General features: G+C 46.6%; 54 protein-coding genes, 1 tRNA gene and 1 riboswitch (1 of these 56 running past the window's edge). Of the genes, 18 read left to right on the top strand and 37 right to left on the bottom strand.

Annotation, left to right across the window (positions count from 1 at the left end):
- The 8 genes from rpmE to rpoE form a co-directional block, all read right to left on the bottom strand.
- Positions 1-82, bottom strand: the beginning of a protein-coding gene (rpmE, locus tag AC5ELV_RS25460; RefSeq protein WP_013308223.1) for a 50S ribosomal protein L31. 116 nt of this gene lie to the left of the window's left edge; the window shows 82 of its 198 coding nt (coding positions 1-82); the start codon lies at positions 80-82; the stop codon falls past the left edge of the window.
- Positions 83-239: 157 nt separating this feature from the next.
- Complete coding sequence (locus AC5ELV_RS25455; RefSeq protein ID WP_493432343.1) at positions 240-1,511, bottom strand: radical SAM family protein; 1,272 nt, start codon at positions 1,509-1,511, stop codon at positions 240-242.
- A 96-nt stretch (positions 1,512-1,607) separates the two neighbouring features.
- A complete protein-coding gene (gene rho / locus AC5ELV_RS25450; RefSeq protein ID WP_493432342.1) occupies positions 1,608-2,945 on the bottom strand; it encodes a transcription termination factor Rho in 1,338 nt (445 codons plus the stop codon).
- 259 nt (positions 2,946-3,204) lie between these two features.
- Positions 3,205-4,458, bottom strand: a complete 1,254-nt coding sequence (gene murA, locus AC5ELV_RS25445; RefSeq protein ID WP_013308220.1) for a UDP-N-acetylglucosamine 1-carboxyvinyltransferase — start codon at positions 4,456-4,458, stop codon at positions 3,205-3,207.
- A gap of 227 nt (positions 4,459-4,685) precedes the next feature.
- Positions 4,686-5,540, bottom strand: coding sequence for a class II fructose-1,6-bisphosphate aldolase (gene fba, locus AC5ELV_RS25440; protein WP_013308219.1), 855 nt, complete (start codon positions 5,538-5,540; stop codon positions 4,686-4,688).
- 247 nt (positions 5,541-5,787) lie between these two features.
- Positions 5,788-6,156, bottom strand: a complete 369-nt coding sequence (locus AC5ELV_RS25435) for a response regulator (RefSeq protein ID WP_493432341.1) — start codon at positions 6,154-6,156, stop codon at positions 5,788-5,790.
- A 213-nt stretch (positions 6,157-6,369) separates the two neighbouring features.
- Positions 6,370-7,971, bottom strand: a complete 1,602-nt coding sequence (pyrG, locus tag AC5ELV_RS25430) for a CTP synthase (protein WP_028542570.1) — start codon at positions 7,969-7,971, stop codon at positions 6,370-6,372.
- Between the two features lie 402 nt (positions 7,972-8,373).
- Entirely contained in the window at positions 8,374-8,922 is a 549-nt protein-coding gene (gene rpoE / locus AC5ELV_RS25425; protein ID WP_250241689.1) for a DNA-directed RNA polymerase subunit delta, read from the bottom strand.
- 404 nt (positions 8,923-9,326) lie between these two features.
- Here rpoE and AC5ELV_RS25420 point away from each other — a divergent pair, with 404 nt between their 5' ends.
- Positions 9,327-10,487, top strand: coding sequence for a S8 family peptidase (locus AC5ELV_RS25420; protein WP_493432340.1), 1,161 nt, complete (start codon positions 9,327-9,329; stop codon positions 10,485-10,487).
- A gap of 14 nt (positions 10,488-10,501) precedes the next feature.
- On the opposite strand, the gene AC5ELV_RS25415 is transcribed toward AC5ELV_RS25420, so the two are convergent.
- The 4 genes from AC5ELV_RS25415 to AC5ELV_RS25400 are packed head-to-tail and all read right to left on the bottom strand — an operon-like array spanning position 10,502 to position 15,646.
- Entirely contained in the window at positions 10,502-11,887 is a 1,386-nt protein-coding gene (locus AC5ELV_RS25415; protein ID WP_493432339.1) for an MBL fold metallo-hydrolase, read from the bottom strand.
- Complete coding sequence (locus AC5ELV_RS25410; RefSeq protein WP_493432338.1) at positions 11,884-13,554, bottom strand: ABC transporter permease; 1,671 nt, start codon at positions 13,552-13,554, stop codon at positions 11,884-11,886. Before AC5ELV_RS25410 ends, AC5ELV_RS25415 begins: the two co-directional genes overlap by 4 nt.
- Positions 13,555-13,558: 4 nt before the next feature.
- A complete protein-coding gene (locus AC5ELV_RS25405) occupies positions 13,559-14,629 on the bottom strand; it encodes an ABC transporter substrate-binding protein (RefSeq protein WP_493432337.1) in 1,071 nt (356 codons plus the stop codon).
- 18 nt (positions 14,630-14,647) lie between these two features.
- The gene (locus tag AC5ELV_RS25400) at positions 14,648-15,646 is read right to left on the bottom strand and encodes an ABC transporter ATP-binding protein (RefSeq protein WP_493432336.1); all 999 of its coding nucleotides are present in this window, start codon (positions 15,644-15,646) and stop codon (positions 14,648-14,650) included.
- 202 nt (positions 15,647-15,848) lie between these two features.
- Here AC5ELV_RS25400 and AC5ELV_RS25395 point away from each other — a divergent pair, with 202 nt between their 5' ends.
- Positions 15,849-16,742, top strand: coding sequence for a LysR family transcriptional regulator (locus AC5ELV_RS25395; RefSeq protein ID WP_493432335.1), 894 nt, complete (start codon positions 15,849-15,851; stop codon positions 16,740-16,742).
- A 126-nt stretch (positions 16,743-16,868) separates the two neighbouring features.
- Positions 16,869-17,729, top strand: a complete 861-nt coding sequence (locus AC5ELV_RS25390; protein WP_493432334.1) for a hypothetical protein — start codon at positions 16,869-16,871, stop codon at positions 17,727-17,729.
- 111 nt (positions 17,730-17,840) lie between these two features.
- Here the strand turns inward: AC5ELV_RS25390 and argS are convergent, their stop codons facing one another.
- From argS to AC5ELV_RS25375, 3 genes are all read right to left on the bottom strand, one after another.
- Positions 17,841-19,520 (bottom strand): arginine--tRNA ligase, encoded by a 1,680-nt coding sequence (argS, locus tag AC5ELV_RS25385; protein WP_493432333.1) that lies wholly within the window; start codon positions 19,518-19,520, stop codon positions 17,841-17,843.
- A gap of 2 nt (positions 19,521-19,522) precedes the next feature.
- Positions 19,523-19,957: a YwiB family protein gene (locus AC5ELV_RS25380; protein WP_080658551.1), complete on the bottom strand. Its 435-nt coding sequence runs from the start codon at positions 19,955-19,957 to the stop codon at positions 19,523-19,525.
- A gap of 92 nt (positions 19,958-20,049) precedes the next feature.
- Complete coding sequence (locus tag AC5ELV_RS25375) at positions 20,050-20,940, bottom strand: LysR family transcriptional regulator (protein ID WP_493432348.1); 891 nt, start codon at positions 20,938-20,940, stop codon at positions 20,050-20,052.
- A 152-nt stretch (positions 20,941-21,092) separates the two neighbouring features.
- Here AC5ELV_RS25375 and AC5ELV_RS25370 point away from each other — a divergent pair, with 152 nt between their 5' ends.
- Both AC5ELV_RS25370 and AC5ELV_RS25365 read left to right on the top strand, forming a co-directional pair.
- Positions 21,093-22,847 carry an ABC transporter ATP-binding protein gene (locus AC5ELV_RS25370; RefSeq protein WP_493432332.1) on the top strand — a complete coding sequence of 585 codons (1,755 nt, stop codon included), beginning with the start codon at positions 21,093-21,095 and terminating at the stop codon, positions 22,845-22,847.
- Positions 22,844-24,583, top strand: coding sequence for an ABC transporter ATP-binding protein (locus AC5ELV_RS25365; RefSeq protein WP_493432331.1), 1,740 nt, complete (start codon positions 22,844-22,846; stop codon positions 24,581-24,583). The genes AC5ELV_RS25370 and AC5ELV_RS25365 overlap by 4 nt, the downstream gene beginning before the upstream one ends.
- A gap of 192 nt (positions 24,584-24,775) precedes the next feature.
- Here the strand turns inward: AC5ELV_RS25365 and AC5ELV_RS25360 are convergent, their stop codons facing one another.
- Positions 24,776-26,068: an MFS transporter gene (locus tag AC5ELV_RS25360; RefSeq protein ID WP_493432330.1), complete on the bottom strand. Its 1,293-nt coding sequence runs from the start codon at positions 26,066-26,068 to the stop codon at positions 24,776-24,778.
- Positions 26,069-26,341: 273 nt separating this feature from the next.
- Entirely contained in the window at positions 26,342-27,169 is an 828-nt protein-coding gene (gene speE, locus AC5ELV_RS25355; protein ID WP_029514919.1) for a polyamine aminopropyltransferase, read from the bottom strand.
- A 282-nt stretch (positions 27,170-27,451) separates the two neighbouring features.
- On the opposite strand from speE, the gene AC5ELV_RS25350 reads away from it, so the two are divergent.
- A complete protein-coding gene (locus tag AC5ELV_RS25350; RefSeq protein ID WP_493432347.1) occupies positions 27,452-29,509 on the top strand; it encodes a transglycosylase domain-containing protein in 2,058 nt (685 codons plus the stop codon).
- A 146-nt stretch (positions 29,510-29,655) separates the two neighbouring features.
- On the opposite strand, the gene AC5ELV_RS25345 is transcribed toward AC5ELV_RS25350, so the two are convergent.
- Positions 29,656-30,120 carry a transporter gene (locus AC5ELV_RS25345; RefSeq protein WP_493432329.1) on the bottom strand — a complete coding sequence of 155 codons (465 nt, stop codon included), beginning with the start codon at positions 30,118-30,120 and terminating at the stop codon, positions 29,656-29,658.
- A gap of 135 nt (positions 30,121-30,255) precedes the next feature.
- Positions 30,256-31,305: a hypothetical protein gene (locus AC5ELV_RS25340; RefSeq protein WP_493432328.1), complete on the bottom strand. Its 1,050-nt coding sequence runs from the start codon at positions 31,303-31,305 to the stop codon at positions 30,256-30,258.
- Between the two features lie 124 nt (positions 31,306-31,429).
- Here AC5ELV_RS25340 and AC5ELV_RS25335 point away from each other — a divergent pair, with 124 nt between their 5' ends.
- Both AC5ELV_RS25335 and AC5ELV_RS25330 read left to right on the top strand, forming a co-directional pair.
- Positions 31,430-31,822, top strand: a complete 393-nt coding sequence (locus AC5ELV_RS25335; protein WP_493432327.1) for a VOC family protein — start codon at positions 31,430-31,432, stop codon at positions 31,820-31,822.
- Positions 31,823-31,939: 117 nt separating this feature from the next.
- Positions 31,940-32,752 (top strand): pentapeptide repeat-containing protein, encoded by an 813-nt coding sequence (locus AC5ELV_RS25330; protein ID WP_493432326.1) that lies wholly within the window; start codon positions 31,940-31,942, stop codon positions 32,750-32,752.
- Between the two features lie 225 nt (positions 32,753-32,977).
- Here AC5ELV_RS25330 and AC5ELV_RS25325 read toward each other — a convergent pair whose 3' ends face one another.
- Both AC5ELV_RS25325 and AC5ELV_RS25320 read right to left on the bottom strand, forming a co-directional pair.
- Complete coding sequence (locus AC5ELV_RS25325; protein ID WP_493432346.1) at positions 32,978-33,331, bottom strand: YunG family protein; 354 nt, start codon at positions 33,329-33,331, stop codon at positions 32,978-32,980.
- A gap of 56 nt (positions 33,332-33,387) precedes the next feature.
- Positions 33,388-33,933 (bottom strand): histidine phosphatase family protein, encoded by a 546-nt coding sequence (locus AC5ELV_RS25320; RefSeq protein WP_493432325.1) that lies wholly within the window; start codon positions 33,931-33,933, stop codon positions 33,388-33,390.
- A 142-nt stretch (positions 33,934-34,075) separates the two neighbouring features.
- Between AC5ELV_RS25320 and AC5ELV_RS25315 the strand changes: the two genes are divergently transcribed.
- Positions 34,076-34,825: an MBL fold metallo-hydrolase gene (locus AC5ELV_RS25315; protein WP_493432324.1), complete on the top strand. Its 750-nt coding sequence runs from the start codon at positions 34,076-34,078 to the stop codon at positions 34,823-34,825.
- 104 nt (positions 34,826-34,929) lie between these two features.
- Here AC5ELV_RS25315 and AC5ELV_RS25310 read toward each other — a convergent pair whose 3' ends face one another.
- The gene (locus tag AC5ELV_RS25310) at positions 34,930-35,436 is read right to left on the bottom strand and encodes a PTS sugar transporter subunit IIA (protein WP_493432323.1); all 507 of its coding nucleotides are present in this window, start codon (positions 35,434-35,436) and stop codon (positions 34,930-34,932) included.
- A gap of 322 nt (positions 35,437-35,758) precedes the next feature.
- Here AC5ELV_RS25310 and AC5ELV_RS25305 point away from each other — a divergent pair, with 322 nt between their 5' ends.
- Complete coding sequence (locus AC5ELV_RS25305; RefSeq protein ID WP_373441577.1) at positions 35,759-35,848, top strand: putative holin-like toxin; 90 nt, start codon at positions 35,759-35,761, stop codon at positions 35,846-35,848.
- A gap of 402 nt (positions 35,849-36,250) precedes the next feature.
- Here AC5ELV_RS25305 and AC5ELV_RS25300 read toward each other — a convergent pair whose 3' ends face one another.
- Positions 36,251-36,769, bottom strand: a complete 519-nt coding sequence (locus tag AC5ELV_RS25300; RefSeq protein WP_493432322.1) for a YwhD family protein — start codon at positions 36,767-36,769, stop codon at positions 36,251-36,253.
- A 124-nt stretch (positions 36,770-36,893) separates the two neighbouring features.
- On the opposite strand from AC5ELV_RS25300, the gene AC5ELV_RS25295 reads away from it, so the two are divergent.
- From AC5ELV_RS25295 to AC5ELV_RS25280, 4 genes are all read left to right on the top strand, one after another.
- Positions 36,894-38,906, top strand: a complete 2,013-nt coding sequence (locus AC5ELV_RS25295) for a M1 family metallopeptidase (protein WP_493432321.1) — start codon at positions 36,894-36,896, stop codon at positions 38,904-38,906.
- A gap of 11 nt (positions 38,907-38,917) precedes the next feature.
- A complete protein-coding gene (locus AC5ELV_RS25290) occupies positions 38,918-39,745 on the top strand; it encodes a hypothetical protein (RefSeq protein WP_307354315.1) in 828 nt (275 codons plus the stop codon).
- A 276-nt stretch (positions 39,746-40,021) separates the two neighbouring features.
- Positions 40,022-40,159: riboswitch (cyclic di-AMP (ydaO/yuaA leader) on the top strand.
- Between the two features lie 5 nt (positions 40,160-40,164).
- Positions 40,165-40,665 (top strand): C40 family peptidase, encoded by a 501-nt coding sequence (locus AC5ELV_RS25285; RefSeq protein WP_025723776.1) that lies wholly within the window; start codon positions 40,165-40,167, stop codon positions 40,663-40,665.
- Positions 40,666-40,968: 303 nt separating this feature from the next.
- On the top strand, positions 40,969-41,475 hold the full coding sequence (locus AC5ELV_RS25280; RefSeq protein ID WP_493432320.1) for a GNAT family N-acetyltransferase: 507 nt from the start codon (positions 40,969-40,971) through the stop codon (positions 41,473-41,475).
- 78 nt (positions 41,476-41,553) lie between these two features.
- Here the strand turns inward: AC5ELV_RS25280 and AC5ELV_RS25275 are convergent, their stop codons facing one another.
- A complete protein-coding gene (locus AC5ELV_RS25275) occupies positions 41,554-41,853 on the bottom strand; it encodes a 4a-hydroxytetrahydrobiopterin dehydratase (protein WP_007428083.1) in 300 nt (99 codons plus the stop codon).
- A gap of 117 nt (positions 41,854-41,970) precedes the next feature.
- Complete coding sequence (locus tag AC5ELV_RS25270) at positions 41,971-42,264, bottom strand: hypothetical protein (RefSeq protein ID WP_013308186.1); 294 nt, start codon at positions 42,262-42,264, stop codon at positions 41,971-41,973.
- 187 nt (positions 42,265-42,451) lie between these two features.
- Between AC5ELV_RS25270 and motA the strand changes: the two genes are divergently transcribed.
- Both motA and motB read left to right on the top strand, forming a co-directional pair.
- On the top strand, positions 42,452-43,246 hold the full coding sequence (gene motA, locus AC5ELV_RS25265) for a flagellar motor stator protein MotA (protein WP_029514943.1): 795 nt from the start codon (positions 42,452-42,454) through the stop codon (positions 43,244-43,246).
- Positions 43,239-44,066 (top strand): flagellar motor protein MotB, encoded by an 828-nt coding sequence (gene motB / locus AC5ELV_RS25260; protein ID WP_493432319.1) that lies wholly within the window; start codon positions 43,239-43,241, stop codon positions 44,064-44,066. The genes motA and motB overlap by 8 nt, the downstream gene beginning before the upstream one ends.
- 135 nt (positions 44,067-44,201) lie before the next feature.
- On the opposite strand, the gene rluF is transcribed toward motB, so the two are convergent.
- Positions 44,202-44,903, bottom strand: coding sequence for a 23S rRNA pseudouridine(2604) synthase RluF (rluF, locus tag AC5ELV_RS25255; RefSeq protein ID WP_069290781.1), 702 nt, complete (start codon positions 44,901-44,903; stop codon positions 44,202-44,204).
- A 51-nt stretch (positions 44,904-44,954) separates the two neighbouring features.
- Positions 44,955-47,231 carry a PAS domain S-box protein gene (locus AC5ELV_RS25250; RefSeq protein ID WP_493432318.1) on the bottom strand — a complete coding sequence of 759 codons (2,277 nt, stop codon included), beginning with the start codon at positions 47,229-47,231 and terminating at the stop codon, positions 44,955-44,957.
- A 329-nt stretch (positions 47,232-47,560) separates the two neighbouring features.
- On the opposite strand from AC5ELV_RS25250, the gene tadA reads away from it, so the two are divergent.
- Together tadA and AC5ELV_RS25240 are read left to right on the top strand one after the other, a co-directional pair.
- On the top strand, positions 47,561-48,061 hold the full coding sequence (tadA, locus tag AC5ELV_RS25245) for a tRNA adenosine(34) deaminase TadA (RefSeq protein ID WP_493432317.1): 501 nt from the start codon (positions 47,561-47,563) through the stop codon (positions 48,059-48,061).
- 60 nt (positions 48,062-48,121) lie between these two features.
- Complete coding sequence (locus AC5ELV_RS25240; protein WP_493432316.1) at positions 48,122-48,688, top strand: GNAT family N-acetyltransferase; 567 nt, start codon at positions 48,122-48,124, stop codon at positions 48,686-48,688.
- 114 nt (positions 48,689-48,802) lie between these two features.
- Here the strand turns inward: AC5ELV_RS25240 and AC5ELV_RS25235 are convergent, their stop codons facing one another.
- The 10 genes from AC5ELV_RS25235 to guaB all read right to left on the bottom strand — a co-directional run bounded on the left by AC5ELV_RS25235 (position 48,803) and on the right by guaB (position 57,259).
- Positions 48,803-49,879, bottom strand: coding sequence for a hypothetical protein (locus AC5ELV_RS25235; RefSeq protein ID WP_493432315.1), 1,077 nt, complete (start codon positions 49,877-49,879; stop codon positions 48,803-48,805).
- Between the two features lie 198 nt (positions 49,880-50,077).
- The gene (locus AC5ELV_RS25230) at positions 50,078-50,233 is read right to left on the bottom strand and encodes a small acid-soluble spore protein P (protein ID WP_029514956.1); all 156 of its coding nucleotides are present in this window, start codon (positions 50,231-50,233) and stop codon (positions 50,078-50,080) included.
- Between the two features lie 72 nt (positions 50,234-50,305).
- On the bottom strand, positions 50,306-50,476 hold the full coding sequence (locus tag AC5ELV_RS25225) for a hypothetical protein (RefSeq protein WP_007428073.1): 171 nt from the start codon (positions 50,474-50,476) through the stop codon (positions 50,306-50,308).
- A 27-nt stretch (positions 50,477-50,503) separates the two neighbouring features.
- Positions 50,504-50,845, bottom strand: a complete 342-nt coding sequence (locus tag AC5ELV_RS25220; protein ID WP_029514958.1) for a hypothetical protein — start codon at positions 50,843-50,845, stop codon at positions 50,504-50,506.
- Positions 50,846-50,992: 147 nt separating this feature from the next.
- Positions 50,993-51,081, bottom strand: a tRNA-Ser gene (locus AC5ELV_RS25215).
- Positions 51,082-51,169: 88 nt separating this feature from the next.
- On the bottom strand, positions 51,170-52,453 hold the full coding sequence (gene serS, locus AC5ELV_RS25210) for a serine--tRNA ligase (protein WP_025720034.1): 1,284 nt from the start codon (positions 52,451-52,453) through the stop codon (positions 51,170-51,172).
- A 36-nt stretch (positions 52,454-52,489) separates the two neighbouring features.
- The gene (gene pdxT / locus AC5ELV_RS25205; RefSeq protein WP_493432314.1) at positions 52,490-53,056 is read right to left on the bottom strand and encodes a pyridoxal 5'-phosphate synthase glutaminase subunit PdxT; all 567 of its coding nucleotides are present in this window, start codon (positions 53,054-53,056) and stop codon (positions 52,490-52,492) included.
- Between the two features lie 16 nt (positions 53,057-53,072).
- Complete coding sequence (pdxS, locus tag AC5ELV_RS25200; protein ID WP_025720037.1) at positions 53,073-53,954, bottom strand: pyridoxal 5'-phosphate synthase lyase subunit PdxS; 882 nt, start codon at positions 53,952-53,954, stop codon at positions 53,073-53,075.
- A gap of 131 nt (positions 53,955-54,085) precedes the next feature.
- The gene (locus AC5ELV_RS25195; RefSeq protein WP_053324338.1) at positions 54,086-55,474 is read right to left on the bottom strand and encodes a D-alanyl-D-alanine carboxypeptidase family protein; all 1,389 of its coding nucleotides are present in this window, start codon (positions 55,472-55,474) and stop codon (positions 54,086-54,088) included.
- A 327-nt stretch (positions 55,475-55,801) separates the two neighbouring features.
- Positions 55,802-57,259, bottom strand: a complete 1,458-nt coding sequence (gene guaB / locus AC5ELV_RS25190) for an IMP dehydrogenase (protein ID WP_013308172.1) — start codon at positions 57,257-57,259, stop codon at positions 55,802-55,804.
- Positions 57,260-57,671: the final 412 nt, after the last annotated feature.

Here is a 57,671-nt window from a genome sequence, read left to right as displayed (position 1 = left end):
TCACAGAACCAGTTTCAAACGAATTTCCGCAAGCACAAGTGACAGTAGTTACGTTAAATGTTGGTTGAATAGCTTGTTGCATTGAACTTTCACCTCTTTCCGCCCTGAACGTCCTATCAGTCCAGAGTTGTATGAACACATGTTCACATTATAGCACTTGAATATGAGCGTTTCAACAACTCTTTTCTACATTCAGAAACAGCGTAAAACAGGTGTATTTCAGTTGCTGTGTGACCGTTTTAGGCCTTGGCAAATTTGGGACGTGCCTGCCCTTGCGGCGGTACATGAGTGTAAGAACCGATGACTACATCAGGCAGTTCCTCACGATAAATCTCAAGCATTTGCTTCATGCCAAGGATCTCACCTTGAGCAGGTGGAATCAACTCCAGATAGCTTTCAGGATCAATATTCAAATTACGCATTTGAATCAGCTTGAGCTTAGTACGTTTGGCAAATTCAATCATTGCCTCAATTTCTTCCTCTCGGTCAGTTACACCCGGAAAAATCAAATAGTTAATCGACGTATACACTCCCCGCTCAGAAGCATAACGAAGTGATTTTTCCACATTAGCCAACGTGTAACCGCGCGGCTTGTAATACGCATTGTAATGATCGTCCAGTGCACTAATGGTACTAACGCGCATCAGATCAAGACCCGCATCCACGATTCCTCGGATATGATCGCTCAATCCCGCATTCGTATTGATATTGATGTATCCCATATCGGTAATGGAACGCACCTCTTTGATCGAATCAATAATCAGTTTGGCTTGTGTGGAAGGCTCGCCTTCGCAACCTTGACCAAAACTAATGATGGACTCCGGTGTCTTCAAATGTTCCAGCATAACTTCTACAATTTCTTCGACACGGGGACGGAAGTTCATTCTTGTCTGCGGAGATACGAAACCACTGTCATCCGGCTGTTCAGATATACACCCAAAGCAACCCGCATTACAAGAATAAGATACCGGAACTCCTCCTTCCCAGCGATTCAGGAATGTGTTCGAGGAAGTAAGACATTCGTAGCCCAGCGCACAGTTAGACAAATGTTGGTACAGCCGGTTTTCGGGATATTGCTCCGTCATCCGCTGCACACCCAATTTAACTTGATGACGGTCACAGTTTTCTGGATTCCACTTGGATGGACTGTCACTCTGCTCTGCCGTTACATAAAATGCCCCGTCTTTCCAAACTACAGCCGAATAACCGAACAAGGGAAGTTTGTACTCCTTATCGGTCTTCACATATCCCGGCAGGCACAAGCGTGTAAAACCTTGCGGCAATAAAGCCCCTACCGCTTGCATATCTCCGGGAAGAGAAACCATTTCCCCTGTTTCAGGGTTCATACCGACCGGGCGAGTGCTGGGCAGGCTTACCAATGTAGCTCCTTCCGGTAACGGAATAAGCTCATCCTCCATGATTTCAACAATCATGTCTGCACTACGGGCAAGCCCATACAAAGAAGCATGATCATATACATTGCCTTTTTCGTCGGCATACACCAAATACATTATGGAGCTCCTTTCGCTCCGTTAAGCCGTCGCCATTAAGAAAATGAATGATAACGACTGCGCACTTACGGAACAGATAAAATACATAAATGGGTTTTAGTTGGTTGTGGCTGGAACTGACGATGTGGTAGAACGCGCAGTTCTCCGTTGTTGGCCACCAGAGCTGCTTTGCGAGCCACCGGAAGAAGGTGCCGTCGAGTCAAACGAAGCCAAAAATTCAGCGTTGGTTTTGCTATTACGCAGCTTTTTGAGGAAGCCTTCCACAAAATCATGGCTTTCCGTCATATTTTTACGAATGGCCCAGATGGTATCTAATTCTTCCTTATTCAACAACACTTCCTCACGACGTGTGCCGGAACGACGAATATCAATCGCAGGAAAGATACGACGTTCTGCCAACTTGCGGTCCAAATGCAACTCCATGTTGCCTGTACCTTTAAACTCTTCATAAATGATATCATCCATGCGTGATCCTGTATCAATCAGCGCTGTAGCAAGAATCGTCAAGCTACCGCCTTCCTCCACATTCCGAGCCGCACCAAAAAATCGTTTTGGACGGTGAAATGCCGCCGGATCAATACCCCCGCTCAAAGTACGACCAGAAGGAGGAATAACGAGATTGTACGCACGAGCCAAACGTGTGATGCTATCCAGCAGGATGACAACATCCTTTTTATGTTCTACGAGACGCAGCGCACGCTCCAACACGAGTTCTGCCACTTTGATGTGATTTTCAGGAAGTTCGTCAAATGTAGAGGCCACAACTTCACCTTTTACAGAACGCTGCATGTCGGTCACTTCTTCGGGGCGTTCATCAATCAACAAGACAAAAAGCTCGATCTCGGGATTGTTGGTAGAAATGCTATTGGCAATTTCTTTGAGGAGAAGCGTCTTCCCAGCTTTGGGAGGTGCTACAATGAGTCCGCGCTGTCCAAGTCCGACAGGGGCCAGTACATCCATAATTCTCGTAGACAAATGGTTGGGGGAAGTTTCAAGGACTAATTTGGTTTGCGGATACAGTGGAGTCAGTGCAGGAAAATGTAGCCGCTCAGCAGCTTGCTCAGGACTTCTTCCATTGACGGCGTTAACTTGAAGCAATCCAAAATATCGTTCATTTTCTTTTGGCGTTCGGCATTTACCGGAAACAAGATCGCCTGTTCTCAAGTCAAACTTGCGGATTTGTGAAGCAGAGATGTAAATATCTTCGGTACTCGGGAGATAATTGATCGGCCTCAGAAAGCCGTAACCTTCAGGAAGTATTTCCAGAACCCCCTGCATAAACATCAATCCGCTCTTCTCAGCTTGTGCACGCAGGATGGCGAAAATTAATTCTTTCTTTTTGAGCGTTCCGTAGTACGGGATCTGGTATTGCTTGGCCAGCTTGTACAGGTCGGTCAGCTTCATTTCTTCCAGATCGGAAATTTGCAGATCCATATAATAACCACCTATTCAATTATTAAGTCCATTCATACATCTAAATGATAGACAATGATATCATAAACACCATTAACATAATTTTAACCAAAACAAATAAAGTTATGCAGCCATCTGCCTGAATTATACCGAATTATTCCGGTTTTCCGATAAAAGATTGTTAGGTATGAACCACAATCTTGTATCAAGCAGCGGCTGCATAGGTGTTGCCCGTTCTATTGCTTTCGTTCACGGAGTTCGAAAAAACTGCATGGTTTAATTATTCAGTTTGCCGCCATACATCCGCGCCCAAAAGACGCAGGTTGGAGACAAGGTGATCATAACCACGGTCAATGTACTCAACACCCGTCACCTCGGTTACGCCTTCGCTTACTGTAAGTCCAGCAATGACAAGGGCCGCTCCAGCGCGCAGATCTGCCGCTTTTACTTTAGCTGCATTCAGCTGACCACCCTCTATAATGGCAGACCGACCCTCTACGCGAATTTTAGCCCCCATACGCACCAGCTCAGGGACGTGCTTAAAACGATTGCTGTACACAAAATCGCTCAATACACTGACACCCTGCGCTTGGGTAAGCAAGCTAGTCATGGGAGATTGTAAGTCTGTGGCGAATCCGGGGTATATCAAGGCTTTAACGTCGACATGTTCATAGGAAGGTGCACCCAGTACGCGAATACTTTCATCATATTCCTCAATGCCAATGCCCATTTCCTGCATTTTTGCAGTGAGAGCCTCCATATGTTTGGGGATTACGTTGTCAATCAATACATTTCCACGGGTTGCCGCAGCAGCAATCATATATGTGCCCGCTTGTATACGGTCAGGTATGATGGAATGACGGCAGCCATGCAGCTCCGACACACCTTCAATTCGAATCGTTTCCGTACCGGCACCTTTAATAATGGCCCCCATCGAGTTTAAAAGGGTTGCTACATCTATAATCTCAGGCTCTTTAGCCGCATTTTCGATAATTGTGGCGCCTTTGGCACGTGCAGCCGCCAGCATAATATTAATGGTAGCGCCTACGCTGCTAACATCCAAATAAATCTTGGTTCCGCGCAGTTCTTTGGCGTGCAAATGAATAGCGCCGTGCTCGTTCGTTACCGTGGCACCCAGCGCTTCGAAACCTTTGATATGCTGATCAATGGGCCGGGGTTCGAAATTGCACCCTCCTGGCAAACCGATGATCGCTTCCTTGAATCTGCCCAGCATGGCTCCCATCATATAATAAGAGGCTCGTAATTTCTTAACAGGCCCATTCGGCATAGGAATGGATTTAATAGAGGAAGGATCTATTTTCATCTGGCTACCTTCCCAGGTAACCGTTGCACCAAGTTCCTCCAGTATTTCGGAATACACCGCCACATCACTCAACAGTGGCAAATTGTCCAAAATGACTTCCGACTCTGCCAGAATGGCTGCGGGAATCAAGGCGATGGCACTGTTTTTGGCACCGCTGATGGAAACTGTACCTTGAAGCGGCCGTCCACCGGTGATCATCAATTTTTCCATAAGCTTGAGGGTCCCCCTACGTGTTTTGCAGTCGGTCAAACAATAATCTCAAATCATAAACTTTTAACTTTTTTAGTGGTGAAAATGGAAAGACACCGGCTAAGCGGTGTGCTTTCCATACCAAACTATTCAACTGTACAGAATTAAATATTTTGTGCAGCAGAATTACAGCTACAACTAAGAAATACATCTAGCCTGTGCAGACGCACGACCAGGTTGATTCATTATTACGCTTTGTTGTTGGAACCGAACTCACGAATTTTACCGATAACGGTTTGTTTAATCGCTTCACGACCTGGAGCGATGAATGTACGTGGGTCATAAGCATCCGGTTTCTCAGCAAGCACTTCACGAACCACTTTCGCAAATACGATTTGGTTCTCAGTGTTTACATTGATTTTGGAAGTTCCCAGGGAGATTGCTTTTTTAATGTCATGTGTTGGGATACCAGTACCACCGTGCAGAACGAGTGGAAGTTTGATTGCATTACAGATCTCTTCCATTTCTTTGAATCCAAGGTTTGGCTCGCCTTTGTAAGGTCCGTGTACGGAACCCAGTGCAGGTGCCAGTGTATCGATACCCGTTTCGTTAACGATACGCAGACAGTCGTCCAACTTAGCGTACATTACGTCGCCGACAACATCATCCTCTTGACCGCCAACCATTCCAACTTCAGCTTCAACAGAAACGCCTTTGGAATGAGCATATTCAACCACTTTTTTCGTTGTAGCAATGTTTGTATCGATCGGGCTGTGGGAATCGTCAATCATAACGGATGTGAAACCAGCGTCGATAGCTTCTTTACATTTTTCAAAGCTGGAACCGTGGTCCAAATGGATCGCAACCGGAACGGTGATTTTCATGTCATGAATAAGACCTTCTACCATTTTAACTACAGTGTAGAATCCGCCCATGTGACGTGCTGCGCCTTCAGAAACGCCCAAGATTACTGGGGATTTTTCTTCTTCAGCAGCGCCCAAAATAGCTTGAGTCCACTCCAGGTTATTAATGTTGTATTGACCTACTGCATATTTTCCTTCGAGTGCTTTGTTCAACATGTCTTTCATAGATACCAATGGCATGGTTACAGTCCTCCTAAAGGTGTTTGGGTTTGTCTATATTTTAGCCGACATCACATACGGGCTTATTATACCACAACCCATGTTAAATACTAAACAAGCTTTTGCATATCAACACATACAAAAATCACGCCCAGGACGCCGTTTTTCCATAGAATTGTATAAGGAGAGGATTTACTTTCAGTATTTCCCATAATCACAAACAAAAAACCCTGTTGTGTTAACAGAGTTCTCAACCACAGTGACTCACCTAGTCACCTCTGAGTTGTTTGTTCACAGCAATCCGCATTTCGTCAATATCAAAGGGCTTGGTAAAATGCATTAGCGCACCTAGTTCCGTCGCCTCTTTAATCATGTCCAGCTCTCCATATGCTGTCATCATAATAACCTTGATATCAGGATTCATGGTTTTTAGATGCTTCAGAATTTCGAGTCCGTCCATACCTGGAATTTTCATATCGAACAGAACCAGATCAGGCGGTTCCTTCTCAACAATTTCAAGTGCAATTTTCCCGTTCGCCGCCTGAAAGGTCTCATAACCCTCACTTCCGAACACTTCCATCAGTAAAATCCGTATTCCATTCTGGTCATCGACGATTAATACTTTCTTCTTTTCCAATGTTTTAACCTCCTAAGATCTTAAAACGAGGATCATGCAGCTATTGCCATAACAGCGTCCGATGACGTACAATATCCGTCCCATACCTAAAACTATATTCGCTCCTGCAAAAAGAAAATCCTTCTCTAATACATAATTGTGGAATATTCTTTCATAATCAGGAAGCATGGGATAAAAAAAGACCTCCCTGAGGAGGTCTTTCAAGCCGTAGCATTAACCTTGAAGCTGCAATGCTGCCTTTACAAATTCACGGAACAAAGGCTGTGGACGATTCGGACGGGAAGTAAATTCTGGATGGAACTGTACCGCCAGGAACCACGGATGCTCAGGGAGCTCCACAATTTCCACCAAGCGCCCATCCGGTGAAGTACCGGAAATGCGAAGACCGGCTTTTTCAATAACTTCACGATATTCGTTATTGAATTCGTACCGATGACGGTGTCTTTCGTACACCAGCTCGTCGTTGTAGCAAGCCGAAGCCAGGGAACCTTCCGCCAGTTTGCATGGATACAAGCCAAGACGCATCGTACCGCCCAAATCTTCGATGTCTTTTTGGTCAGGAAGCAAGTCAATGACAGGATAATCCGTAGCCGGGTTAATTTCCGAGCTGTTGGCTCCTTCGAGACCAGCCAGGGAACGGGCAACCTCAATGACAGATACCTGCATACCCAGACAAATGCCGAAGAACGGAATTTTTTGCTCCCGTGCATAACGGATGGTACTAATTTTGCCTTCAATTCCGCGATCGCCGAAGCCACCCGGTACGAGAATGCCGCCAATGCCGCCCAGCATGTCAGCTACGTTCTCGTCCGTCACTTCTTCAGCGTTCACCCAACGGATTTTCACGTCTGCATTCGCATCAAATCCAGCGTGGGAAAGTGATTCAACCACACTTAAATACGCATCATGTAATGCAACATATTTACCAACAATAGCAATCTCAACCGTTTTATCCAGCTTGCTGATTCGATCAACTAACCCTTCCCATTCGGTCATATCTGGTGCAGGTGTTGTCAGCTTGAGATGGTTGACTACGATTTCGTCCAAGCCTTCTTCACGCAGGTTCAACGGAACCTCGTAGAGGGTTGAAGCATCGCGGCATTCTACCACTGCATTCGCATCAATATCGCAGAACAATGCAATTTTAGCCTTCATATCGGAGGACAGTTCATGCTCTGTACGGCAAACAATGACATTCGGTTGGATACCGATACTGCGCAATTCTTTTACACTGTGCTGAGTTGGTTTGGTTTTAACTTCACCAGCAGCTTTAATATAAGGAATGAGCGTTACGTGAATGTACATCACATTCTCGCGCCCAACTTCGCTTTTGAGCTGACGAATAGCTTCCAAAAATGGCAAGCTTTCAATATCGCCCACAGTACCGCCGATTTCTGTAATAATTACGTCCGAACCCGCTTCACGGCCTGCACGGTACACGCGCTCCTTGATTTCGTTCGTAATATGAGGGATAACCTGTACCGTACCGCCCAAATATTCTCCGCGACGCTCTTTGCTGATTACGCTGGAATATACCTTGCCTGTTGTGACATTGCTGTTCTTGGACAGATTAATATCAATAAAGCGCTCATAGTGTCCCAAGTCAAGGTCCGTTTCCGCACCATCATCCGTTACAAACACTTCACCGTGCTGGTAAGGACTCATCGTACCCGGATCGACATTCAGGTAAGGATCAAATTTTTGAATCGTTACCTTCAGTCCCCTGTTCTTCAAAAGCCTCCCCAGTGAAGCTGCCGTAATCCCTTTGCCCAAGGAAGACACAACCCCGCCTGTCACAAAAATATACTTTGTCACTGTTCAAAACCCTCCTAGATAAGATGCAAAATTCAGGCGACATTATGATGTTATCGTAACCCGTTTGTACGGATTATCATCCATGAAGAAGGCAGCGGAATCATTTTCCATGTCCGCCGCCCTTAGCCCTCTTTCATGAGTGAAAACACCCCTATAAAAAACAAAAAAGCACTCCCGTAGTACGGGGCACTTTTATACAAAAAGCAAACATATAAGTGAATCAATCATAAGCCCAAGCAATAGTTTACCCCGTGTCCAATCCGCTGTCAAGGAAGTTATCTGTGTTAATTTGTCCATTGAACCAGATTGGAGAGAATCCACCTGAAAGCTTTAAATCAGAAGAGGTTTTCAAGAAAACGGTCATGAAAAAGGGGAGAACGCATCTCCCCTTGCAGCCTGTTCCTAACGAAGCGAATCGTCGTCTTCCGTCGACTCATCGTCATTTTCATCTTCTGAATCTTCCTCATCACTGAGGTCTTCATCGTCTATAACCACGTCTTCATCACTATCATCATCTTCTTCTCCGTCGAACAGCTCGTCTTCGCCATCCTCGTCTTCGCTATCTGCATCGAAGTCGTCATCAGAGTTGTATGTTTCTTCTTCCTCATGATAGTCATCTTCATCATCATCGTCTTCGTCGTTAATAATACGAGGACGTTTGGCGCCTGTCAGAGCATCTTCGGATTTATCTACCGGATACCAACGTTTCAAGCCCCACAGATTCGTACCGACACAGGCAAAACGCCCGTCAATGTTGATTTCAGTATATAGCTGAGCAATAACGTCATTAATTTCTTCGTCGGACAAGCCGCGCAATTTGGCGACTTCCTTCATCAGGTCACGGTAATAATACGGAGTATTGGCTGCTTTCAATACCATAAATGCCAAGTCCACCATTGGAGTCTCGTGGACTTTCTCCGGGTCAATCTTCAAGTTGAGTGGGGTACTCACCTAGGGACACTTCCTCTCACACGTAATTCACAAGAACATGTTTCAGAGCATACACGATACATGCAATACTAACATATCCATTATCAAAACTAAGTAAAACCTATTTGGAAGCAAATTGCAAGTTAAAGATGGGTATCGTCATAATTTCCAGGAATATCCCTCTAAACAAGACGGCACACGTAAAAAGACGGGGTCCCCCCCGTCTTCGACTGTACCCGCTCCGGGAGAACCCCCCAAAGTTGTTGCACAAGAGCTTATGCCCTCCATGTATCGTATGTGTCCACGGCCACTTTGACACGACAAGCAGGCCTATTTCCCAAAAAAAGGGGCAAGTTTCCCATGCCGCAGCTGACGCTTGCTCATACAATACCTCAGCATGGCTCATCGGAGGGGGACCGTCTCAAATGGACTATCCGGATTTTTTGCAGCGTTTGCATGAGGGTATTTCGGAGCCGTCCGGCAGTGGACGGAACAAACAGATCATCACGTTCGATAAGCCTCAACAATATCGGGAATGCCTGTCCTATCTCAGGAAGCTGAAACCCGAGCTTGCGGGATTACGGCAAGTACAACCGGCCCGACTAATCCGTGCTTTAATCGCTCCGCTTTCAGGGGGAGACAGGCTGGGCAAATATCACAACGGTGTCACCGTTGAAGAAGATACCCGCATGAAGGTCCACGCTGAAACTGCTCATATACCAAAAGCAGAAAAGAACCTTTCCATGCCATGGGGAGTCAAACAGGTACGTGCATACAAGGCTTGGCCTTCCTCGACAGGGAATCGGGTCAGAATCGGTGTGATCGACACAGGAGCGGATTTTCAACATCCTGATCTTCGTCATTCTCTCGCCAGAGGTATTAATTTACTTAACCGAACCATGTTACCCTATGACGATAACGGCCATGGTACTCATATTGCTGGAACTATCGCGGCGTCCAACTATGACGAAGGTATGGTCGGTGTAGCACCACGGGCTTTAATTCATCCCGTAAAAGCATTTGATCATAATGGAGCCGCCTACGTCTCCGATATCATCCTTGGTATCGACTGGTGTGTATTAAATCGTGTCGATATCATCAATATGAGCTTTGGTATGAAGTCGCGCAGCAAGGCACTGCTTGATATGGTGAATAAAGCATATCATAACGGCATCGTGATTGTAGCGTCCTCGGGAAATGAGGGCAAGCGCCGAAGTATTGACTATCCAGCCCGCTATTCCCAGACGATTTCAGTGGGGGCTACTGACAAATACAGACGCATTGCACCTTTCAGCAACCGAGGACAATTTGTAGACGTGTACGCACCTGGCGAAAAGATCACATCCTCCTGGATCCATGGCAAACATCACGAAATGAGCGGTACCTCTATGGCTACTTCCCATGTGACCGGAAGCATCGCACTTCTCCTTTCTCTGAGACCGGAACTGGAGCCTGGAGAAATCAAAGCGCTGCTTAAGCGTACCGCCACACCGCTACGCCTTCGTAAAAGCGCTGGACGTAGCTCTATCTCCACCAAACTTGGAGAAGTCGATGCCTTTCGATTGATGCAGGAGGGCACAAAGTGAATCATGTTGTGATGCTAAACCTCCAGTATGGCTCCCGGCTCCAGAGAATGAACTTCTCTGGCAGGACCTTCATACCTACTATTCCCTTCTCTTATCAACTCATCTCGTACTAGGTCGGTCTGCAGCTTTGGCGCATGAACGAGTACAACCTGTTTGCTAGGCAACTCCTTCAACATTTGCCGCACGTCTGATAATCCCTGATGCACCTTATAAATTAAATGCCGAGCTACACAGTTGTTATTTTCATCCGCACGTTCCAACAGATGTTTGCCAAAAGAACCATGTGGAGCATGCCCGGTCAATATAACACTGTTGCTAATTCTTTCTCCGCTATCATTACCCTCCCCCATGTTGCGGTTATCCGATAGATACTGATAGTACCAGCGCGCCTGTGGGGAATCCATCATGCCGTCTCTTGTTATGATAATAGCCGTTGGGTTCTGTTCCAGCAGACTCACTCGTTCCGCAGCATCACGAGGCACGAAGATCCTGTCACTGTTTAGCACCTGTTTTATTCGCGCTGGAGCTTCCGAACGCAGCCATTCTTTCCAGCGGTTTAACTGTTTCAATCCCTGCCATATGTCGTGCTCTACAATCATTGCCTGTTCAGGGAATTGCTCGCTGGCCCACACGATCAAGTCCTGTCCTCTGCCAAAAGCAGGCACCGGCAACAACACATGACCACCAGACCATAATATCCGCTTCATCTCGACCCTCAGCCGCTCCAGCTTAACAGGCTGCGGGTCTATATCCATGCCATAGGCATTGTCCATAATGGATATGTCCGCTAGATTGGGCTCTGACTTCCATTCAGGCAGGTCATGCAGCCCCTCTCCAACACCCAAGTCTGGCGCATCGGCAGCAAGAAGCTCAGATTCGCGGCTGTAATCTCCAGAAAAAAACAACCGCTTCCCTTCCATCTCTACCACATACCACACTGCACCAGCCAAATGTCCACTGCGTCCCCACATGATTCTCACATCCGGACAAGCCTCAAGCCACTCTCCTGCTGGCGCCTCATCTTCTAGATAGCGATAAGCAATAGATTGGATATCCTGTTCGTCGTATGGCAGTTCTGCTCCTCTCGATTCAACATAAGTATGCCAGGAGCGAAAATAGGAGCCTAACTGCTCAGCAGTGGCCTTGGTCGTCCAGACCTCCCCCTGGTATCCATACTTGTACAGTAAGGGGAGTGCCATGGAATGATCCTCATGTGCATGAGACAGCAATACAGTGGTCAGTCCCTCCGCATTTTGCGGCGGAAAAACCGGATATTGTCCGGTTCCTTCCTTTTTCACACCACAATCCAACATGACGCGATGCTGCTTTCCTTCAAAAACATAGCAGGAGCGGCCATGTTCGCCCGCTCCTCCCCAAATCCTAAGCTTGGTCATGATCATTTCCACTTTCTTTGCGAGTTTAAGCTTTCCATTAAGATCAGCAGCAGTGTGGTCATTCCGACCGTTATGACGGCCATCGCCATCCCAAGTGACACCTGTCCCTGCTCAAATTGTGCAAATATGTAGGTTGCTGACGTCTGGACGGATGGCGGCAAAATCAGCAACGATCCTACCAATTCGCGTGAAGCGATGGTAAATGTCATCATCCAACCAGCGAGCATTCCCGGTACAATCAGCGGCAATACAATCCGGCGGAATATATAAGACGGTCGCCCGCCAAATACCTGTCCCGCCTGAAAAAGGCCGGTGTCTACCTGTGTAAAGGCGCTTTTGACATACTGCACCGTATAAGGAACAAACAAGATAACATACGTCAGAATGACCATGCCGTATGTGTTATACAACGGGATCGGCATCCATGGTGAGTTCCACCATAAAATCAGGCCGACCACCATAATAATTCCCGGCACCGTATTCGGAAGCAAGCTAAATGCATCAACCGTCCGTTGGATTCTTGTGCGTGAGCCGCCAATGACAAGCGCAAACCAAGTGCCCAGCACCACAGCAAGCGTCGATGCGCCCAAAGAGAGAAATACGCTGTTCAGGAGCGCCTCCATGCTCTCTGAGCCCCAGGACAGCAGTTCCTTGTAAGAGTCCAGCGTCAAATTACCCCAGGCAAGCCCCATTCCTCTCAACTTCATCGTCGAGGCTGAAAGAATTGAAAAATAAGGAATGCCAATGGACGCAATGAGCAACAATAGAATGAATGCAACACTCAGCCCCGTAGTCCAGCCTGATATACGGAGACGGGACGGACGCGAACCTTTACCACCTACCAGCCTGTACGTAAACTTTCGATTGATCACCGATTGCGCATACCACATGAGCAGGCAGGCGGTTAACAGCACCGAGGCCATTGAAGTCGCTTTGCCAAAGTCTATGGGCCAGCTGGAAATATATTTGTGAATTTCCGAAGTCATGACCTCATACCCGATACGTCGCCCAAAGGTAGCGGGGGTGCCAAACTCGGCAATCGTTTTAACGAAAATGAGCAACGCACCCATTCCGTAAGCTGAAAGCAGCAGCGGTAAAATGATTCGACGGAACCTGTACAGAAAGCCGCCGCCCATTACAGCACCCGCCTCCTCCAGGCTCCCGCCAATCCTCACCAGCGCCCCGCGCAGCAGCAGGTACAGGAATGGAAACAGATGCAGGCTCATGATCATCACCATTCCACCAAGGCTGAAGAAGGACGGTGTTAAGAAATGTAGGCCCGGGAACAACTGCTCCAGATATCCGTTTTTTTGCATAAACAGAATCCAGCCCATGGACCCGATATAGGGCGGGGTCATAAACGGAATCAGCAGCACGACATCCAACCAGCGCCAGTGTGCAAGACGAGTGTTGGACATGATCCAGGCTAGCGGAAGTGCAAGTACCGTCGTTCCTGCAATCACACAGATGCCTAGCCAAATCGAGCTGAATAGCACTCCCGCAAATGGTGAAGCAGCTAACGTTCGAAAAGGTGCATCCCACTGAAATTTTTCATCAACATACACGCTTTGGATAAAGATTTGCAGCAACGGCAGCACAATCAGGAAAAGAAGCGCGATCAGAGCCAGCGCCAGACCCCAGGCTCTGATGTGTTTAACGGATAAGCCTCCCATCGGCTTATTTGAACATTTGCGTGAACTTCTCTGTCACGTCTGATCCGTGCTCGCCCATCCATTCCCAATTGGTCTTCAGCAATGGGATCTCGTCCAGATTGGCACGCTTGTCAGCTTTGATATCCGTGCGGCCCGGGAGTAAGGAGGCATCAGCAACTAGTTTCTGTGCGTCGTCCGACAACAGATAGTCAATAAATGCCTTGGCATTCTGCTCATGCTGCGTTGACTTGAGGATTGCAGCAGGACGTGGGCTGATGACTGTTCCCTCTGTCGGATAGACGATGTCAATCGGCTCGCCTTTGGCTTTAGCCTTGTAGGTCATGTAATCGACCGCAGCGACGACTATACCTTTAGCTCCGGTAATCACGGGGTCCAGCGCTTCCTGATTGGCACCAGCCATAGCAACACCGTTAGCCTTGTACTGCTCGAACAACGTCCAGCCTCCATCGCCCTTGGCGCTCAGATAGCCTGTCATAAAATCCAACGCTGAGCCGGACAGGGATGGATCGGGAATATTAACCTGATCCTTGTACTCAGGCTTCGCCAAATCAGCCCATGAAGTGGGTGGTGTTTTCACCAGCTTCGTGTTATACGCAATGCCCAGAGCAGAGGCACTGGTACTGAAGTAGTTGCCTTCCTTATCGGACCAGTCTGGATTTAGCTTGTCTGCGTTCTTGGCATCCGGGTAAGGCAGCGTGAGTCCTTCCTTTTTCAAGCCTTGTACAGACGGAAGCGATGCCAGCACAACCACGTCCGCTACCGGATTCGTCTTCTCAGCTTCCATGCGGGCCAAAATTTTTCCTGTCGTTCCCTGGAACAACTCTACCTTAACTCCGCTCTGCGCCTCATACCCTGCTACCAGCTTTTTCGCCAGTCCATCTGGGCCTGCGCTATAGACCACCAGCTTCTGATCAGTGGACGCCGCCCCTGCTTGTCCTGCTGATCCATTAGCTGGCGCCCCATCCTTGGATGGCGTTGCTGTTCCGCAACCCGCCACAGCGAGTCCAAAAGTCAAGGTTAATGCGAGCATCGTCCCTTTTCTCCATCCTGTACGAAAAACATGCCTATTCATCATCTTATATACCCCTTTTCCCTATGCTTCAAGTTGGTGGATGTGTTGCGGTGATACCCAAATGTGCATTTGTTGACCTATGGGCAAGCGGATGGAATGATATGCAGTCCATTGCTCGCCGTTCTCGGCTAGTATACGGATTTCATAACGATCGCCGACATAGCTGACATGCAGGATCTCTACTGTAAAAGCGTGCTGATCCGCTTGCTCCTGTTCCCAACGAACATGTTCAGGACGAAATAGCGTTCGTTCCGACTCCAGCCAGTTGGATTTGCCGATAAACCTCGCCACCTCTGGATGAGCTGGGGAACCGTAGATCACCTCTGGTGTTCCGGTCTGCAAAATATGTCCATTTTTCATAACAACCACTTCATCAGACATTGACATGGCTTCGATCTGATCATGGGTGACATATAGGGCGGTCAGCCCCAGATCTCGCACAAGCGATAGCATCTCAATGCGCATCTCCTCCCGTAGCACTGCATCCAGCGCACTGAGCGGCTCGTCGAACAAAACAAGTCGAGGCCGGATAGCAACCGCTCTTGCAAAGGCAACCCGCTGCTGCTGACCACCGGACAGCTGATGAGGATACCGATCCTCCATCCCTGACAATCTGACCATGTCGAGCGCCTCCAGCACCACTGTCCGCAGTTCCTTGTCTCGGGCGCTGGCGAACCCTTTCCCCCGCTTGCCCGCACGCAGGCCGAAGGCCACATTTTCAAACACCGTCATATGCGGCCACAGAGCGAAATCCTGAAAAACCATACCAAAGTGGCGAAGATGTGCGGGAATATCCTTTTTGCGTTCAGCCGAAAAAAGAATCTCCTCTCCCATCGTGATTGTGCCGGTATCCGGTGTCTCCAGACCAGCAATCAAGCGCAAGAGCGTTGTTTTCCCACAGCCGGATGGTCCGAGCAGTGTTGTGAATTTGCCCCGTCGTACTACCAGATTCGTCTCATGCAGCGCTGTTATTTGGCTGAAGGTTTTACTTACTCCGTGAATATATAGATCCTGATTCATCGCATTACCTGCCTGTTCTTCTGACTGACCCCAGTGTAAAACTTGAATTCGCAACTTGTGTTATTGGAAAGTTAAAACAAAATTAATTATTTCAATGAATTGTGTTAACACTCATAGATTTAATCTATATAGAGGGGATTGATGCTGACACCCATAGAAATAGGCATGATTGTTTGATTAACCTGAAAGCGAGGCATTCTAAGTGAACTTAAGTCTTTTAAAGTTACATATTGTAGAGTTGCTGAATAAGCACCATAAAATTACTACGGTCGCCGAGCTTCTTGGCCTAAAACAACCCACCGTTACTTTTCATATGAAAAATCTGGAGCGTGAATTTGGAGTAAAACTGTTTGACACACGTATGGGCAAAATCATCCTGACGGATGCTGGAAATGCGTTGCTGCACTATGCCACCAAAATTAATGCACTGGCTGCTGAAGCTGAGCGAGTCGTCCGCGAGTTCGATACGCTCCAGCGGGGAAGTATACGTATTGGCGCAAGCTATGTACCCGCTACCTACTTGCTTCCTGCTGTGCTGCACCGCTTTGCCCGTGAGCATCCGGGCATTCACATCGCCTTGTCCGTGAAAACAGCGCCCGTGATCAAGGACATGCTCGCTCGTCACGAAATTGACCTTGGCATCATTTCGGCAGAGCCGTTTCAATCCCCAACGCTACTCTCCGAATCCTTGGGCGAAGATGAGCTGATGCTCATCTGCTCACCCACTCATCCGCTCGCCACCGAAATCGATCTGACGCCCGAACGTATCGCTTCTTCCTCCTTCGTATTACATGGCAAGGATTCCAGCACACGCCACGTGACCGACAAATGGCTGGAGCGTGGGAGTCGGCGACTTCCTTCCTATCTGGAGTTGGATTCACTGGAAGCCATCAAACAGGCGGTTATGCTGGGAGAGCACATCTCCTTTGTCTCTCGCATTGCCGTACAGTCAGAGGTTGAGCGGGGCTTACTGGTTGTAAGACCTATTCCGGGGCAGTCTGTTGAGCGGTACATCTATATGGTCAGCAACAAAGACCGCCATCGTTCGGCGCTCATTCACAGATTCACCGAATATTTATCATGGAACCAAGATTAAATCTTACCTGTCATATAGAAATTATGTAATTTTTTTACCGGAGTACCCTCTTGCTTTGACATACGACTGACAATACACCCGTAAAGTGTAGCGTGTAACCTATTCGGACGAACAGGAGAGGATGAAATGAAAACAGGTCTTCGTATCACCAGATTGATGTCGGTAGTAACTCTGAGTGCAGTGCTGCTCGTAACAGGATGGAAAGGAGCAGAACCGGTACAAGCCGCCGCCAATGCCACACCAAGCTATGAGGTTAAGCTGCTACTGGATACGGCTCAGGTGCTCAATGCGGATGGCTCATTAAAAAGTGGCATCGTGGACGAGTTTCAAATTAGCGACGATGCGCAACGATTGAGCGTCGAGTATTTTGATACAAATTCATTGCAATTAAATGACGAGGGCTGGAACGTGAGATTTCGCAAAAAAGAGGACAAAAAAAATTATGAATTAACCTACAAAAAGCGTTATACGGTCACAAACGGAAATATCGACGCAGCGCTCACCCAAGCGAATAAAGAAGGGTTCAGCGCATCTGATGATAATTATGAGGCTGAGGTGGATTGGGGATATAGCAAGCAAACACTAAGCTTTTCCAATGATAAAAAAACAAACGCCTCCAAAGGATTAGCTCTGCCCTCCCCAGATCAAGCATTAAAACAATTGCAGGATAATCTTCCGGGCAAGCTGCAAAACTGGAAAAACAGCAACTGGGGCAAACAATCCTTGGCAAACTCCAGAGTACGCGGTCCTGTACAGGTCAGTAAATATGAGGGTAGCTTTCAGGGATTGGATACCGACGTTGAAATATGGCCTATTCGCAGCGCAAACGGATCAGGTACAGATCATATTATCGAAATCTCCTTCAAAACCTCGGATTACAGTGTTGCCGCCAGCAACCGCACCAAGCTGATGAACTTGCTGCAATCCAAAGGATGGCTGGTTCCTGCCGATTCTCTGAAAACGAATTTGGTACTGGAACGCTACTAAGCTAATCAAACATAAAAAGGAACCGAAGCGCCACCCTGTTGAGGGTGATACGAACGGTTCCTTTTATTATTATAAATATGACTACAAGGTCATGATGTTAAAGTTGCTTGCTTACATACGTTCTGGTGCAGACACGCCCACCAGCTTCAGTACGTTGGCAATGGTCGTGCGCACCGCACCAAACAACGCCAAGCGTGCCTGCGTTTGAGCGGCATCCTCTGTGATGACGCGCTCTGCTTTATAGTAGCTGTGGAACAATGAAGCCAGCTCATAGACATAGCGAATCATACGGTGTGGTGCAAAGTTTGCAGCCGCCACCGATACTTCCTCCGGCAGCTCGCCAATTTTGCGTAGCAAATCGTATTCATGCTCAGCCGTCAGCTTGGACAAGTCAACTTCTGCCAACGGCAGCACAGCAATCCCTTGCTCTTCGGCTTGACGATATACGCTGCATGCACGTGCGTGCGCATATTGCACATAGAATACCGGATTCTCATTGGAGGTGGAAATCGCCAAATCCATGTCAAAATCCAGGTGTGAATCCATGCTGCGCATAGTAAAGAAGTAACGGATCGCGTCTACACCCACTTCTTCCATCAAATCTTCCATCGTCACGGCCTTGCCAGTACGTTTGGACATTTTTACTTTTTCCCCATTTTGGAACAAGCTGACCATTTGGGCAATCAGCACTTTAAGCTTATCTGGATCATTGCCCAGTGCCTCCATTGCTGCCTTCATCCGTGGAATGTAGCCGTGGTGATCCGCTCCCCAGATGTTGATGATCGTGTCATACCCACGAGCATATTTATCGCGATGGTAAGCGATATCCGGGGTCAGGTACGTGTATGTACCGTCATTTTTGATCAAGACACGGTCTTTATCGTCGCCGTACTTGGTCGTATTCAGCCATGTAGCTCCGTCCTTCTCGTAAATCTCCTCACGGTCACGCAGCTCATTCAGCGCTTTAAGCACTTCACCGTTTTCATACAACGATGTTTCGCTGAACCAAGAGTCAAAAGGTACACGGAACAGCTCCAGATCGCGCTTGATCTTGTTCAGTTCCTTTTCCAGACCGTAATCACGGAAATAAGCAGCGCGATCTCCCGGTTCCATGGACAACAGAGAATCGCCCTTTTCGGCCACCAGTTCCTTGGCAAACCCGATGATATCCTCACCATGGTAACCATCCTCCGGCATCTCCGCAGGCTGTCCCAGCTCCTGCAAATAACGCGCTTCAATAGAGCGGCTCATGTTGTAAATCTGGTTGCCCGCATCATTAATGTAGTATTCACGAGTTACTTTGTATCCGGCAAAATCAAGCACGTTGCAGAGAGCATCCCCTACGGCTGCACCACGTGCATGACCTAAGTGAAGGCTACCTGTCGGATTGGCGCTGACAAACTCGATTTGTACCTTTTTGCCTGCACCTTCCTGTATACGCCCATAATCTGCCCCCTGCTCCTGCACTTGTCCAATGACTGCATACAGGTAGCTCTTGTTCAGGCGAAAGTTAATAAAGCCCGGTCCAGCGATTTCCGCACTTTCAATAGAAGCGGAAGCTAAATCCATATTCGCGATCAAATCTTCAGCGATTTGCCGTGGGTTCTTCTTCGCAATGCGGGTGAGCTGCATCGCGGCGTTGGTAGCCAAATCACCGTGTGACTTGTCCTTGGGCACCTCCAGCGTAATGGTCGGCAGCTCTTCGCGGCTCACGATTCCGGCAGCCAGCACTGCCGCCTCGATTGCTGAAGTCACCCTTTGATTAATAAGTTCCAGTGGATTGCTTGTCATGATTATTGCTCCTCCTGTATATGCAAACTGATGGCAAAATGCCCCGAGAAATCCTCAAATACGTATAGATCATAGGTCCAGCTCACATGTCCGCTGAATCCATCCATCCGAATATCGAGCTTCTGCGTATGCGCAGACATGTTCAGGTTTAAGTAAGGCGAGCGGTAAAATCCAGGCAACCTGCGTCCCAGCGCAAACGACTGCTCCGATTGTACCTCACCGTGACGAATCAGCTTTAGCTCATCCGGTCCGATTTTGACTGTGTTCCGTGTCGTACCGCCCTCAGGACTCTCTTGCGGCTCATCGTACCTTATATATAGATGCTTCCCACGCACGATCGCTTCTCCGGGAAGTTCCTGTACCACATCTTCTCCGTCATGATGACTATGAAGACGGATTCGGACCTTTGCATTATGTGGCATGTATTCAAACTCCATTCTATTGCTATCCTACTGTACTACTATATCCAGTTCCCGATTGCAATTCAAATGAGTTTTTGCAAAAAGATGCTTTCATCCAAAAAATTTAGCTACCTTAAGTCAGCTCGATCAGATGCTTGGCTAAAACTTTCAATGAATCGAGAGGCTAGAGAAGACATGTATTTATCCTTCATCCAGACAGCCGCCACACGCGTATGCAATTCTTCACACATAATTTCCTTAACGATTAATTGGTTATTGCTTCCGAGTGACAACGCAGACCGCGAAATCATACCGATCCCCAGCCCTTCATTAGCCCAATGAAGCGTGGTGCGAGCATCATCGTTTTTGCAAAAGAAATTTGGCTCAAAGCCATGCTTCATACAGGTATCGTGGATCAATTGTTCAAAGCGCCGATATACGATGAGCGGCCTGTTTTTCAAATCAGACAACGGGATGGTCTTCTGTTCGGGGTTCCAGTCATGTTCTTCTGTCATTACTGCGATCATCGGCTCGGAGGACGCATATCTGCACCCTAAATCGGTGGTATTAAAAGGGGTCCTGACGATACCGACCTCTACAATTCCTTTGTTCAAAAGATCGAGAATCCTGAAGGTATTTCCCTCATGAATTTCAAATTTCACACCCGCATAGGTTTTATGAAATTCGGAAAGCCTGTCTTTCATCAGGGCTGCGCCGGAAGAGGAGACTGTTCCAATGGTGAGCGTACCCTTCATCCCCAAGGCAAAATCGTTTATTTCTCTCGCTGTGGCATCTGTCAGCTCCAAGATCTGCTTGGCCCTGTTCTGTAAAATGATGCCGGCCTCCGTCAACTGGATGCTTCGTGAGCCTCGATGCACGAGCTTTACACCAAGCTCTTCCTCTAGCTGCATGAGCTGCTGACTTAAGGGAGGCTGCGCGATTTGCAGCTTTTTGGCTGCCGCTGTAATCTGTCCGGCCTCTGCGATCGCCAAAAAATACTTGAGATGTCTCAACTCCATCATTATGACCCCCGGTGCTGATATATGTAAAACCTATACCTCTAATATATATTAAATATTATTCATATGGTTGGGGATATGACATAATCAAATTCAGATATGCTATTGCGGCATGAGGCTATATACATTATTTAGGTTAGGTGATGGTTTATTTGCTGAAATTTGCTGTTTTTTTGAAACCCTATAAAAAGGAAACGATTCTTGGGCCTCTATTTAAACTGATTGAGGCCATCTTGGAACTATTGCTGCCTACTATGGTTGCTTTAATGATCAATCATGGTGTAGGTAAAGGAGATACCCATTATGTTTGGCAGATGGGTCTTTTGATGTTACTCATGACTATACTGGGCTTTGGCAGTTCATTAGTGTGTCAATTTTACGCAGCCCGTGCCTCTCAAGGATTCGGAACTACGCTGCGCAATACGATGTTTAAACATATTTCATCGTTTTCTTATGCTGATCTCGATAAGTTCGGTACGCCATCGCTCATCAACCGGATTACGAATGATGTCAATCAGCTTCAAACCGCTGTAGCGATGCTAATTCGTCTGGTCATACGTGCTCCTTTTATTTGTATCGGAGCTATTATCATGTCAATGATCCTGGATTTCCGCCTGGCTTTGGTGCTGTTGGCGGCTACACCGGTTCTAGCCTTGATCCTGTATGTGGTCATTACGAAGGCTTCACCACTGTATCGGGGGTATCAAAAAAAATTGGATAATATCGCCCTGGTGCTAAGTGAAAATCTTACAGGCGTACGGGTCATACGCGCATTTGCCAAAAGAGGAGCTGAGCGAGTTAAATTCAACAACGCTTCGAATGACCTGACTCAGACCGCTATTCGTGTCGGACGTATTTCTGCCTTGCTAAGCCCTGCCACCTTGCTGGTGGTAAACGGAGCTATTATTGCAATCCTGTGGATCGGCGGCATCCATATCCAATATGGATCTCTTACACAAGGGGAGATTATTGCCTTTATTAATTACATTACGCAAATTTTATTAGCTCTAATTGTGGTGACCAATTTAATTATTTTGTTCACCAAGGCTGCCACTTCAGCAGCGCGGATTCAGGAGGTCCTAGATACACAAACTTCGATTTCCGACACTGCTGCTACTTCTACATCTAAAAACAGGGAGGGAACAAGTGGGCATGGCGCTGTACCAGCCATCTCTTTTGATCATGTTTCCTTTGGTTACAATAAGACAGGGCAACTGGCACTTAGCGATGTAGTCGTAAACATCTATCCCGGTGAAACGGTCGGCATCATCGGAGGGACAGGTTCGGGCAAATCCACCTTTGTGAATCTCATTCCCCGCTTCTATGATGCGGTAGAGGGTTGTGTACAGGTTGATGGCATAGACGTACGGCAGTATAAGCTTGAGCAATTGCGGCAGAAAATCGGAATTGTTCCTCAGAAGGCGCTGCTGTTCACTGGTACTGTAGCGGATAATATCCGTTGGGGGCATGAACACGCCACCGATGAGGAAGTCGCTCAAGCCGCAGCAATCGCGCAAGCGGATGAGTTCATTTCCAACTTGCCGGAGAAATTCGATGCTCCGATCACCCGAGGGGGGCTTAATCTGTCGGGAGGACAAAAGCAGCGTCTTACCATTGCCAGAGCTATTGTCGGCAATCCGCAAATTCTCATTTTGGATGACTCCTCAAGCGCACTTGATTTTGCAACCGACGCCGCCCTTCGTAAATCGCTGCGGGAAAATAGCACCAGCATGACCGTCCTGCTGGTCTCGCAACGAGTAAGCAGCGTACAGCATGCTGATAAAATCATTGTGTTTGATGAGGGACGGATTGTCGGAATCGGCACACATGAACAGTTGATGAGCAGCTCAGATGTATATCAGGAAATTAATCATTCCCAGCTCTCAACGCAGGAGGTAGACCAATGAGTGGCAAGGAAACCTGGAGAAGATTGTTAACCTATGTGGGTCGATATAAAAAAACAACATTTTGGGTCATCGTCAGTGCGATTCTCAGCGTGCTTGCCAGTCTGATCGGACCCTACATGATTGGTCAAGCTATCGACCACATGGTGGATAAGGGAGTAGTAGATTTTAAAGGTATTGCGCAGATTCTAGCTGGATTAGGCATTGTATATGTTGTAGGCAGTCTATTTAGCTGGCTGCTCACGTATTTGACGAACCGTATTGCTTTTCAGACCGTAAATGATATGCGGCGGGAGTTATTTGATCATTTTAATATCCTTCCGTTGAGCTTTCATGACACTCATCCACAAGGAGACAGCATTAGCCGTTTTGTGAACGATATGGATGCTGTGTCGGATGGATTGCTGCAAGGCTTTTCCACATTGATTACCGGGATTATTACGATTATAGGCTCCATTGTACTCATGCTGTATATCAGCCCGATCATGACATTGGTCGTATTGGTGTCTGCCCCGATCACATATGGTGTGGCACGGTTCATTACCACAAGATCGCAGCGTATGTTCCGCGAACAGGCCAAAATTTTAGGAAGCCTGAACGGTTACGTAGAAGAAATGATTGGCGGACAACGGGTAGTTACCGCCTTTCATTATGAAAACCGCTCGCTTGAGGAATTCTCCGCTAGAAACGAACAGTTGTATCAAGCCGGGGTGAAATCACAGTTTTACGGATCATTGTCCAACCCCTCCACCCGATTGGTGAACAACATGACTTTTTCAGTCACCGCCATGATTGGTTGTATCTCCATCATTTTGGGTGGGATCTCGGTAGGCGGGTTGTCGAGCTTTCTGATTTATACCAATTTGTTCGCCAAGCCCTTTAATGAAATTACGGGTGTGCTCACCCAGTTCCAGGCAGCCACGGCTTCTGCTCAGCGCATATTTGCGATTTTGGACTCACCAGCAGAGCAGCCGGAAAAATCGAACGCCGTACAGCTAGAACGCAGCAAAGGCACGATTCTTTTTGACCATGTCAAATTTTCCTATAACCCGGAACGTACGCTTATTACGAACTTTAGTCTGGAGGTTAAACCGGGTACACGTGTGGCCATTGTCGGGCAGACCGGAGCCGGCAAAACCACACTCGTCAATCTGCTCATGCGGTTTTACGATGTGGACAGCGGCTCGATATCCATCGACGGGGTGAATATCAACGACATGAGCCGGGACAGCCTGCGGACTAACTTTGGTATGGTGCTTCAAGATACATGGCTGTTCAGCGGGACCATTCGGGACAATATCGCTTACGGGAAGCCAGAGGCCACGGATAAAGAAGTCATCGCGGCTGCAACAGCTGCCAATGCGCATAGCTTCATCAAGCGACTGCCTCATGGCTACGATACGGTCATCAGCGGTTCCGGCGACAGCCTGTCGCAAGGCCAAAAGCAACTGCTCACTATCGCGAGGGTGATCCTCGTCGATCCACCTATGCTAATCCTGGATGAAGCGACCAGCAGCATAGACACCCTGACAGAAGCGCGTATCCAAAAAGCATTTATGAAAATGATTGCCGGGCGCACCAGCTTTGTGATTGCCCACAGACTATCGACCATCCGCGAAGCGGATTTGATTTTATACATGAAAAACGGCGATGTCGTCGAAAGCGGTACCCATGAGGGGCTGCTTGCCAGCGGGGGCCACTATGCCTCGCTCTATAACAGTCAGTTCACTACAGCCTAGTACTGCGGATTGAGGGGAAAAGTCGATTGCTCTTATGCAATCGACTTTTTTTGTTGTGACACAGGAAGAAATAAAGAACGCATTTCCAGCAAAAGGCCGCCAATCTTCTCATCGGCAGCCCTTTAGCTTATATCAAATTTTGCTTATGTAACCTATCGCATGAAACATTCCCTGCCTAGACGAAAGCAAAAATTAAATCCCAGCGCCCTTAGCGGTTGGATGGTCAATGGGCTCGCTTTCCTGAAAATCACGTCGATACCACCAGCCGATCAGAACAGCAATGGTGGTCATAGCCGCAGCCAACAAATACACCTGCACCATACCGAAACGGTCTGCATACCAGCCCATGAATAACAAGGACAGGCCGAAAGCAAGATTTGTAAGCACATCAATTCCCGCCATCACTTTGGGCAGCTGGGCTGCTGGTGCACTGGTTTGCAGCAAGGTGCGGCGAATAATCCCCGCCATTTGAACAGGTAAGCCTGATATAGCAAAAAGAATAAGCGCAGCAACGGGAATTGTATTCAGCGCGAATACAATTGTAATCAGTACATACACCAGCAACGCTCCGAGCATGTATAAAAAGCTGTTCTTTTGCAATCGCTTGACCAAGCCAACGACAATCAATCCACCCAAAATCGTGCCGGAGAAAAAGGACGCATTCATAAAGCCCCACCAGCTCGCATCCCGATGCAGCACTTGGCTGACGTAGGCCAAAATAAATACTCCAAGCCAGGAGACTCCCCCGATACTATCCACGCTATCGACGATCATCAGTGAACGAATACGACGGTTGTGCCAAATGATTGTCCAGCCTTCCCCAAGCTCTTTCCAATGGGAGCCTTTTTCCTTTGCCTTTGCAGGCTCTACTGCATTTGTCGAGGAATCCGAAGCTTCAAGACTTAATTCCTTCTGATCCAGCGGATCACGAATGAAGGACGTGACAGTTACAGCCACGAGATAACAACAGGATGCAATCACAAGCGTATTCAGGGAACCCAGCCAAGCCACAATAATTCCGCTCAGCGCCCAGCCTGCACACCTGACCACCTGATCACTGACCGCTACCATGCCGTTGGCACGCATTAGCCCTTCACCCGTAGCCAAACGGGGTACAAGCGCATTACGTGCAGGATTTGTCCAGCCATCCAGAAAAGACATACCAAACACCATCACAAAAATAAATAGAAACGACCTCTGCTCAGGTACGATCCACAAATAAAGCAGCAGTAGCGTAAAAATGACAAACTGACCAAACTGGGAAAATAGCAACACGCGTGTTAGCCGAAATCGGCCGAGGACGATCGGTGCAACGAGCCCACTAAGCACTTGGGCAGACAATCGGAACAACGGGATTAAAATAGTCGTCATTAAGGAATTACTTGAACTGAACACCAATACCACTACACTCAACATGTAGATGATATCTGCTACATTGGAGATCGTCTGAGACCCCCACAGGTAATAAAAAGAGCGTCTGATCAAAAAAGTTTCCCCCTCTTTGGTACATCGCCGATTTATGTATTTCCATAACCAAACCGTCCCTGTTGACATTACAAATCTGTTAAATGTCTGGTTTTTTGTATATTCTACACACACCCTTAAATTTCCTTCTTTTATCTTAAAAGGAAATTCGGTGTCCAGTATGCTTTCATGGCCATTTTTAAATCTTATTCAACACAAAAAAAGCGCCTATAGCGCTCCTTTCCACCCAAAAACAGGCAATAAAGACCACTAAGACGCTTTTTCTTAAAATGTTTACTTCGTTAAATCCTCTACAAACTTAGGTAGTACAAACGCCGCTTTGTGCAAACGCGGACTATAATATCGGGTGTCCATCTCTGGAATTCGGTTTTCGTCTACTTCGAGCGGATCATACTTCTTACTACCCAACGTGAATGTCCAAAGGCCACTCGGATAGGTTGGAATGTTCGCACCATATACACGCACAATCGGGAAAATTTCCTTCACATCCTTGTTGACCTTCTGAATCAGGTCTGCCTTGAACCAAGGATTATCCGTTTGCGCAACGAAAATACCGTCTTCCTTCAATGCTTCAAAAATACCTTGGTAAAACCCGCGCTCGAACAGCGGGGCTGCCGGACCTACGGGCTCCGTCGAATCGACCATAATGACGTCGTATTCATTTTTGTGTTCAATAATGTGCATGTATCCGTCATTGACCAGCACTTCTACATTAGGCTCGTCCAGCTTCCCGGCAATTTCAGGCAAATATTTTTTGGAATATTCAATCACCTTACCGTCGATCTCAACCAATACAGCCTTTTCCACTTCAGGGTGCTTGATGACCTCACGAATAACACCGCCATCGCCACCACCCACAACCAAAACCTTTTTCGGATTCGGATGTGTATTCAAGGCCGGATGTGCTACCATTTCGTGATACACAAATTCATCCTTAACCGTTGTCATCACCATGCCATCCAGAACAAGCATATTGCCGAATTCCTCTGTCTCGATCATAGCCAGATCCTGAAAATCTGTTTTCTCGGAGACGTAGGTTTGTTTGATTTTTGCTGTAATGCCGAAAGAGGGAGTCTGCTTCTCCGTAAACCACAAGTCCATCATTCCAACCTTCTTTCTGATCAAAGTATGTGTCCGGCAATCCGGTAGCATAAACGTTGACTTTCCTTATATCAGTAACACGCAAACGTCAAGTTTGCTATATTTATTGTACCAAACACATTGGAATTTCACACTTTTTGCATTATAAGTGATACCTGAATGAGCTGCAAAAGCAATTTGGAGATTTAATCTTGTTTAAAATAGACACGTATGTGTATCTGATGAATAGACGCTTTCGGATTGACTATACTGAGAACATCAACTATGGAAGGAGGTGGCATGATGACCGATACGACCGGGCGATCCCCCAAGCGCAAACCGCTTTGGCTTCGATTGTTTCAAGGACTGATGTCTCTCACGATTCTGACGGTCATCGCCGCCTGCATCCTGCTCGCCTATTTGTACACGACCAGCCTTCCGCTCGCGGATACGGATCGGAATTCACGTCTGCTCGATAGTCAGGGTCAAGTCATCGCCACTTTCTCTGCTGGAGGCAAAGAATCCATTCCGGTCCAGCTTGATCACATTTCATCCGATTTGATTGCAGCTACCCTGGCTGTGGAAGATCGGAAGTTTTACGATCATTTCGGCTTTGATTTCAAAGGTCTGGGCCGGGCGGTAATCGTTAATCTGACCCGCTGGGATATGTCGCAAGGGGCCAGCACGCTGACTCAGCAGCTTGCACGCAATCTATACTTATCTCATGAGAAAACGTGGACGCGCAAGGCCAAGGAGGCTATCTATACCGCACAGCTTGAAATGAAGTACACCAAAAATGAGCTGCTACAAATGTATTTGAACGAAATTTACTATGGTCATGGCGCCTATGGCATTGAAGCAGCTTCGCAAATGTATTTCGGTAAATCCGCAAAGGATCTGGACTTGGCCGAAAGCGCCCTGTTAGCAGGTATTCCGAAAGGGCCGACCTACTATTCACCGTATAATCATATGAAAAATGCAAAGGATCGACAGAAAATTGTTCTGGACTCCATGGCGCTCATCGGCAAAATTACACCGGCTGAAGCCACCAAGGCCTATGAGGAAATGTTGGCCCTGCGGCCCGAGAGCCAGCGCCGGACAGTGGAAACCGCTCCCTGGTTCCGCGATTACGTCCGCCAGTTGGCGACTCATCAACTTGGGATTAGCGAAGGGGTGCTTGAGCATGGCGGCCTGAGCATTTATACCACGCTGGACATGCACATGCAGCAGGCAGCCGAGGCGGCTGTAAACGAAGGCATGAAGAACAGCAACGGACTGGAAACCGCGTTAATCTCCATGGACCCGCGCAACGGACATGTCAAGGCCATGGTCGGCGGAACGAACTATGTCGGGAATCAATATAATCATGCGCTGGCCACAACCCGGCAGCCGGGCTCAGCCTTCAAGCCGATTATGTATCTGAGCGCGCTAGATTCCGGCGAATTGACGAGTACGTCCAAGTTCGAAAGCCGACCGACGTTGTTCCACTACGATAACAACCGCAAGACCTATAAGCCCAAAAATTTTGGAGACAAATACTTGGGCGAAATCGATCTTCGGCGCGCAATTGCGGCGTCCGATAATATTTATGCCGTTAGCACCATTTTGAAGGTGGGAACGGAGAAGGTCATGGACCTCGCCAGCAAAATGGGCATTACAAGCGAGCTCAAGCCCGTACCCTCGCTGGCGCTGGGTGTGTCGCCCGTCAGCCCGTTCGAGATGGCCTCGGCCTTCTCGGTCATCGGCAGTGGCGGGCAAAAGGTGGCCCCGGTGGCAGTGCTGCGCATCACCGATGCGGCTGGGCGGTCGCTGTACGAAGCGCCCCAAGCCGCGCCCGTGCAGGTGGTGAAGCCCGCCTCCGCCTATGTCCTCACACGCCTCATGGAAGGCGTGTTCGAAGAAGGCGGCACCGGCAACCGGGTCGCGAAGCTGATCAAGCGCCCGGTTGCCGGCAAGAGCGGCACGACCAACACCGATGCGTGGATGGTCGGCTTTACCCCCGAACTGTCCACCGCTGTCTGGGTCGGCTATGACAAGGGCAAGGACATCAGCACACAGGATGCCCGACGGGCGGCTCCGATTTTTGCGCAATATACGGAGAAAGCGCTGGAGAATGTGCCACCCAAAATCTTTCCTATCCCTGACGGCGTAGTCAGCGCTTATATTGACCCGGCCAGCGGCAAGCTGGCTGCACCGGACAGTCCGGACAAGCGGCTGGAGGTATTCGTCAGCGGCACGGAGCCGAAGGAGACGCTATCGGGGCAAGATAACCCACCGGCATCCACACCAACTGACCAAGCGGAGCGACAAGCTGAAAAGAAATCGTGGTGGGGCAATTTTAAGCGTTGGTGGATGGATTAATAGCAAAAAAAGACTGGGGGAACGCGATGAGCGCTCTCTCAGTCTTTTTATTTTCGCATCACTTACCTCATATGCCCATTTACCTCTCTTGCCAGTGCCATCAGCCATCATCCCGTTAAGCCCCGCTCTTCCCTAAAGCTGCGCTATTACCAATAACAGCTAAACGACTCAATACGGTTAGTGTCTACACCATAATAAAACCAAAAACGACCACTCCACCGAAAACCCGCTACCGATGTCCTGCCTACAAAGACAGGGTACAGCCAAAAACGCTCTCCGTTCGTCAGCCATACAAATGTGTTGCGGAACAAACAACCGAAAATGGCTCCAGGGTCAACCGCATATGCCGAAACCAGCGGCTTCGGTGGCGTAAATTGCGGTGGTGGGGAAGTTGGTGCTTGAGTTTGCTGCCCACCTTGCGGACCGAATGGTCCCTGCGGCGGCGGTGAGAACGGCTGTGGCGAAAATGGCCCTGGGCCTGGTGGCGGACCGATCGGAGATGGGAAGGAATCCTGCATATCAGGAAATTGTGGAATCGAAGGACCTGACGGCGTGAATGGACCTGGAGTACCCGGTTGCGTTCCGAAAGGAACTTGTGGCAGTAAAGACATGTGTTTCACTCCTTGTGTTCTAGGCTGATGTATCCTATGCGGGACATCAGCCCGTGGACTGGGCGAATCCCCATATCGCCGCCAAACTCCGCTATTTCGTCCTTTTACATCAAAAATTCTTATTTCCTGATACGATTAACTCCCTTTCTGAACATGCTCCAGCTCAATTTCATGCACCATTTTAATCTCGACTCGTTTCCTTAGCTCATGATACCGTTCCAGCAGTCGGTGCTCAGCCCCCAACTGTTCATTCATCCAACCTATCATAGAGTCATCGTGATGTTCGTTAGACCAGCTAAACAAATCGCTATATAGCTGACCAAATGATTCCTCATTGCTGCGAGCGAACCGGATCGGTCGGGCTGTATAGCTTAGCTTGAGTTCCAACATCTCATATAGCACGTCCAAACGGTATTCCAATGCCTGTACATCTTCTTTGGATGCATCGTAGCTTTTTATATCCTGAACAAGCTCTCTAAAGGTTAGGTCTACATGCTGCATAGCAAAATAAGACCACACACAACTGCCTGTAGCCGTTCCACGAGCCTCCCAAAACGGATTCCACAGGATAGAACGAATCGTATCCTTCTGCCCTTCTCCAAACAATGCTATTCCAGCAATAATTCCTGCATTACAGTCTACGGAAGCATGTTGCTCTCCCCAATGTACCAATCGCGGAATCATATCTTCAGTCGTGCATTTGAAGCTTAACAGAGGTAAGAATTCATTAAACAAATGCTGATCCAGCGCTTTTTCCAATTCAGCCGCCAGTTGTTCACGATGCGGTTCGCATGGAAGATGTACCAGTCCCAAACAGGCATCCACAGACGCAACTCCATATGGCCCATTCACCAAAGCGACAAGGTCAGCAGTAGCCTCCACATAACCCAAATAGCCTAGCACATACAGCACACCGTCAGGTATATGCTCTGGGGATGCCTGATTTTGAACGTAACGCTCGTACATATCCTGCGCCAAAGTAACATCCCCGCATCTCATAATCGGCTGGAGGAGCAACCCCCTGATATAATGATGGGGATCTTCTACAAAAAGCCTGTATAACTCCCAAGCATCCTCCATGGTCCCATATTGGGCAACCACATCCGTATAGGCGGAACTGATGCTGGCGTCCAGCTTCTTGCCTGAGCCGAACATATCCATAAGTCTTGCTGTCGCGTCCATCATCCTGTTTTCCCCTTTCCCATGTTTGCATACCTTTCTTTATGAAGCACTTCTCCACTGTTGAATATTTCTATTAAAAAAGAGGAAAGATGTTATCATCTACGATTCAGTCTAGGGAGTTGATCTCATGCATGATTCCAGTCCAAAAATTACAACATTTTTCATGTTCTCTGGTCAAGCAGAAGAAGCCATGCAATATTATACCTCTGTATTTAAACCGTCTGGTATCATGAGCATTTTTCATCAGGAAGATGGGACCGTGTTACATGCCGTATTCAACCTCAAAGGGCAGACTTTTATGGCTATAGACTATAACCATCAGGACAAACACCCTTTTACCCCAGCTCTATCGCTATTCGTCACCTGCGATTCGGAAGAAGAAATTCACAGCGTGTTTGACCAGCTAGCTCAGGAAGGCCGAGTCCTAATGCCCCTCGAAGCCTCGCCCTTAAGCCAGCAATTTGGGTGGGTCGAAGACAAATACGGTGTTTCATGGCAATTGAATTTGGCAAAAGACTAAATTTCTTCTCTAAACGATCCAGCAGACTCTAGAAGTCTATAGAAAAACAATAGACCATGCTCCATCCTTTTTGGTAATATTACATTTAATAGGTGCCAGTAAAAGGATGTGTGTTTATTGTATAGTGCAAATTGTGAACAATGTTTTGGTTTATGCTGTGTAGCCTTGCCTTATGCAAAATCAGCTGATTTTGCTTTTAATAAGGATGGAGGAACTCCTTGTCAAAACCTAAAAGCGGATTATCGTTGTGATATTCATAAGAACCTAAGAAATAACGGCTTGCGAGGCTGTACGGTATATGATTGCTTTGGAGCAGGTCAAAAAATTTCCCAAGTTACATACAACGGAAAAAGCTGGCGAGACGATCCGGCAATAGCTGAGGAAATGTTCAATATATTTCCCATCATGCAACAGCTTCATGAGATGCTTTATTACCTAAATGAAGCCCTTAACTTAAAAGAAACTCATCCCATCTATACAGACTTACAAAAAGCTATGGCGAAAACCGAGCAGCTTACGAATCAAGATCCAAAATCCCTCATAGATCTTCATGTACCCACCCATAGGACGTTAGTCAATGATTTACTTTTACAAACAAGTGAGTTAGTACGTGAAAAAGTTAAGAAAAACATAGAGCACAACAAATATAGTAAAAAAATCAGGAGTAGAGACCTTATCGGGGCCAATTTGAGAGGCGCTAATCTTAGAGGTACCAACCTGAGAGGAGTTTTACTGATTGCTGCTGATCTGCGAGAGGCTGATCTGAGAATGACAGACTTGATCGGTACGGATTTTAGAGATGCTGATTTAAGTGGGGCTAATCTGGAAGGAAGTATCTTCCTTACACAGGCGCAATTAAATTCGGCTAAGGGCAATTGTAAAACCAAACTGCCCCCTTCTCTAAGCATTCCAAACCATTGGCTGCATTAGTTTTTTTCTAAGCAGTGATTGTATATTCGAGTCGTGTTAGCGCACGACTTCTTTATTATTCTTACCTCAGTATATAGCTCACTTTATAACGTAAATACAGCTTTTATCTTCAAGGATTTTACTGATTACTCAGCTCTTTAATGTATATTGGGCAACAAAAAGTACCTTCCATTGGATCAGGTTCAAAAATCACGCCTTTATGACTGCATCCAGATTTAAATCCCCTTATTCTTCTTCGTTTAGAAATTCCTTTAATCTCTGACTTAGGGCTGCATACTGCTCTGCATTGGTGTCTGAGAATGCTTCTTCCCGGTTGGAGTGTACATGCTGATACAGTGGAAGGCTTGAAAATTGCGACCTCGTAAAATCTATAATGTCCTCACCAATGCGGTTGTAATAGTGCCAACCACTATCCAGCCATGTTTTCAAAATATCGCCGCCAAACCTGTCCTGAACGACGAGTGCTGTGACACCACATTGCCCAGACGCAGGATTATTTGCGGTCCATTTAGAGCTAGACTCCAAAGACCAAGCTCGAAACAACGCCTTTTCTAATTCTAAAAAACGGTTTGCCTTCAACATGCGCCTCCCCTTTCGATTCCATTCTGCACTTATGTGAACGTGCTTTATTTATTTCAACCCATATTCCACACTCTGTGAATCTTGGCTTCTGCCTCTTTCAGTTCTAGCAAATACACGTCGGGATTCGAAAGCTTTTTCCAGTCCTCAAACCCAAACTGCGGATCGTAATGTCGAATGAGAAGAGATAGTAAAGCTCCATGAGTTACAATGATAACCGTTTTTTCCGCCCGCTCTATAAGCTCCTGAACAAGCTGGATTCCTCGATCTACTGCTTCACGGGATGATTCCCCTCCCTCCAGCTTCAAGTCCTCGTCCAAATAGGTCTGTTCCAGCACGTCCAGCCAATGATCCAAATGCTCATGGCTAAGTACCCGTTCTTGAAGACGTACATCAGTATACACCTGCAACTGTTTCCGTTCAGCCAAGGGCTGAATGGTTCGCACGGCCCGTTTCCACGGGCTGGACACAATATATTCCACACCTACATTCTCCATAAAATCAACCAACTGCTCAGCTTGTCGGGTACCCTCATCGGTAAGTCGGGCATCTGGTTCCTGTCCTGTTGCTTGGGCATGTCTGACAAAATAAATTCTCTTCACGTCATCACTCCTAACTGTCACACAAATTTAAAATTATACATATTTACAAATAATTATTTTTTATGATATAATTTATGTTTACATATTTAGATTTAATGATACGATTCCTTTGTATTACATCAACTCTTATGGGAGGGATTCGATGCAATTAGACAAGGGAATACACATGCTCCAGGTTTCTGCTAACATTATGGGAAGTATAGAGAGTATTCACCCGACATTAATGTGGGACGAAGATAACATGATTTTAGTTGATACGGCTTACCCCGGGCAACTCTCACTTTTACATGAGGCTATTGTAGGCACCGGATTCGCAATCCATAAACTTACCTTCATATTAATAACACACCAGGATCTTGATCATATCGGCAGTTTAGCAGATATAATCCGGGCTTCTTCATCCCCAGTTCAAGTATTAGCCAGTTCTATCGAAAAGCCTTATATACAGGGAGAAAAACAGCTTATAAAGCTGACTCCAGAAGCAATAGATCAAGCTGTAAGCTCCATGCCCGAATCCGTTCCGGTAGAGTGGAGACATGCATTCCGGCGTACACTTGAAAATCCCCCAAAGGCTATTGTAAACTCCACCATCGTTGCCGGAGAGGAATTGCCCTTCTGTGGGGGGATCGTAGTTATAGATACTGCTGGTCATACACCAGGACACCTAAGTTTCTATCATAAATCCAGTCAAACCCTGATTGCAGGAGATGCTCTACGCGTGGTAAGCGGCAAATTACTGGCTCCAGACCCGCAATACTGCTGTGATTTCAATATGGCCAAAGAATCTCTTAAAAACCTGCTTCCATATGATATCAAAAAAGTGATTTGCTTTCATGGAGGGCTGTACGAAGGCAATTGTAATCAACGGATATCTGAAATATGTGAATCCTAGCATTTGATCACATGTTCATACCAGTCCCTTGACCAGTCAGTTCAGTGAATCATCTAAAGAAAAGACTAACCAGGAATTCCTGGTTAGTCTTTTTTGAATGAGAGCTAGGCTTTTAAGTGAACTCTTAATACGGGTACTTCTGAAGAGGCAGATGTACCTTCCAAGATTTCCACATGACTGATCATCTCTTGCCCGTCTGGAACAATTACCGGCGTAATTACAGGGAATCCACCCTGTTGAATCGCGTCTAGATCAAACTCCATTAGTAATTGCCCTGCTTTAATGTTATCTCCTGTTTGAACGTGAGGGTTAAACCCTTGTCCTTTGAGGGAAACTGTATTAATCCCGACATGTATCAAGATTTGTACACCGGATTCATGCTCAATGATCAGAGCATGCTTACTTTTCTCCATCACGTGGACGACTTTACCCGTAAAAGGAGCAGTGACTTTACCTTCAGTCGGATGAATAGCGATGCCTTCCCCCATAGCCTTCGTAGAAAACGCAGGATCTGGAACCTCTTCAAGGGAAACCACTTTTCCTTTGACTGGTGCTACCATGTCGAATTCTTCAATACGAGGAGCCGCCTTCTTTTTCAACCATTTAAACATAACGATGCCACCTTATTTAGAGATTACATTCATAAACAGTGAATAGGACTTAACTACACTCTTTTAGGAACCGGTTCCACAAAATAAAAAGAAGAGTGGAAGCGATTTCTAACTGAATTATAGTGAATGCCTGTTCAGGATGTCAAGGCGCTACCGTCGTAAAATAACCCGGCTAAGATAATGTCTATCTTAGTCGGGTCATTTGTTATCACAATTACGTATTTAAGTATTTTCAATCTTAAAAGCGATTGTTTTATGGTATACTTTGCTAGTACAACATACGGCTAAAAGGGCGGTCGGCTAGTCTCCCCGAAGGGAGGTGATGCCCATGGAGGTTAAAGACGCGATTTCCTTGATGATCATGTTTGGCATGTTCATTCTGGCATTGCTTACCTACGTGAAAAAGAAATAGACCGCTCTGACTAAGGAATACGGTCTATATCCGACCTTTTCTTACCCGGCCGACTGCTCTTTATGCAGTTGTTGTATGCTGGAGTCGTGTTGACGCACGACTCCTTTACTATTCTTACCTCAGTATAGCTCATTTTATAACGTAAATACAGTTTTTTTCTTCAAATATTTTACTGATTTCCTCCGCTATTTTACTTGTCCGGTACATATTCTATGAGGTCTTAAAGCTTACAATTAAAGGTATCACAAAGCTTAAATAGAGGTTCCAATGTGGTTGCTTCTCATAGGAAAAAGCACCTTTAGTATAACTCATTGTAAGTTCCAAAACTCTTTAACACCCTTCGCAATAAAAAAAGCAGCCCACAGTGTGAAGTGGCTGCTTTTCTACAATACTATTACTGCGTTAACGCTGGACCTCCCCTTCCAGTGCCTGCTTCAATTCCTCAGGCGAAGCGTCCCACCATTCCTCGTTATGCGAAATTAGCAGGCTTTTGAGCGCTGCCTTATCCTCGCTGCCGAGATCCTCCAGCATGAAACGACGCTTGAGCGCGTAATCCATACGGTTGACGTGATCGGCGAGGATTTTCCAGCCGCGTTTGGCTTCGTCGTCAATTAGCATCTCGCAGGCGGTGGCACCACCGTACATACGTCCTTCGGGCGTACGATCCACGGCTACCCATACGAGCCATACTTGGCGTCCGTTCGGTACGTCCTCTTTATTCGTAGAGAACTTGATGCCACGTTCTACTTTACTTTTGGCATGCATGGCACCGATATCAATTTTTGCCTCTCCTCGGTCAATGATGACCGGGGACATGCTGTTCAGGTCGATTGAGCCTGCGCCGAAGCCCTTATGCTTACTCTTGCCACTGACAATGTTCAGTGCAATCTGTTTTTTGCCGTCCGGCTGATTTTCACTCATGCGTCACTAGGCCTCCATTTTCCGTCTTCACACTCATTCTACACTATAAATATTTTAACTAATAATCTCCTGAAAGCAAACATATACATGCTGTAGATGCTTGTCAACGGGAGGTATCCATTGTATGACCCCAGCACGCACTAAAATCGTTTTATTGTCTACACTAGCCCTCGGTCTCCTCGCAGGGACGTTATGGTTTGCCTGGCAGCCCCAATCGCAATCCGACCCGCAGTCCATAGGCCAACCACTATACGGCTCCCTGTCTGAGTCTGCGCTTGCCCCAAATGTGGGCAAGCCTCTAGGGGCAAACATTCTGCCTGACCTGCCCAAGAACCCCCCACAGCCCGCTACAGAAATCCTCAGCAAACGGGTGGTAGAGTACCACATTGATGTGTCTCTGGAAAAAGGACAGGTTTTGCGAGGCACTGAGACACTGACCTGGAAGCATCCGGGCAAGAAAACCGTGAATGATCTATATCTTCATCTATACCCGAATGCCTTCTCTTCCATGGAAACCACCTTTATGAAGGAATCCGGGGGGAAGCTGCGCGGAGACACCATGCCCAAAGACGGCTTTGGCTCCATGACGCTGACTGAACTAAAAACAGAAGACGGTTTATCTCTCATGCACCGCACCCAATATGTGCAGCCAGATGACGGTAACGCAGGCGACCGTTCGCTTATGAAGGTGCGTCTACCCAAGCCGGTACGAGGTGGCGAAGAAATCACATTATATATGAAGTTTGAGGTAAAACTGCCTGCCATCTTTGCTCGTATGGGTGCGACAGATGATTTTGTAATGGCAGGACAGTGGTTCCCGAAGCTCAGTGTCTACGAGACTGCAGGGCAGCGTGGACGCGCCGAGGAGGGCTGGAACCTCCACCAGTATCATGGTAACTCCGAGTTTTATGCCGATTTTGGAATTTACAGCGTACGGATTCGGGTGCCTGAAACTCATATCGTAGCAGCGACCGGATTTCCCACCCGTGGTGCCGTCCGACAGAACGGCCAAAAAATATATCAATTTTATGCCGATGATGTACACGATTTTGCCTGGTCCGCTTCACCCAACTTTGTAACCGTAGAAGAACCCTTTTCTTCTGCTGAAGTCCCTGGTGTCAAAATCAAGCTCTACCTTGACCCGTCGCACAAGGAGCTCAAAGGACGCTATATGAGCGCAGCGAAGGCCGCTCTTTCCTACTACAGCAAATGGTACGGGCCTTATCCATATTCCACCCTGTCCATCGTCGTTCCACCCAAATTAGGCAATGGAGCTGGCGGCATGGAGTATCCGACACTCATCACGGCCGCTGCTGCGGGTAATCTGAATCCTGGCTATAGTCTGGAACGGACATTAGTTCATGAGATTGGACATCAATATTTCTATGGAATGGTAGCCAATAATGAATTTGAGGAGCCGTGGCTGGATGAAGGCTTCACCTCCTATGCAGAGGAGCGGCTTATGGAGCAAGAATATGGGCTTACCCCCAACTTGCCATTACAATCGGGACAGGTAGCCTCCCCACAGCCGCTAAACCGTGAGTCATGGAAGTACGGCTCGGCTGCTGAGTACGCGCAAAATGCCTACTCTCGAGGCAAGCTGGTACTACGGGGCATTGAACGTCAGGTCGGTATGAAAAAAATGGATCGGATTATGCGGACCTACGTACAGACGTACCGATTCAAGCATCCGTCCTCCCAGGATTTTCAACGTATCGTGGAGAGAGTCACCGGACGCTCATGGAGCCACTATTTTGAACAGTATGTATATGACGGCCAGATGGCAGACTTTTCAGTGGATCATATCACGAACCACAAGCTGGAGAATGGATATGAAGCCGTCGTGACGGTCAGCAAAAAAGGGGCGGATTACCCCAAGATTCCCGTCCAATTTACCTTCAAGGATGGGACAACGATATTCAAGGCTTGGGACGGCGCGGGCAAAAGCACAACTTTTCGGATCAAAAGTACTTCTCCCGTTTCCTATGTAACCCTTGATCCTCTATATACCATTGCACTGGAGAACAAGCATATTAACAATAGCCTAAAAGCCGAATTGGACGAAAAGCAACAAACCCGTTGGAGTGTAAGTGTAACCAAGCTGTTGGAGACACTGCTTGGAAGTCTGTCATGGTGAGGTGTCTATAGATGCGGACTGTTATAAAAGAGGGCTGGGCGCTGGTGCGCATACGATTCTATATCGTTATCATTTTATTTCTGTATCGACTACTATGGGGGGTGTTTCTCTATCGGCTGGTGCAGTCTGCCGTTATCCCGCTATTGCTTCGTTATCCTGATCAGGGTCAAAACGAGCTGGGACAGACCTTGTTTTGGATGGAGAGCCAGATTGCTCTGATGGACAGCCGGGAAGTACATGTGTATTTGTGGATACTGCTAGGGGCGACTGTACTACGCATACTGATCACTCCCTTCATTAGAGCCGGAATATATCAAAGCCTGCATACCGATGCGACTGAACCGCAAAGCCTGTCCTTTTTCAAGGGTATGAAACGCCATGGCATGTCGTCGCTGTTGTATTACATCATCGAGTTGGGACTGCTGTTGCTTCCCGCCTTTTGGATAGTACCGAGACTCTACCCTATTGTAGCAGGTACGCTTCAATCTCCCTCTTACCTGCTGCATTTGTTGCCCTATGCCATGGGATGGATGGCATACGGATGGTTCATTCGGCAGTGCATCCTGTATATGCAACTGGGTACTGTCGGTGGTCACGCCATACTATCGTCCCTGCTCGCCTTCTTTCGCCAGCTCCTCCCAGCTGTCGGTATATCTCTTTTGCTCGGTGCTTGTGTGCTGCTGGTCTTCGGTCTATTTGGCACCGTGGCGATGATTTGGACTGGTATGCTGGCGCTCATTCTCCAGCAATCGTATCATTTTGTTACTAGTCTGGTCAGGCTGTGGCATATCAGTTCGCAGTACAGACTATGGCATACCGATATCTCCAATAGAAGCTAATCCCTGCCTTTATGTTTTTTACTTCATTTCCGTCTGTCGAAAAACCTTGATTCATACCCGCGCAAACGACACATAACTGAATACTGTTAACAAGATCTGTTCCTGGGACATTAGGAGCAGATTTTTTTTGTAACTTTTTGCAATGAAACATTTGCCAAAGCCAGCCGTCTTTGTTACAATAATCGCAGTGAACTGATAGTAACAACTTTGTAATCTTTATTGTAACCTTTATCTCAAAAATATCGTTATTGTGAATACTGCTCTCCAAGGTGCACATCTTAAGTTAAGCCTAATTCCTGGCACCTAGGAAGCGGGGGAACCAGTTTGGGTGAATTGATCTCGCAACAGAGTGGTCATAGGGGAACCTTCTACCGAATCCTTAAGCTAACCTCGCAGGCATTGGAAGGGGTATATTTTTTTTGAAGAAGAAGCTAACGATCGCAGCTATGGGTCTTGCCATTGCCTTTACATCTTTTACATTCGGTGGCGGCAGTGCATATGCAGACTCTAAGATGGACCAGGTCATTCAAGATGCCAAAGGAACGAGCTACAGAAGCGGAGGCACTACACTCGAGGGATTCGATTGCTCCGGCTTCACAATGTATGTATTCAACAAACTGGGAATTAAACTTCCGCATCAATCCGGATCACAATTCAAAATGGGATCTTCTGTATCCCGCGATGAAATGAGACCTGGGGACCTGGTGTTCTTCAACACCACAGGAAGAGGCATTTCCCATGTAGGTATCTTCGTAGGTGAAGGGAAATTTGCCCACTCCTCGACTTCACGTGGTGTAGTAGTTAGCTCACTGAACGAAAATTATTACGCTAACCGCTATGTCGGTGCAAAAAGAATTATGAGCACAGACGCTTACCATTCTGTAGCTTCAGAAATTCCTGATGACGATAACGTAGAATAACTAACGCACAGCAAGCTAACCCTAGCCGCAATTTGATTCTGGCCGGAATCGAATTGCGGTTTTTTATGTCCACACCATCAGCAATTATTATCATAACTGACGAACTGAAGCCACAAAAGGTTTCAGTTTTAGCGAACATCGTCGGTTTTACCGTCACCGCTGGGGGAGCATATGAGCAGTAATTCCTTCTTATTGAATGTATAACCGACTTGGGTTTGAAATAAACACGCTTGCCATTCCCCTGCAACTTGTCTACAATCTGTTGTTAATGATTGAAGTACCTGTAAAAGGAGGATGGAACACATGCCTGCCTCAATATCCAACTATCGGATCGTACCGATGGACGAGCATCAAGCGGCTGCAATCTGTGAGTGGCGCTATGATCCACCTTATAATATATACGGTTGGCTCCCCTGGGAACAAATGAAGGCGCTTGAAGTCGAATTTGGAAGTCCCGCGCTTCGCCAAGAGCAATATGTTGCCGTACTGGATGAAGAGAACAAGCTGACGGGATTTGCTCAATATTTTCCTATGATTGGTGTGACACGGCTAGGTCTTGGAATGCATCCTGAAAGATGCGGACATGGCAAAGGCGCTGATTTTGTCCGTGCCATTGCAGAGGAAGCCCAACGACGCAATCCGAAGAATGAAATTGATCTAGAGGTGCTCACTTGGAATGGGCGCGCTATCCGGGCTTACAAGGCGGCTGGATTTGAGCTTACAGATACCTATGAACGCCAGACTCCCGATGGCAAAAAACCATTTTATTGTATGGTATATCGTCCCGAGCACCCAACCCAGGTTCTATGATAAAAGCGCCTTCGGCATACAACCGCGATGTTGTATAGCGAAGGCGCTTTTATCATCATACGACAGATCATTACAAGCTCAATGACTGCTGCGCATTTTTTCAAAAGCTTCATTATATTGTTGGGCTTCCTTAATATCCACGGCCATAATACCGCCGTCGTCCCAAGAGGTCAAACGTAGAGTCACGGTCTTGTAATCAATCGTAATAAATGGATGATGATTGAATGCTTCAGATATAGCGGCAACTTCATCCACGAATGCAATCCCTTTCATAAAACTGGAAAAATTATATTTCCGAACGATCCAACGTCCTTCCTCCAGTTCCCAGCCCTCCAGTTTCTCCAGATGTGCTTCAATCTCTTCTTGTGTAAAAGGCATGTTACGAACTCCTCCCCGTTTATACGGAAGCCTTTCGACCGCTTAAATACGGCCAAAACTACGATATATTGGTGTACATATTACCACGGCCCCGTTGATAAATCCATAAGACGGACCTCAAATCAAAGGGACTGACGTCAGCTCCTCGTCCCCAATGAGTACATAGATACGATGCTGCTCCGGCTCATAGATCACAACGCCACTGCCTACAGTGATTGTGGGCTCTGTACCCAGTGCATAAAATAAGTCTTCTGCCAAAGCTTCATTGACTTCCTGACGTCCCGCTGGGTCCAGCCTGTCCCAATCTTCTGCTTCCATCTCAAAAAATTCATAGCTATCTGGGATGCGTCCCACAGCCTCTGTCAAATCGTTCAAAATTTGTTCATACTCACGCCCATGCTTTACTCCCATGCCATTTCCTCCAATGGTTCCGCCATTCAATACATAATCACCTTATTATACCGGAAATTCGCACTTAACAAAAAAGAGAGTTTTGTCGATAAATACTATAATCCGTCTTGTAATGACGCGCTTGGGGCAAGGACGACCCCGGCGGCATGAAAGGATTCAAAATCTATTCTCATGGATGAGGTGTATCATGCAAATTTCAACCATTATCGGACTTGTGCTCGGGATTTTGTCACTGGTCGTCGGGATGATCTTAAAAGGCGCTCCGGTCGTCAATCTGGTCAATAATCCCGCTGCTTACATGATTATTTTCGTCGGAACGGCAGCGAGTATATTTATGGCCTTCCCGATGGCAGAAATCAAACGGATTCCGAAGCTGTTCAAGGTTATTTTCACCGAACAAAAACTGTTAGACCGCAAAGAGCTCATCGGTACGTTTACCGAGTGGGCATCTATTACCCGTCGTGAAGGTCTGCTCGCCTTGGAATCCAAGGTAGAGGAAATCGACGATCCCTTTATGCGTGGCGGCATGCGAATGATTATTGACGGCAATGATCAGGAATTCGTACGGGACGTTCTGATGGAGGATATCAATGCTACCGAGGATCGACATCGCTCTGGCGCGCTGATCTTCTCCCAAGCCGGTATGTACGCTCCAACGCTCGGGGTACTCGGTGCGGTTGTAGGTCTGATCGCCGCTCTAGCCGACCTTAGTGACATGGAAAAGCTCTCTCATGCCATTGCAGCAGCCTTCATTGCGACGTTGCTCGGTATTTTTACAGGTTATGTCCTGTGGCATCCGATGTCCAACAAGCTGAAACGGTTGTCCAAAAAAGAAGTGGAGCTTAAATTAATGATGGTCGAAGGTCTGCTTTCCATTCAATCGGGGATATCGACGATTGCCATCAGTCAGAAACTGACGATCTTCCTGACTCCGACCGAACGGGCTACGATGACCCAGAAGGATGGCGATTCCAGTGAGTAAAAAGAGACATGAACCGCATGAAGAGCATGCTGACGAAAGCTGGCTGTTGCCATATTCCGACTTAATGACCCTTCTGTTGGCTCTTTTCATTGTCTTATTCGGTATGAGCTCGCTCGACGCCAAAAAATTTGAAACTATGGCTCAATCCCTGAGTGCAGCTTTTAGTGGCGGCACTGGCGTGCTGGATCACTCGGCCGCAAATCCGTCGTCACAATCCATGGATATGGGCAAAAATAAAGAACAAGTGTCACAACCCTTAAAATCGAAAGCTACTTCTACCTCTGAACTGCAGAAACAGCTTGCCCAGCGGGAAGAAGAAGATTTAAAAAAGCTTAAAAAACAAATGGATCAATACATTCAAAATAACGGCCTGTCACCTCTGCTGAATACCAAGCTGAACCAATCACAGCTGATGATCACCATTAGTGATAATGCCCTGTTTTCATCCGGGCAAGCCGAAGTAAAACCGGGAGCGAGAAAGTTGGCCAAGTCCATCTCTAGTATGCTCCAGCAGTTCCCTGGCTATGATGTTATCGTATCGGGTCACACGGATAATGTACCGATCTCCAACAGCCAGTTCCCGTCCAACTTTGATTTGAGCGCCAAGCGCTCTCTGAATTTCTTGCGCATCTTGTTGCTCAATCCAGATCTCGATCCAACCAAGTTTGTATCCATCGGTTATGGCGAGTATCGTCCATTGGCAAGCAATCAAGATGGTCAAGGACGCGCCAAAAACCGTCGTGTTGAAATATCTGTTCTCCGCAAATATCAGAACGGGACACAAGTCATCAGTCCTACCTCAAGCTCGAATGAAGGTTGATTATGCATATGTTATATGAACAAAGGCACCGCCGCATTTTTATGCAGCTGGTGCCTTTTTGTTTAGCGCTTCCTATAATCTGGCTTGTCAGATACGAGGATCATACGCTGTAGGCTATACGAAGCCCCTCTGGCATTAGCTAAGCGTATAATCGAGCATCTGGCCAAGCTCCTGCTTCTCAGCCTCTGTCAGATCACGCCAGGCACCTTTCTGAAGGGACCCCAACCGAATATTCATGATTCGCAGCCGTTGCAGTTTTTTAACTTCATAACCGAAGGCTGCACACATACGCCGGATTTGGCGATTTTTCCCTTCAGTCAGGATAATACGGAATACATACTCAGATACACGCGTCACCTCACAAGGTAGCGTCCGCTGACCGAGTATTTTCACACCACTGGACATGCCCTGTACAAAAGATGGTATGACAGGGCGATCCACTGTTACGATATATTCTTTCTCATGCTTGCCTTCTGCCCGTAAAATCTTATTCACAATGTCTCCATCATTGGTAAGTAAAATGAGACCTTCCGAATCTTTATCCAGGCGTCCAATCGGGAATATCCGCTGCGGGTGCCCCACAAAATCAACAACATTGCCTCTAATGTGGCTCTCCGTGGTACTTGTGATGCCCACCGGCTTGTTCAATGCAATATAGACGTGATCGGACTTCTCGCGCAGTGGCTTGCCGTTCACGCGAACATCATCGCCTTCTTCCGCTTGACTACCCAGCACAGCCACTTCGCCGTTAATCGTCACGCGGCCGCTCTCTACCAGCTTGTCCGCCTCGCGGCGCGAGCAAAAACCGGTTTCGCTGATAAACTTGTTAATGCGCAACCTGTGTACCCTCCATTTCTACTAACACACTTCCTCCTGCTCGCCAGTCCGTTACTCCGGCTTAGCAATCGGAAGCTGCACCAGGGCTGTCGTTCCCTCTCCCTCTGTGCTTTCAATATCCAGTGTGCCTTTATGACTCTGTATAATACGCTGGCTGACCATAAGTCCTAGTCCTGTACCTGTTTCTTTGTTTGTGAAAAAAGGTTCTCCCAGCTTGGACAGCATTTCTGCGGGAATGCCCGTTCCCTGGTCCCGTATGAAGATTTTAACGCTTTCTCCCTCCAAGAACAAACGAATCGTGATGATACCACCTTTACTCATAGCCTCCATGCTATTTTTAAGTAAATTAATGAATACCTGCTTTAACTGATTTTCTTCAGCGTATACCAGGGCAGGCTCGTCTGTGACCTGAAGGTTGAATACAATGCCCAGCAGATGCGCCTGACTATCTAGTAAAGAAATCACGTCGCTCACAATATAGCGAACATCTTTTTTCTGAAAATGCACTGCCTGTGGCTTCGCCAGTATTAAAAACTCGCTAACGATCAAATTAATACGATCCAGCTCAGACATCATAATATCGTTGTGTTTCATATTCAACACTTGATTTTGCTGCTGTAGTTGGAGAAAGCCACGTAGCGTGGTTAGTGGATTACGAATCTCATGCGCTACACCTGCCGCCAATTGTCCGACGGTTGTCAGTTTCTCTGATCTGCGTAACAGCTCCTCCATCCGGTTGCGACCCGTGATATCACGCGAAACGCAGATAAACCCCAAAATCTGGCCTTCTTCATCCAGAATAGGCGACGTGCTCATACTAATCTCTACTGTACTTCCATCCTTCCGCATTCTAAGGGACTCACTTGATACGATGCTCTCTCCCTGAAGCAGACTCTTCTTCTGAAATTCATACTCCTCCTGTTGCTGCGGAGGTACAAATTCCAGCTTACGACCAACCAATTCTTTCTTGGTCCAGCCGTACAAAGCTTCAAAGGCATGATTGACCCGAACGACGCGATCCTCCTCGTCGGTTACATGAATCGCATCCGCCGTCTGATTAATAACCGATTCTAGATGCTCCTTTACAGAACGGTTCTCTTCATACATCTGTTCGAGTCTCCTCGTGTACATCCCTAGGTTGTAGGCCATCGCATTGATGCGCTCACCCAACTGTGCAAGCTCATGACCACCTTTTATTTCTAGTCGTGTATCAAAATGACCATCAGCCATCTCGTTCACTTTCCCCAGAATCGACTGAATTGGGCGGACAAACAGACTTGCCAGCACATAGCTTCCAATGATTACAACCTCCAAAAGGACAATGGAGATGGCGATTAAGCTTATCAATTGCTTGGAAATAACAGAAGTAATCGTATCATAATTCATAACAATACGGATAACATAGGCTTCACGGTTAGCCGGGTAAAAAGGTATGTAACTGACGAGAACCCGTTCGCCTTTGATATAGCAGTCTTGTACAATACTCTCCCCGGAGAGGATAGCTCTGGACACGGCCAAACGATCTTCCTTCACTCTTGTTAGTTGATACGTGCCGAATTGGATCGGTTTATTGTACATGTAATAGTATTTCGAATCGTTTCCGTTCTTGTCCATCGAAGCGCCACCAAAGGTTGCAGGGTTAATTCCTGTAATCTCCATGATGCGATAATCCACTTGTTGGGTTTGCTTTACGATCTCATCAGGGCTCAGGATGGTTATGAAATTTTGTACTGAAGTATCCTGAAAGGAGATTCGAATTAAGTAGTTACGTTTTTGGTCATAATAAAATCCCCATTTGTTAATTTGTGAGGAGTCTGAACCGGTATAGTCAAATGATCCGGTCCAAAAATGATCCAGTTTCTGACCTTGCGCCATTGCAGCCTGTCCATGCTCATATAATTGGTCAACTGCATTCTTCCAATACCCTGTCAATGGATCAGAAGGCGTTACTTCTTTTGGATCCGAGGATTTAACAACCTTATACCCCTGCCCGTCTCGAATCATCAAAGAAATATTAGTATCTCTGTGGAGTGAGGCCACCTTTTGAAGCTGTTCCTGCTGAATATTTCGGATGTCAGGACCTAGCTGATTGGCAGCCAACGTGGCAGAAAGCCACAGATTATATCCGAGCTGCTTGTCAACGGCCTCCCAGCTATGTTGGGTTTGTTCGATAGCTCCTCCGATAATTTTAGCCGTCAGAACCATTTTAGTTTCACTGTCACTTCTTAGATTTTCGTGGGTCGTGTAATAATTGAGTGCGATATTTAATAAAAGGATAAACAGGACGGACCCCGACAAAATGATCGTTATTCTGATTTTTATCGACACACTGATTTCTCACCTCTTGCCGTATGCTGGCGATTACTGGCAATTGCTAACTCAATGATACCGTAATAGCGCCTGTGATACCAGCATTTACATTTACCGGATATACATAAATACACACCTTGTGTACAGTATTGTCAATAGACAAGGGTTTGCCTACAATATAAGAAGATAATCATCCACAAGTAGTCCACAAATACACAGATTTCATTATAAACTGTGGATAAACCTGTGGACAAGTGCCGTGTTATCCACAATTTTATTCACATCATGTTAACAACGGAATATTTGTTCGTTGGATAATTCCGCGTTTTGAAAGGAGTATTTTCCCAGTGACCATTATGGATCACGCCTATTGGATGAAAGAAGCCATTCAGGAAGCGTATAAGGCAGAAACGTTAGGTGAAGTCCCTATCGGGGCTGTCATCGTAAAAGATAATGAAATCATCGGTCGCGGCTACAATTTGCGCGAGACGGATGCTGACCCAACTGCACATGCAGAGATGGTTGCCATTCGTCAGGCCAGTGAGCACTTAGGCGCTTGGCGCCTGCTGGATTGTAGGCTGTATGTCACTCTGGAGCCGTGTCCAATGTGCGCCGGAGCCATTGTTCAGTCACGGGTTCCCCATTTGATATACGGAACTACAGATCCCAAGGCAGGCTGCGCAGGCACGCTGATGAATTTATTACAGGAGCCTCGGTTCAATCATTGTACAGAAGTAACTAGTGGTGTACTGCAGGAGGAATGCGCCTCGCTGCTAACGAACTTTTTTCGGCAACTCCGGCAAAAAAGAGCGGCAGCCAGATTGTCTCCTCCCCCATCCTCATCCTGAGGGGGAAAAGTCCAAAACACTTCATCTCATTGCTAATTCCCCATGGAAGGAGATCACCCCATGCCTATGAGCTTGTATAATACGCCTCAAGGTATCTTTTTACGGCCATTTCGCTTGGCGGATAGCGAAGCCCTTCTCGCCCTTAGGAACCGAAATAGGGATTCCCATGCGCCTTATGAGCCGCTTTACGAGGATTCATTTTTCACATTAGAGAAACAGCAGGATTACATCCGTCAGAAATTGCGTCAAGCCGAAGAAGATCGAGGTTACGTGTTCGGTATCTTTCTCTTAAAGGAAGAACGGCTCATCGGTTATATCTCCATTTCCAATCTGGTACGTGGAGTTGGACAATTTGCTGATATCGGATACATGATGGACCATGATGAACAGGGTAAAGGCCATATGACCGCTGCCTTAAAGTTGATCATACAATATGCCTTTCGTGCCTTATCTCTACATCGTCTCCAAGCGGGTACTCTTTTGCATAATGATCGATCACAACGTGTACTAAAAAAGTGCGGCTTCCAGCCAGAAGGCATTGCTCGCAAGCTTGTACAGATCCAGGGCACATGGCAGGATCACCAGATGTTTGGACTTTTAGCCGAGGATGACGTGTGGCAGAGCTAAATGACTGCACAGGGACAACATTAACATAAACAAAAAACCGCCCGGCCTATGCCGAGCGGTTTTCTAACATCATATTCAAAAAAAATGATGTTTTGCAATCATCTTATCCCATACTTAAGGAGCAACAGTTTGCATTTTTTGTTGCAGTTGTTCCATCGTCAGGACTTGGTCACCTGTTGGAATACCCACTTTAAATGCTGCTTTAGCATTGATTTTGCTGTATTGCGTGTAACCTGTTACAGACAATTTTACATTGTCTTTTGTAGCCGGATCATTCATCTCTACATTCGCATTCAGGTCTTGATACACAGGAATGTCATCCTTGTTCAAAGCTGTGTTAATGTCAAACTGTTTCACTGTCAAGTAGTTTTTCAACTCATCCAGCTTTTTGCTAACTTCGCTGGTGTTGGATTGCAGTTCTTTCTTCGCTTCAGCCAGCTCTTCCTTCTTCACTTGAAGCATGCTAGCATATTCATCTTTAGACATCACATCAAGGACTTTAGGAAGCGCCTTAGTGATAAATGTATTGGTAGCTTGCTTCACATTGTCGTTCGTAATTTTGAATTGAACTACTTGTTTAGCTTCAACGCCTTGTGGCAATTTAGCGTCTTTAGGATCAATATTAAAGAAGTACGTAGCTTGATCATACTCGTTCATAATTGCAGCAATCACTTCATTCGCAAATTTCTGCGATTTTTCCTGATCCATGGTTGCAGGATTAAATTCTTGTCCTGATTGTTTAGCCAGTTCTTGTGGATCAATGATCAGGAATTTACCTACAACATCCTGTGGAAGCGGGTAAAATGGAATATTAGGAATTTTAACGTACAGTTTATCTTTAGTCATTACCATTGGAATCGTGAAGCTGGTGGAAAGATCACCTTTTAAATGAATGCCGAGCGTCATTTCAGATTGGAAAGGTTCTTTTTGGTATACACCATCCAGCGTAATATCAGCATTTTTCAGCATGCTAGTTACCATTGCACTTTGCTCACTTGGAACAGAAGCGGATGTAATGGTCAGTTCCTTAATCGTGAATTGACTTTTGGATTCATAAGAATTCAATTTCATTGCATTTGCAGTACCGGTCGTAACAGCTTCCTTCGGTTCTAACTTCTTGCTACAACCTACCAGGGCTACCGTCAAAAGCAACACCATAGTGAGTACCAAGACGGATAACTTTTTACTCATTGTGTAGATTCTCTCCTCTCGTAATTAACCCCTTTTTTTATGCTAACAAAAAAATACACACCTCCTATTTTAACTCATATTCTCAAACGGCGAAACACTTATTGGAAAATTTTCTTACAATAAGCACAAAGACACCCTGGCTCTCTAACCAGAGTGTCTTACACTATGCAATATATTTTAGGAGAAAGGTCTGTCTACTTATGAGCCTTCTCTGTTATGATGATCCACGTGATTCCGCTGTTTCACCTTCTTGGAACCGGATAACGGCTCCTGCTGATGACTACGCTCACGCTTTTCGTTACTTCCACCAGAATCCTGTGCTTCGGGGACAGGAATGGCTTTAGGCTTGCCCATTTATGCATCCTCCATTCTCAGTCTATATTTGTGGTACATCAACGAATCCGTTTATTACCATTTAAAATAGGACTATAGATGGTGTAGATCTTCCGTTTTATCGTGATTTAGTGAATCCTGATGACGGCGATCATTACGATCCTGCTGCACTTGCTGTGCCTGATGACTATTCACTGGACGCTGCTCCAAATCATCAACAATGTTAGACAGGTTTTTATCCAGTCCGTTTTTGGCTTTTGTCATGTAGCCTTCCTCCTCATTCCTTCATGACTACGAGTGCGTCAACGACTGTAATGTTTGGGCACATTGGTGAATATGCCGAGTATAATCAGACACTAACTGCTGAATGATATCTGTTCGTTCATCCACAGACTGTCCATCCCGCTCTACATCGACTAAGCTAACCTGTACTTCCCGGGAGTCTACATAAGTACATGCAAAATCAAAGGAGTACATTTGTCGGCCTTCTACCTCGATATGGATTCGTATAGCCCGGTTGTCGGCTTCATCTGCTTGTACTTGTGATTTGTCCCCTGAATTCAAAAGAATCGGCAGTTGTTCCTGCCAGGCCTCTACCAGCTTTTGCTGATCTACTGTCATTTCTCGATTCATGCCAGCACCTCCACATCTGATAACGTGTGAAAAAAACGAGCTTTTTATACAACAAAAAAGCCATTCTCCACGATTTCTGATCATTGGCGTATAAAGGCCAATGTACCAGCTATCGTATTCGAATGGCTTGGTTTATTATTTAGAATATGGCGGAGAGGATGGGATTCGAACCCATGTGAGCTTGCACTCTAACGGTTTTCAAGACCGCCCCGTTATGACCGCTTCGGTACCTCTCCAGGTGGTAAATGGATAAAGCTGCTTCCCTTTAAACATACTCAGGCGCAACAAAATTATTTTACCACAGGACTTCTAAGAATGCAACACTTACTGTTTAGGAGCAATAACCTCAATGCCTCGCATGTATGAACGCAACACTTCTGGGATCACGATGCTTCCGTCCTCTTGCTGATAGTTCTCCAAAATAGCAGCCACAGTCCGTCCTACAGCCAATCCTGAACCGTTCAGCGTATGTACAAATTCAGGCTTCGCCTTCGAATCTGGACGAAACCGGATGTTCGCACGACGCGCTTGGAAGTCTTCTGTGTTTGAACAAGAAGAAATCTCGCGGTACATACCGCTCTCAGGCAACCATACTTCCAGATCGTACGTTTTGGCAGACGTAAAACCCATATCTCCAGTGCAAAGTGCCAGCACGCGATACGGAAGTCCGAGCAGCTGTAAAACACGCTCAGCGTTGTTCGTCATTTTCTCCAATTCCTCGTAAGAGGTATCCGGGTGAACCAGCTTAAGCATCTCTACCTTATTGAACTGATGCTGACGGATCAGGCCACGTGTATCACGTCCTGCCGATCCTGCCTCCGAGCGAAAACAGGAGCTGTAAGCTACATAATATTTCGGAAGCTGCTCCGCATTCATAATCTCTTCACGGTGGTAGTTCGTTACCGGAACTTCAGCCGTAGGAATGAGATAATACTCCGTATCACGCAGCTTGAACAAATCTTCTTCAAACTTCGGAAGTTGACCCGTTCCGTACAAGCTGTCCCGATTTACGATGTATGGAGGAAGCATTTCTTCATAACCATGCTCACTGCTGTGCAGATCCATCATAAAGTTAATCAGAGCACGCTCTAATCTTGCTCCCAATCCTTTGTAGAATGTAAAACGAGAACCCGTTACCTTGGCTGCTGCCTCAAAATCGAGAATATCTAGATCCTGAGCCAATTCCCAATGCGCTTTGGGTGTAAAAGAAAACTCGCGCGGTTCCGACCAGCGACGGATTTCTACATTATCCTCTTCCGATGCACCTACAGGTACTGTTTCATTGGGGATATTCGGAATAGACATCACCAGTTCGTCGATCTGAACTTCCAGTTCGCGTACTTGCTCATCTAATTCTTTGATACGATCGGAGACTTGACGCATTTCTGCAATAAGATCATCCGCATTTTCCTTATTTTTCTTCAACTTGGCTACTTCACCGGATACCACATTCCGACGATTTTTGAGCCCTTCACTTTCTTGAAGTAACTCACGACGGCTTACATCCAGATCTGTAAAACCATTAATCAGATCCAGAGATTTCCCCCTGTTCTGCAAGGCTTTCTCAACCCGACCAAGCTCATTACGTAAAATCTTTATATCTAACACAGGTAATCCCTCCTACACTACAAACCTGACTTTCCACTATTCGCGGACCATATCCACAAAATACTGATGTAACCGGTAATCGTCTGTTAACTCCGGATGGAAGGATGAAGCCAGCAAATGACCCTGACGGGCTGCCACGATCTCGCCGTTATACTCAGACAGCACATCTACTCCCGTTCCCACAGACTGTATTAATGGCGCGCGTATAAATACAGCACGAACCGGTTCCTCAATCCCTTTAATGTTCAAGTCTGTTTCAAAGCTTTCTCTTTGGCGACCAAATGCATTACGCGATACTGTAATATCCATGAGTCCCAAATGTGCTTCTTCCTGCCCTTGAATCGTTTTGGCCAATACAATCAATCCCGCGCAAGTACCAAATACAGGCTTGCCTTGATTGGAAAACTGACGTATAGCCTCTATAAAATTATACTTGCGCATTAGCTTACCGATAGTGGTACTTTCACCACCGGGAATGATAAGACCGGACAGCTCATCGAGCTGTTCGATCTTCTTTACCGCTATACATTCCGCACCCGCACGTTCAACGCTTCGTATATGCTCAGCCACAGCGCCTTGCAGCGACAATACACCTATTTTCATGCCGGTCCCTTCTTTCTTACCAACCACGATCCTGCATGCGCTCATGCGGTGCCAGTTTGGAAATTTCAATGCCTTTCATAGGAGTTCCCAAATTCTTGGACACTTCTGCAATCAGCTTGTAATCCGTATAATGAGTGGTCGCTTCCACGATTGCCCGTGCAAACTTCTCAGGGCTATCCGACTTGAAAATTCCAGAACCTACAAAGACGCCATCAGCGCCTAAATGCATCATTAACGCGGCATCTGCAGGTGTTGCTACACCACCCGCTGCAAAGTTGACCACTGGCAGCTTGCCAAGCTCATGCACTTCCAACAGCAGTTCATATGCAACTCCGAGGTTTTTCGCTTCTGCATACAGCTCGTCCTTCGACAAGTTTTGCACCTTGCGAATTTGACCATTAATAAAACGCATATGCCGAACGGCCTCAACAATATTTCCAGTTCCCGGTTCGCCCTTCGTACGGATCATAGATGCACCCTCACCAATACGACGCAGCGCTTCTCCCAGATCCTTGGCTCCACAAACAAATGGAACGGTGAACTCCCGCTTATCAATATGGAAAACTTCATCCGCAGGTGTCAGCACTTCGCTCTCATCGAGATAGTCAACACCGAGAGATTCCAGCACCTTTGCCTCTACAAAGTGACCGATACGAGCCTTAGCCATAACAGGAATAGAAACAACCTTCATAACTTCTTCCACAATCGTTGGGTCAGCCATACGAGCAACCCCACCAGCTGCACGGATATCCGAAGGTACCCGTTCAAGAGCCATTACAGCTGTAGCTCCAGCTGCCTCTGCAATTTTAGCCTGCTCAGCGTTCATGACATCCATGATTACGCCACCTTTTTGCATCTCTGCCATACCTCTTTTTACACGCGAAGTTCCCGTTTCCATGTCGTTGCCTCCTGTAAGGGTTACGTTTAGATTCTAACTTAATATTTTACCGCACGAATGCCAAATACACAATCATTTCAAGCTGCAAAATAAGTAATGAAAAACAAGGTCCGGTCGCCTAGCTTTGCTTTTTAGAAGAGGTTCTTAATTCCTTGGAACAGATCTCCGAAGAAATCACCGATTGCCCGGAAAAGCATTCGGAACCAGCCGCCCTCTTCTACTGCCGTCGTAGTAACCAGATCAACGGTTTTCGTCTGCCCTTTATCCACACCGTCTGTCTTGTACGTGTACGTAATGGTTCCGACTTTGGCCCCTTGCTTCAAAGGTGCTACAAGAGAGCTTGCTGGTGTAATGTTCGTTGTAAAGGTTACCTTGGGATTGCTCGCACCCTTAGGTACGATAAAGCTTACTGCATCCTTGGTGACGATCGGTACTTCTGTTTCCGTACCTTTGGTCACAGGCACATTCTCAACACCCTTAACCACCGTCTTTGGAGCAACAACCTGCTTCACTTCAAAATTATCAAAACCATAATTCAGCACTTTAGCTGTCTCTGTAAAACGATGAGGCTCTGAATCTGCTCCCATAACTACACTGATGAGACGCATTCCGTTGCGTTCAGCTGTACCGGTAAAACAGTTTCCAGCATTGCTCGTATGGCCCGTTTTCATTCCGTCTAAGCCAGGATAAGCAAACTTTCTAAAGTTAGTAATATTTTTGTTTGCTTCTAACATCCAATTGTAGTTAATAATTGGTGCTTTGTCAGTCGGTCGGAATTTGTAAGATTGAATTGTGGTAAACCGTGTATAATCTGGGTGGTCCTTTATAATGTTACTAGCTAATGTCGCAGCATCTCTCGCTGTCATCACAGTTTCCCGGTCTGTATCCGGCTGGAAGCCTTTCGGCATATCACCACGGTCCAAACCAGTCGAGTTGATAAAATACGTATTTTTCATACCCATTTTCTGAGCTGTTTCATTCATTAATTTTACAAAGTCCTGCTCGGTTCCAGACACGCGTTCAGCAAGGGCTACTGTTGCATCATTAGCAGAACCTACCGCCATTGCAATATAAAGCTCTTCTACCGTATGTTGATCCCCTTGAGCCAAAAAAATACGTGATCCAATGCTCTTAGAGGCATTCTCGTTAACCGTAACCTTATCCGTCCACTTGAGTTTACCTTGCTTAACCTGCTCAGCCACGATGTATTCTGTCATCATTTTAGTCATACTTGCTGGTGGAAGTGGCTCATCTGGATTCATAGACAGCAATACTTGCCCAGTGGAAGGCTCGATCAAAATGGCAGAACGTAGTGCCAGACTAGGAGGGTTAATAGAACCTGTCCCCGTAATATTGGTTGCCTGTGTTGCCGCTCCAGCTGCAAAAGTAGCCACGCTCGGATCGAAATTACCTACAACAGGCAATGCCGACATATACATCATATTAAGCACCATGACTGCAGTCACACTCTTTTTAATCATGCTGCGTTTTGTATTTTGCTTTAAATTGTTCGCTTTCAAATGAATACAAACTCCTCTCGTACCTCAACCCGATCCGCTATGTATAACGAGACGGTGGTTACAGCCTCTACTTGGCCAATGTAATTAATGTTTTAGTATTAAAATCCAGTTTTATTTCGTTTTCTTAGTTGTATCCTGTCATGAGCATTTTCTGCTCGAATCTTTATTCACTGGTAGGAATCGTCCAAAAGACCTACGTACCCTAATTCATCAATAATTTCGTCATAAAGCCGGACACTTGTCTATTCTATCACAGGGGTATCTCTAAAAAAAGACAGGCAGAGCGAAATACGCTCTGCCTGTCGTCAAGTCTACTACAGCCGAACTTTATAGAGAGTAGTTTGGTGCTTCTTTCGTAATTTGCACATCATGCGGATGGCTCTCACGCAGACCAGCACCTGTAATACGGATAAAGCTTGTATCGTTACGAAGCTCCTCAATATTAGCTGTACCACAATAACCCATACCGGAACGAAGACCGCCCAACAGCTGATGAACAGTGTCGGAAAGTGGTCCTTTATAAGCAACGCGTCCTTCGATGCCTTCCGGTACCAACTTCTTGTCGTCATCTTGGAAATAACGATCTTTACTACCTTGCTTCATCGCAGCCATAGATCCCATGCCACGATATACTTTAAAGCGGCGTCCTTGGTAAATTTCAGATTCGCCTGGGCTTTCTTCCGTACCCGCAAAAAGACTTCCCAGCATTACGGCAGATGCGCCTGCCGCGATGGCCTTTGTAATTTCACCGGAGTATTTAATACCACCGTCTGCAATGATCGGAATATTATATTCACGTGCTACTGTTGCACAGTCATAAATTGCTGTTACTTGTGGAACACCAATCCCTGCGATTACGCGTGTTGTACAAATGGAGCCTGGACCAATACCGACTTTTACGACCGATGCTCCAGCTTCAATCAATTCGCGTGTTCCGTCTCCAGTAGCTACATTACCTGCTACAATCGTCAGATCAGGATAAGCTTCACGCAGCTTGCGGACTGCTTCAATAATGTTAATATGATGACCGTGAGCAGAGTCCACGACAATCATATCCACACCAGCTTTTACAAGTGCTTCAGTCCGATCAAATGTATCCTTGGAAATGCCGACAGCCGCACCGACCAGAAGACGCCCTTGTGCATCCTTCGCTGCGTTCGGAAATTGAATAGCTTTCTCAATATCTTTAATGGTGATAAGGCCTTTGAGATAATTTTCATCATCAACCAAAGGGAGCTTTTCAATTTTATGCTTTTGCAAAATGACTTCCGCTTCCTGTAAAGTCGTACCTACAGGTGCAGTTACCAGTTCTTCCTTCGTCATGACTTCACTGATTTTAAGGTTAAAATCGTGAATAAAGCGAAGATCGCGGTTAGTAATAATACCCACCAGTTTGTTTTCTTCGTTTACAACAGGTACACCAGAAATACGGTACTTACCCATAACTGCTTCAGCATCGGACACCAAATGATCCGGAGTCAATGAGAATGGATTGGTAATAACACCGCTCTCCGAGCGTTTAACCCGATCCACCTCTACCGCTTGCTGTTCAATCGACATATTTTTATGAATAATACCGATACCGCCCTCACGAGCCATCGCAATTGCCAACACTGCCTCAGTAACAGTATCCATACCAGCACTCATCAAAGGAATATTCAGCTTTACGTTATCACTCAAACGAGTCGCCACGCTTACTTCTTTGGGCAGAACCACCGACTTGCGAGGTACCAGCAAAACATCGTCAAAGGTAAGGCCTTCCTTACCGAATTTATCTTCCCACACCAAGATGATCCTCCTTCAAATTGTTTAGTCTGTATTGGTCTTGTTGTCTGTCCGACATGGACAAATCAAGGCTCTCTGAAAATATATTATTGCAATCTTAGCAAAGCGGTATAGGGGTGTCAAGCCTTCATCAATAGCCCTAACCTTTAGTATTTCCCTGTACAAACAACTGTACTCCTACGAAGGACAACCTTTAAAAATAAGCGATTCCAAAGGTTATAGCTATTCACAAAAGCATATCTCCTCTTTGAATGCGCAGCATAGAAGCAATTATATAAGTGGTTTATACCGTAATATACCAAAGAGGACCATGATCTCAATGAGATCATGGTCCTCTTTACTTGTTGCTTGGCGACGTCCTACTCTCCCAGGACCCTGCGGTCCAAGTACCATCGGCGCTGGAGGGCTTAAC

The organism is Paenibacillus sp. NMA1017 (genome assembly GCF_058895805.1).
The sequence above is the reverse complement of the archived record's forward strand: the minus strand, read 5'-3'. Positions and strand labels throughout refer to the sequence as shown.

Excerpts from the sequence above, each read along its gene's own strand:
- AC5ELV_RS25305 (WP_373441577.1), top strand. The coding sequence starts at position 35,759 with ATGCCCATGGAGGTTAAAGACGCGATTTCCTTGATGATCATGTTTGGC.
- pdxT (WP_493432314.1), bottom strand. The coding sequence starts at position 53,056 with ATGAAAATAGGTGTATTGTCGCTGCAAGGCGCTGTGGCTGAGCATATA.
- AC5ELV_RS25295 (WP_493432321.1), top strand. The coding sequence starts at position 36,894 with ATGACCCCAGCACGCACTAAAATCGTTTTATTGTCTACACTAGCCCTC.
- AC5ELV_RS25345 (WP_493432329.1), bottom strand. The coding sequence starts at position 30,120 with ATGTCTTTACTGCCACAAGTTCCTTTCGGAACGCAACCGGGTACTCCA.
- AC5ELV_RS25380 (WP_080658551.1), bottom strand. The coding sequence starts at position 19,957 with ATGGAGTTTGAATACATGCCACATAATGCAAAGGTCCGAATCCGTCTT.
- AC5ELV_RS25420 (WP_493432340.1), top strand. The coding sequence starts at position 9,327 with ATGGACTATCCGGATTTTTTGCAGCGTTTGCATGAGGGTATTTCGGAG.
- fba (WP_013308219.1), bottom strand. The coding sequence starts at position 5,540 with ATGCCATTGGTATCTATGAAAGACATGTTGAACAAAGCACTCGAAGGA.
- AC5ELV_RS25235 (WP_493432315.1), bottom strand. The coding sequence starts at position 49,879 with ATGAGTAAAAAGTTATCCGTCTTGGTACTCACTATGGTGTTGCTTTTG.
- AC5ELV_RS25335 (WP_493432327.1), top strand. The coding sequence starts at position 31,430 with ATGCATGATTCCAGTCCAAAAATTACAACATTTTTCATGTTCTCTGGT.
- AC5ELV_RS25290 (WP_307354315.1), top strand. The coding sequence starts at position 38,918 with ATGCGGACTGTTATAAAAGAGGGCTGGGCGCTGGTGCGCATACGATTC.
- AC5ELV_RS25310 (WP_493432323.1), bottom strand. The coding sequence starts at position 35,436 with ATGTTTAAATGGTTGAAAAAGAAGGCGGCTCCTCGTATTGAAGAATTC.
- AC5ELV_RS25405 (WP_493432337.1), bottom strand. The coding sequence starts at position 14,629 with ATGATGAATAGGCATGTTTTTCGTACAGGATGGAGAAAAGGGACGATG.
- AC5ELV_RS25270 (WP_013308186.1), bottom strand. The coding sequence starts at position 42,264 with ATGGGAGTAAAGCATGGGCGTGAGTATGAACAAATTTTGAACGATTTG.
- AC5ELV_RS25375 (WP_493432348.1), bottom strand. The coding sequence starts at position 20,940 with ATGGAGTTGAGACATCTCAAGTATTTTTTGGCGATCGCAGAGGCCGGA.
- AC5ELV_RS25275 (WP_007428083.1), bottom strand. The coding sequence starts at position 41,853 with ATGCCTTTTACACAAGAAGAGATTGAAGCACATCTGGAGAAACTGGAG.
- pdxS (WP_025720037.1), bottom strand. The coding sequence starts at position 53,954 with ATGGAAACGGGAACTTCGCGTGTAAAAAGAGGTATGGCAGAGATGCAA.
- AC5ELV_RS25410 (WP_493432338.1), bottom strand. The coding sequence starts at position 13,554 with ATGGGAGGCTTATCCGTTAAACACATCAGAGCCTGGGGTCTGGCGCTG.
- AC5ELV_RS25415 (WP_493432339.1), bottom strand. The coding sequence starts at position 11,887 with ATGATCATGACCAAGCTTAGGATTTGGGGAGGAGCGGGCGAACATGGC.
- speE (WP_029514919.1), bottom strand. The coding sequence starts at position 27,169 with ATGGACTTGTGGTTTACGGAGAAGCAGACTCCCTCTTTCGGCATTACA.
- AC5ELV_RS25390 (WP_493432334.1), top strand. The coding sequence starts at position 16,869 with ATGAAAACAGGTCTTCGTATCACCAGATTGATGTCGGTAGTAACTCTG.
- murA (WP_013308220.1), bottom strand. The coding sequence starts at position 4,458 with ATGGAAAAATTGATGATCACCGGTGGACGGCCGCTTCAAGGTACAGTT.
- AC5ELV_RS25315 (WP_493432324.1), top strand. The coding sequence starts at position 34,076 with ATGCAATTAGACAAGGGAATACACATGCTCCAGGTTTCTGCTAACATT.
- AC5ELV_RS25350 (WP_493432347.1), top strand. The coding sequence starts at position 27,452 with ATGACCGATACGACCGGGCGATCCCCCAAGCGCAAACCGCTTTGGCTT.
- AC5ELV_RS25400 (WP_493432336.1), bottom strand. The coding sequence starts at position 15,646 with ATGAATCAGGATCTATATATTCACGGAGTAAGTAAAACCTTCAGCCAA.
- AC5ELV_RS25340 (WP_493432328.1), bottom strand. The coding sequence starts at position 31,305 with ATGATGGACGCGACAGCAAGACTTATGGATATGTTCGGCTCAGGCAAG.
- AC5ELV_RS25455 (WP_493432343.1), bottom strand. The coding sequence starts at position 1,511 with ATGTATTTGGTGTATGCCGACGAAAAAGGCAATGTATATGATCATGCT.
- AC5ELV_RS25300 (WP_493432322.1), bottom strand. The coding sequence starts at position 36,769 with ATGAGTGAAAATCAGCCGGACGGCAAAAAACAGATTGCACTGAACATT.
- AC5ELV_RS25225 (WP_007428073.1), bottom strand. The coding sequence starts at position 50,476 with ATGACAAAAGCCAAAAACGGACTGGATAAAAACCTGTCTAACATTGTT.
- rho (WP_493432342.1), bottom strand. The coding sequence starts at position 2,945 with ATGGATCTGCAAATTTCCGATCTGGAAGAAATGAAGCTGACCGACCTG.
- AC5ELV_RS25220 (WP_029514958.1), bottom strand. The coding sequence starts at position 50,845 with ATGAATCGAGAAATGACAGTAGATCAGCAAAAGCTGGTAGAGGCCTGG.
- AC5ELV_RS25230 (WP_029514956.1), bottom strand. The coding sequence starts at position 50,233 with ATGGGCAAGCCTAAAGCCATTCCTGTCCCCGAAGCACAGGATTCTGGT.
- argS (WP_493432333.1), bottom strand. The coding sequence starts at position 19,520 with ATGACAAGCAATCCACTGGAACTTATTAATCAAAGGGTGACTTCAGCA.
- motA (WP_029514943.1), top strand. The coding sequence starts at position 42,452 with ATGCAAATTTCAACCATTATCGGACTTGTGCTCGGGATTTTGTCACTG.
- AC5ELV_RS25280 (WP_493432320.1), top strand. The coding sequence starts at position 40,969 with ATGCCTGCCTCAATATCCAACTATCGGATCGTACCGATGGACGAGCAT.
- AC5ELV_RS25365 (WP_493432331.1), top strand. The coding sequence starts at position 22,844 with ATGAGTGGCAAGGAAACCTGGAGAAGATTGTTAACCTATGTGGGTCGA.
- AC5ELV_RS25240 (WP_493432316.1), top strand. The coding sequence starts at position 48,122 with ATGCCTATGAGCTTGTATAATACGCCTCAAGGTATCTTTTTACGGCCA.